This window comes from Staphylococcus pseudoxylosus (assembly GCF_044794325.1).
Lineage (GTDB): Bacteria > Bacillota > Bacilli > Staphylococcales > Staphylococcaceae > Staphylococcus > Staphylococcus pseudoxylosus.
In genome coordinates, this window is record NZ_CP085025.1 from 1 (window position 1) to 44019 (window position 44019).

Genomic DNA, 44019 nt, shown 5'->3' on the forward strand with positions numbered 1-44019 from the left:
ATGCCCAATTTTGAGAAATACAATTTATCACAAGTAAAAACTGAAAGGTTTTATCAACTGCCTAAATATTTATTTGAAGATACATATTTCAAGAAAATGTCAGCAGAAGCCAAAATTATGTACGCGTTATTAAAAGATCGTTTTGAATTATCCATCCAAAATGAATGGGTAGATAAAAATAATAACATTTACTTTATTTTCAGTAATAAGCATTTGTGCGAATACTTAGGTTATGCAGAACAAAAAATTATAAAATTGAAAAAAGAGTTAGTAAATTTTAATTTACTAACTCAAGAACGTGTTGGCCTTAATAAACCCAATAGATTGTATTTATTAAAACCCAATTATGATGTTGAAGCCAGTCGTACCAAGGAACTTCCAAATTCACAGTTCCAGAACAATGAATTTGGAAGTTCTGGAACTGTGAATTTAAGTGGTCAAGAACTTCCAAATTCACAGTCTAATGATACTGAATTAAATAATACTGATTATATAGAAACTGAGAATAATGATACGCATGATATGAATGATATATCGAATACTCCAATAAACAATAATCATTCATATCATACAAATCATCAACAAACCGAATTTAATAATGATGCGCTTAAGTTCCAAGTACTCGAAGAATTGCCGCAACAACTTCAAAACTATTTAAGTAAATTTGAAATTAGAGAAATACGAATTATTAAAAGTGTCTTACTCAAAGGGAAGAAATCATTTAATAATGCGCATGATACCTATTACCGTTTAGAAGATGTTGAGTTTGAAATTGTAAGTGTGTTGAAACGTTTTAAAGCGATGCTGCTACAAAAAAATGAAACCGTCGAAGCAATGCAAGGGTATTTAATGCAATCCATTAAAGCTGAACTTGAAGAAACTCATGCACTTTATATGCGACGTCAAAACATGAAACAACATAATATCTTTAATCAATAATTTAAAGTAATCAAAGAAACCTCGAAATATTCAGTTACTGCAATTTGGAACTTTGAATGTAAATGGGCAGTGTCTAAAAATTAGTCACTGGTTTTGATCAAATTTTAGTTCGTGGAATTAAAATATATTTATTTGGCTCATATTTGCATTTTAAGAGCTTATGTAGGCATTTAGGTTAAAACCTATTTGAGTTATCCCTAATTCTTTAAAATACCCCCTTAAAATTCAAATAAAGACAAATAAAAAGCCAATCCAGATAAAATGGATTGGCTTTTTATCTACTTTTGTGAAGTAGATTATAAAAAAACTACTGTTAATAAGCACCCCCAACGTGTTGCCTATATTATAACAAGAACACACATTTATGCCGAGAAAATTTATTAATGTTAAGGGTTCCGAGGCTCAACGTCAATAAAGCAATTGGAATAAAGCATTACTTATATTTTTTACTTAATATATCAGTACCAATAGCTCCAATAATCATTAAAAGTAGTGGTAGGAATGAATAAATTATGGATCCTGATAAGAAACCAATTTCGTTGCCAGTTACTTTAGTAATTATAAATACAATTATTTTTGCAATTATGAATATCAAACCTATGAAAGTTAAAATATCAAAGAAAGATTTCCATTTTGGATATTTTAACTTTTTACTGTCTTGAATTATTTTATTTTTCAAGTAATCATCTCCTTTTAAAAGCTCATCTACTGTGACATTGAATATTTCGCTTATTTTTAGGAGTGTTTCAATATTTGGATATCCTTTTTCATTTTCCTATTTCGAAATTGATTGTCGGCTTATGTTTAATTGTTCTGCTAATTCTTCTTGAGATAAATGGGCTTCTATTCTTTTCTTTTTTAGTATTTTATGAAAATCCATTGTTATTACACTCCTTGTTAAAATATTTTAAAATTCTTTTAAGTATTTTGTAAGAATCTTATAGTTGCAGTATGTAACCGTAAAGTAGCATTAGGATAATTTAAATATATTTGTAATTAAGGTTATAAATAAAACCCCCACTTTACTCTGGAAAGTAGTGGGGGTTTTGCATATGGCGAACCATACTTCACTTGTTACTTATAAAATAACATAATAGATAGCTACTTATAAATACTTTACGTTATATTCTACTTTTCAAACAATCTTAATAGACTTAAGCAAGCCCATAAAATTAAAATAAAGAGTAGATAAGGGACGATATAAGCTATATACCATAAATAGCCCCATGCGGATTGCGCATGTGTAATTGTATGATGCAAGGCACTATACATGCTATCAATACCTAAAATATGTCCCATTTGACCTGTGACAATTGAGGCTAAAGCCATTAATAAAATAACGAAGTATAAAGCCCCAATACCATGCGTCATGCTTTTGATACTCGTTTTAAACGTGCTATTCAACTTTTGATTTTCTTTTAAACTATTATTCAATACTTCATGTTGTTCTCGGTTGGCCATTCGAATACCTTTGAGATCTTCATACATCTCATCTTTTTCTTGTCTGAATGCTTTTGTGACATCCTCAGTTATATGTTTGGTATCAATTTTTGATAACATTTGATTGGAAATTTTAATCACTTTGGTTTCTGTTTTATCTAAGTAGTTTTTAAAGTTCGAGGTCGAAGCCTTTAGTTCGTTTACTAAGTTTTGGTTCTGATTCGATCTGTTTTGCTCTCGCTGCTCGAGCTCGATCATCCTGTTCCCGAGCTTCGCGTTCTGTTCTTTCAGCTCGTTCACGGCGTTTGCGTTCATTGAAGAGGGCTTGGGTTGATTGGTCGAAAGCTGACCAGTTAAGCGTTGTTCTAGGCTGTCTATGCGTTGATTGATCTTTTGGAGTTCGTTCAGGAGTTGTTGATTTTGATTCGTATTTTCTTCTTCTACGTTGTTTCTCGGCTTCAAAGCCATGTGTAATGCCTCCTTTGTCATAAATATCCCCTAATTTGCTGCCACGTACTTTTTTATCTGCTTCTATATGTCTATATGTGATCGTCTTATCCGTCACACGTTCAATAATGATGCCTTTCGGACGTAATTGTTCTTGAAAACTTTCCATATCTGTCGCTTGTGTTTCATCAATGGCGATTCGAATGTCGTTTTTCCATGATTGTTTCCCTTTATCTATGAGATTTTGTTCAGCTTGTGTGTAGCGTATCTCTGCTTGGTCGTTAGGAATGGATAAATCGTGGTTACGGCAAACTTCATCATTTGCCTGTCTGACGTTTTTGAGTGCCTGTTTGTTGTTGTTGAATTTTTTTCCTGTTTCTAAGTTGATGGCATTAATCACGATATGATTATGTACATGATCAGTATCACCATGCGTATAAATCGCCACTTGATGATCAGGCGCTATTTTTTCGGCTAGTTCTAAACCGAGTGCATTACACTGTTCAGGGTTTACTTCTCCTGGTTTAAATGACTGGATAATCACATGACCTTGGTTGCCGTCTGTTTTACCGTAAACTTCGCGAGAAGCTTTAAACGCACTTTTCGCATAATCGATGTCGCAATTTAAACCACTTTTTTCTTCAGCGCGTTTTTCTGCATAGTTAATGGCCCGTGATGTCGATTTCGTAGGACTTATTTTAGTTGTTGCCATATATGATTCAACTCCTTACGCATGATGGCGATATCTTGTTGCATTTGTTCCATATTTGCGCGCTCGCCATACGTATTTAAAGCTTTAGCAATTTGGTTTAAGTTGCTGCCCAACTTACCCATATCTTTGGCCATCGATTGGCGCGTGACTTTGTCTAATTTGGGCGCCACTAATCGAGCCCCTTGTGCCTTGTTTTTAACAAACAAAGGCACACTCATATTCAAAGTTTCAGCCGAAGCCTGTAACTTTGAATATTCGGATTCGCTCACACGAAAACTAATTTGTTTCGGTGCCTTGCGGTCGGGGGTTAGGTTTTTCCCGACAGCTTCGTTCCCTTCACGCATTGTTTTATGTTCACTCACAATCCCACCTCGCTTTCTAACGAAAGATACGTTGTTCCGTTGGTTATATTATAACATAATATAACCTTCCTCACATCGTTTCAGAGGTTTGGCAAGCAATGGGAATGCTAGCCACTTCGTGTCTAGATGCCCTGCTTGTTGGTGGATAAATCCCCCAAGCCCCCTGTGATTTTTTCTGCGAAAAAATAGCAAATACGCATGCGTATTTGCTTAGTCCTTACGCTCAAAAATGTGAGCGTAAATATGAGTAATTACTAAATATAAATATTATTTATATAATTAGTAAATACTCATCAAATATCCCCTCATATGTTAGAATGATAACTAAGCAATCACTCAATCAAAATAGTGTTTATTTTTTGAGTATTTACTTAGTTATGGAGGGGATATCAATGACAGATCAAAATCATAAAAAAGCTAAAACAATCAATATCAATTTAACTGAAGACGAGTATGAAAAAGTAAAGCAACTTGCGGAAATAAGGGATTTAAATCCAACGGCATATACACGACTTACTGCATTAGGCAATCGAATTAAACCGACGATTTTATATCCTGCCGATGAACGTATTGATGAACTTGAAAAAGAGAATCAAGATCTTAAAAAGCAACTTATGGCAGGTTATGGTCAATATGAAGTGACAAGAGAAGATTTCGATAATCTAGAAGAGCAATATTATCAGTATGCAGGCTATGTGAATACATTTAAAGACTTCTTAAAGTATGTGCAAAACGATGCGGAATATATCAATTTAAATGGCTATAAAAATGATGAAAAATTAAAAGAAGAGATTAGGGATGTTATTGAAAAACTGAAATAAAGAGTATGAAATTAAATTAATTAAAAATTTGGAATTACTTGTTTAAGTCGAAAAGAGGAGCATATCATGGTAGCAATTGTAGTACATGCGTTTAAGACATTATTAAAGTTTGTGGATTTTGAAAAAAAGGTTGATTATTATTTTATATTATTGATGAATGTCCTTATTGTTGGGATATGTTTTATGCTTCCAGTATTTATAGATTATTTACTTTTATTAAAAATAAAAGACGAATTTCTTTCTATTATATTATCTATCACTACATATGCTTTTCTTTTTGTGTATTACTTAATGTGCATATTATTAATAAAAAAATCATTGAATTTCTTCATTGTTTTTATAGATAAAGATAAACGGTATTTTATAAAACATAGTTTTAATAGAAATTATTATGAAGAAATGATTAGACTAGATACAGTTAGAGATATAGAAAAACAGATTAATAGTCAAGATGTAGATTATCCTTTAAGAAGATTATATAAGAGCTTACATTATAGATACTATAATCATCATGGAGAAAAATTCGAAGAAATAGCATGTATATTTAACAAATTTTTTTATAAAAGATTTATATTCTCTAAAGAACATAAAAAGAAAAAAATAGCATGGTTGATACTGAGTGTATTTACAATTGTACTAACATTGTTATATTCTACCATCTCTAATATTACTTTTTTGAATGATTCAAGTGCTGCAATGTTAAATTTAATAATTTACAATATCTATTATTTTTTAAGCTTTGGGATACTTTCAATGATTATTGATAGTATAGATAAAAAGAATAATAGGGCGAAAATACTTTTATTAAATTATTTTTCTAAAAAAGATAAGAAATGTTAATCTAATTAAAATACATAATTCAACTTATCGGAAGTGCATATGCTTGCAGATTAACAGATGGTATAATAGGGAAGTCGCCTATCTCTCAGGCGTCAATTTGACGTAGAGAGGAGGTGCAGAAAATGACAGATATTCTTGTTCACATCATGACCACAGCAGCAAGTGGTTGCATTGTCGCTTTCTTTGCGTATTGGCTTCGCAAACGTGATGATAAGTAAAATAGGCGACTAAGTCACACCAAAAACCCCTCACTATTCTCAGTAGTGAGGGGTTTGGTGCATCAAATGCAGATATTCTTGTTAAGTGCATTATAACATCATAGCGTAGGGGAATGCAAAATTATGTTTTTATCTTAATTTTATTGATATATAAATATAATTTTCAGAGTATATTTGGTGCTTTTATTACTTTCATATGAAAAAAGAAAATTAATATTATTTTTAGTGCTGTGATATAGGGATTTATAAATTAAGTTACCTCTATGAAGTTATTTTCAAACTTTTTTTATAACTTGTAATAATATTATGATTAAAATACTTTTAAATGTAAAATAACAACTAATAGATAATCATATACTACTTTTATTTATTTGAGAAAGGTGGCAATTTAATGAGTAATGAGCAAATATTAAACCATGAAATGCAACTATCTAATTATCAGTTACAGTCACTTAAGATGCTCTCCTATAAACAAGAAGACATTATTCAGTATTTATATCGTGTGGAAGATAATTATCCCTATATTCAATATAAATTTAATAACAGCGAAAACACTATGTCTATGGATAATTACAAGAGTTCTGAAACTAATATAAGGGAAGATTTAATTGATCAACTTTTCGATTACAATTTAACAAATAAATATTTTCATATAGCTAAATTCATAATTTTAAATCTTGATAATAAAGGATTTTTTGACATAGACAAAAAATCCTTTTGTAATCAGCAAAATATTACTTTCATAGAATTCCAATCTATTAAAAAAATAATACAAAATTTATCACCTATTGGTTGTGGTAGCGAAAATACATTTGATTTCATCTCATTCCAATTACAGGAAAAAAAATTATGGGATAACACATTATTCGGTTTATTTCGAAATCATCTTGAAGATATTGCGAATGCAAATTTTAATTTCCTTGAGAATTATGATGTTTCACATGAGTCATTTGTAAACTATTTATCCTATATTAAAGATCAAGACATTTTTCCTTATCTTGAATCCAACGCTCCGCAAAATATTATTCCAGAAGCATATATAACTATAAAGAATAAAGAATTTACAATCAAAATGAATGATCATTATATCAATGCTTTATCTCTAGATGAAAGTGCTCCAGTCCACGATAAAATTTATAAACAAAATGAAAGTAAGTTTAATTTTTTAAAAACAATACTTTCAAAGCGAACTGAAACACTATACAAAATAATTAACATGATTATTACTGTTCAATATGAGGGGATCCTCAATAACAATCAATTAAAATACCGTCCTTTAACTCAAAATATGGTTGCAGAAAATATTAATATGCATCCTTCCACTATCAGTCGCGGCATCCATTCACGTTATATACAGATTAATCATACTTTATATAAATTATCTGATTTATTTGTACAACCATATAATTCTACTATTTCAACTCATCATATTAAGCATAAAATTAAATATTTAATTAAAAATGAGCCATTTCGAAACCCTTTTTCTGATGACACCCTTGTTTCTTACCTAAAAGGAGAGGATATTTTTATTTCTAGAAGAACTGTTGCAAAATATCGTAAGGAATTGCAAATTAAAAATTGTAATCAACGTAGGGCAATATACAAAGAAAAAGATGCAAAAAAATAGGAAGGGCATCCCCTCCTATTTTTTTGCATCTATAATTTGACCCATACAAATTTAACTTCTGTATAGTTATCTAACGCGTAACTCCCCATTTCTCTACCAATACCTGACTGTTTGTAACCACCAAATGCTGCAGAAGGGTCTTCTAAGTTATAATCATTTATCCAAACAGTTCCTGCCTCTAGTTGATTTGTTACATTAATTGCTCTTTGAATATCTTTTGTCCATACTGCCGCAGCTAAACCATATTCACTGGCATTAGCTCTTTCCACTACTTCTTGTTCTGTTTCAAACGGTAATATACATGCTACAGGTCCGAAAATTTCTTCTTGAACAATACGCATATCATCTGTTAAATCTGTAAATACAGTAGGGGCTACAAAATATCCTTTACTATCTTCTATACTTTGTTGGTAAGCTATAGTGCCACCTTCTTTTACTCCAATATCTATATATTCTTCAACGCGCTGTTGTTGTTTACGTGAAATTAATGGTCCCATATCTATACCTTTTTCGGTACCAAATCCGACTTTAATATTTTTTGTTTGCTCAATGAATTTTTCAACAAACTCTTTATAAATAGAAGATTGCACAAATATTCTAGTACCAGCGCTACAATTCTGTCCATGATTAAACATTACTCCATCTACTGCAGTTGTTGCTGCTTCAGACAAATCAGCATCTTCAAATATAATATTAGCCGATTTTCCTCCTAGTTCTAAAGTGATGTTTTTAACTGTATCTGCAGCTTTTTTCATTATCCCTTTCCCAGTTTCCGTAGATCCTGTAAAAGCAATTTTACGTATTTTAGGATGGGTTGAAATTGCTTCTCCTGTTACTGGCCCCCTACCGGGAACCACATTAACAACACCTTGAGGTATACCTGCCTCTTTAATTAATTGTGCAGCGTACAATAATGATAAAGGGGTTTGTTCTGCCGGTTTAATTAAAATTGTACATCCCGTTGCAAGAGCCGCCCCCATTTTCCATGAAGCCATGTTCAGTGGGAAATTCCACGGAATAATTTGCCCTACAACACCTATAGGTTCATGTACTGAATAATTAAAATACTCAGGACTTATTGGTGTGGTCTGCCCTAATACTTTAGTAGCCCAACCTGCGTAATATCTAAATTGGTTAATTGCTCCTGGTATGTCGTCTGAAAGCGCGATTTCATATGACTTGCCGTTATCTAATGCTTCTAAATAAGCTAACTCTTCTTTGTTTTCTTCTAATAAATCCGTAAATTTTATGATTAAATCACTACGTTCTTGTGCAGTTAATTGACTCCACTCACCTTTAAAGGCTTTTTCAGCACATTCTACTGCATAATCGATATCTTTTGAATTCGCTTCTGCAACTCGAGTAATAAGTGTATCATCTGCTGGGTTATATACCTCAAAAGTGTTGTGATTTTCACTACTTACGTAATCGTTATTAATGAATAATCCGATATCATGTTTAATAAATTTTTGTACTTTTGCTGGCATTTTGATTGTTTTTGTCATAGTATTCCTCCTAATTTAAAGTTGAAATAATTTCTTTTAATTTTTTTGTTTCTTCTGTGTTTAAGTTTCTTCTTGGTGGCCTACTAGGTCCACCGTTTAATCCTTTAATTTCCATACCTGCTTTAACAATTTGTACATACTTTCCACTATCTTCTATAAATTGCAATAATGGTAAAAGTTTCTTATATATTTCATGTGCAGAATTAAAATCTTTTGACTCTATTTTTTCATATAACTCTTTGGTTAAATTCGGAGCTAAATTTCCTGCAACTGAAACCCACCCTTGAGCTCCCATTACAATAGACTCAAACGCTAAGTCATCACTACCACAGAATAATGTTAAATTATTACCTGTAGCGTAATGTATATCTCTTAATTTTTGAATAGAACCACTCGATTCTTTTAAATGCGTAATATTTTTTACGTTGTTACCTAAATCAATTAATGTATTTTGATCAATATCTATTCCTGTAGTAAAAGGATTGTTATAAATCATGACTGGTAAAGATGTACTCTCAGCAATATCTTTAAATTGATGATAAATTTCTTCATCAGTAGGATGTGCATAATATGAGTTTATAACTAAAACGCCATCTGCCCCTAAATTTTCAGCAGATTGTGTTAAACGAATAGCATCATTTGTATATTCACTTGCCGTACCAACAATAATGGGAAAAGCACCATTTACAGTTGATAGAACTGTTTTAATTATTTCTTCTTTTTCCTTTTCTGTTAATGAAACAAACTCGCCTGTGCTCCCATTTATTACAAGTCCAGAGACTTTTTGTTTAATAAAGTAATTAACATTTTCTTTTAAACCTTCGTAATTTATTTCAAAATTTTCTTTCATAGGTGTTATGATAACTGGGTATACCCCTTTGAATTTTTCCATTTTCATTTCTCCTTTAATGTTTTATTTTTTAATTAATAATATTCTTATCTGCATATTTAGTTTTAATTTTATGATTCTTATAACTCTCTTTTTCACTGTAATAATCATCTGTTTTCCATATGAATATTCCTTTAAAACCGAAAATAATGGAAATAATAAGAACTACAAAGCTATACCATAAGAAAGGTAAATAGTGCATGGTAGATATACCTAAAGTGGTAGCCATAAATACCCCACCATCTGACCATGGAATCATTGGGGTAGTAACTGTACCACCTGCCTCTGAATTCCTAGATAATACGGTACGCTTAATTTTTAATTTATCGTAGTTTTTTTCAGTCATTTTTGTTGCTGTAAGTAATGATACATATGCAGCACCACCAAAGAAATTACCAAATATCCCTGCTAGTAAAGTGGTTAAAGTTAAACGCCCTGAATTATAAGCCCATTCACTAAATATATTACTTATTTTTTGAGTAACACCAATTACTTCCATTAATCCTCCAATACCTAAGGCAATGATTACGAGTAATACTGTCTCGAGCATAAAGGTGATGCCTCCACGATTTAATAAGTTATCAATAAATGAGATGCCAGAAGAAATATCATTACCTCTATATAATATTTTTATACTTTCCACAAAAGGGATGCCTTGGAACCAAACAGACCATAATGCTCCCATTAAGCTTCCGAATAATATTACAGGAACAGATGGAACCTTTAATGCCAATAGAATTATAACTATTATTAAAGGCACCGCCATCCAACCTGAAATGTTAAATTGATCAGATAATTGTCCCATCGCTTTTTCAGCTTGAGCTAAACTACCTTCTTTACTGCTCACTGTAAAGTTAGCTATCCCAAATAGAATTAAAGTAATAATGACACTTGGTATAGAGACGAATGACATTGATTTGATGTGGTCAAACAAGTCCACTCTAGATAATGAAGCTGTCATAACTGTTGTGTCAGATAGTGGCGACATTTTGTCCCCTACGTAACAGCCTGAAATAACTGCTCCTGCCACAAGTGGAAGGGGCAATCCAAAGCTTGTGCCAATTCCTATCATCGCAATCCCTGCTGTTCCTGCTGATCCAAAAGATGTACCAGTCGCCAAGGAAGTTATAATACATATAACAAATGCTGTAACAAGAAAGAACGTTGGGCTTATGATATGCAATCCTGCGTAAATGATACTTGGTACAATACCACTAGCAATCCATGTACCTATTAATGCTCCAATTGAAATCATTACTAGTATTGCTTCCATTCCCTCATATATGCCTTTACATAGACCTGCTTGAAGTTGGTTATAGGAGTAACCTATTTTTAAGCCAACTATAATGATGATGAACCAAATAAGTAATAACGCTACTTGGATTGGTAATCCTAAATAAATCACTACTACAAACATAGTTATAATAAATGCTATAAGTATAAATATGATTTCTTTTCCGGTTGGTAATCTGTAATTGTTATCCATTTTCCCCACCCTTTAGTTTAAGGTCATTGTAAAATGAACCCTTTTTTAAATGGATCTGTTTCAGACATATAAAATTGACTAAAGCTACTTAATGATGCCTCTAAAACAAATTTTTTATCCTGAGTTTTTATATGTTGATTCGTCATAGTAAGTAGACTAGATATATTGTCGAAACGATGATAGATTATAGAATACGCCGCTGAATCTGGCACCCTAACAATTTGATCACTATGCATAATTAAGACACGATGTGTTTTGCTATCAAAATATATATAATTTTCAATATCATTTTGCTGATGGTGTTTTTGATATGCATCATATATTCCCAATATTTTTTGTATGTTCATCGATTTTAAATCTAGAGTTTTAACAAACCCGTAAAGCTTACTATCAACTTTATAAATATCCATTTCTTCTTTTTCTTTAACTAACTCCACTGAAGACACTTTAACTTCCATGTTTTTATCTTCCACTGAATGATTCGTATATAAGCCGTTTACTTCTATATTAAAATTCATATTTGCATTCACTACATTCTGTAACATAAAACGTGTGGCTTTCGAAATTGTTTCTAATTGTACTGAATGGCCAAGAGGCTGAAACGTTACCACTTCACATTTGTCGCCTTTAATAGAGTAAACACAAAATAATAAATAAGGATGACCCCTAGGCTCGTGATACATTGCTGATAATTTTGAAATGTTTTGTTTCATCCAATCCATACTTAACTTTTGGTTAGAAGTAGTTTTAAGTTGTTCAAAAGAAACAAATCTAAATAAACCACCCATTACTTCACAATCATAGCTTGTACATATCAATTGAGTGTTCATTTTATAAACCTCCTATATTAAGTTAATGGCGGGATAAATAAGTAATTATCTTCCTTCGCTTTTTCACTGTAATAAAAATCATGTTTCCCCATTGGCCAAGCCCTACCCGAAATACTAACATCAATATATTCATATCCATTCACGATTGTATTATTTAGCACGATTCCTTTAAAAACAGAACCTATAATACTTTCATGTAAAAATTCATCTCCTTTTTTAAGTTCTTTTTTATAAACAAGCGTAGCCATTTTAGCTGATGTACCTGTCCCGCAAGGAGATCTATCAATACCACCTGGTGGCACAATAACTGTGTTTTTAAAATTAATATCCTTATGAGTCACTTTTTTAGATGAAAACTCAATATGTGTTAAACCTTTAATAAACGATTTTTCTGGATGCTGAACGTTATATTTTTCATTAATTTGATTTCTAATCTCTATAGCTTTTTTAACAATATAGCTGCTATTTTCAGGTATTAATTCAATACCTAATTGGTCAGCATCTATAATGCCGTAAAAATTTCCTCCATAACTAATATCGATAAAAATTTTACCTAGCGTTGCATGTTCGATATTTACAGTTTTCAAATAAAAGCTCGGGACGTTCTTAAAACTAACTTCCTTAACTTCTCCATCTTCTATTTTAGTTTCTGTTTTTACCAAACCTGCAGGAGTATCAATATTAATTCTCGTTATAGGATCAACTTTTTCAACGAAACCAAGCTCAATCAGCGCAGTACAAAACCCAATCGTATCGTGACCACACATAGGTAAGTAACCACCTGTCTCTATATAAATAGCACCAAAATCAGCTTCCTTATTGCAAGGTTCTACCATGATAGTTCCGCTCATTACTTCATGACCTCTTGGCTCGTTCATTAAAAATCTGCGATAGTGATCATAATGTAACTTCATATATTGCATTTTTTCAGCTACTGTATCCCCTATCATTTTAGGCATTCCGCTCAAAACTGTCCGAGTAGGGTTTCCTCCAGTATGTGTATCAAATGTTGAAAACAAACGGTCATATTTCATAATTAAACCTCCTTAAAACGATTCACTGATAAAGGAGAAATATCAATTTCTGTTTCTTTGTCTGAAATAAGTTGTTCTATAAATAAGCCCGTAATAGAAGACAACCCGATACCGTCCCCTTCATGTCCTGCAGCGACATAAAATCCTTCAACTTCTGTTTCGCTAACAATTGGTAAATGGTCCTCTGTAAAAGGTCTTAATCCAGAATAAGTTCTTATTAAACTCATATCTTTTAATTTAGGGTAAAAATGAATTGCTCTCTGTGCGATTAACCGATTTACCTTTGAATTAACTTTTTTATCATATCCATTAAATTCTCTGCTTGAGCCAATAAGAAAATTTTGACTTTCTGTGGGTTCAAATACTAAAGCAATACCGTAATCCTCCATCTCTTTAGATACTTGTCGTTCTCCCCCAAATTTGGACATCAGATAGCCAAATTCCATTACTTTTCTAATTCCAACTGTTTCATTCCTAGATGCTACTAAAATCTGTCCTTTTCTTGGATAAATGGGAATATGAACATCTAGCATACTTCCTATTTCAGAAGCATATATACCACATGCGTTGACCACTTTATTAGCGTAAAAAGAATAATTGGTAGTTTGAATATAAAAAGTTTCATCACTTTTATTTATGTTCTTCACATGTTCATATTCATAAACTTTTAAGCCATGTTGTTTAGCAGTTTCAATAAAACTATAGGTGAGCATATAGGGATTAACCGTCGAGTCTGTAGAACATTCCAAACCTCCCAATAAATGATCTGAAAAATACTTAGACTCATTTTTTATATCCTGTTTATCCAACATTTTAAAATCTAATCCGTAGTCTCGTTGTTGTTGAACCCATTGTTCTGCAGCCTGCATCTCCTTTTCAGTTTCACAAACTAATATACTTCCGGGTTTCCGATACTCAAAAGGTAGGATCAATTCTTTGCTCAATTCATGAATCAACTTTTGACTTCGTAAAGTCATTTGGCTATCAAACCCTGGCGTTTTATCAATCGCTAAAATATTTCCATCACAATGGGATGAAGTTAAAGAAGCAATTTCTTTACTTTCAATCAAACCGACATCATATCCAGCTTTTGATAAAAAATAACTAATACTTGCGCCTATAATGCCGCCACCGATTATAAGTACCTCGTGATTTATATCGTTCAAATAATATCCCTCCTTTACTAATTCTATAAGCAATTTATATGCCAAAAAGAAAATAAAAGAATTTTGGTAAAGCGCTTACATAAGTGTTAATTTTTATATAGTATTTATTAATTTTTTTACATTGGAGGAAAATACTATTGAATAAATCAGAATTAGAAGCATTAGTTGAAGTATTACTTAACATTAGTCATCAAAGCTACACCATTATTGATAAAGAGGGACGAGTAGTTTATTGGAGTGTGGAAGCATCTAATATATTTCAAATTTCAAATGAAGATATTATAGGAAAATCCATTAATCAATTTTTTGAAAAAAAGGATTTAATTATTTTAGAATCATTAAAAAAAGCGAAGCCCTACCAAAAAGAAGAACATTACGCTGGTAATAATAAATACGTTAATATCATTTCAAAACCAATCATTTGCAACAATGAAGTAGTTGGTGCAATTGTTACGGAATTAGATGTAAGTGACCAAGTATATAACCGTAACAAAATAAAACAATTTGAAAACCAAATTTCAGTACTGGAACGTCAAATTTCAGAATACAATGATCATGGTGCGTTTAGTTCAATTATTGGTAACAGTAGTAACATGACCCGTGTAAAATATTTAATAAAAAAAGCTGCACAATCTGAGGTGAACACATTAATTACTGGAGAAAGTGGTGTTGGAAAGGAATTATTTTCACGTAGTATACATGATTTTAGTAAACGATTTAAACAACCTTTTGTAACCGTTAACTGTGGAACTATACCTGCCAACCTTTTCGAAAGTGAAATGTTTGGCTATGAAAAAGGAGCATTTAGCGGTGCCAACCAAAAAGGTAAAGAAGGACTGATTGAACGGGCAGATAAAGGGACCCTTTTCCTAGATGAGATTGCTGACATGCCTCTTGAAATGCAAGTTAAGTTACTTAGAATGATTCAAGAGAAAAAATTTTATCGCGTTGGAGGTACCACAGAACGCTCTATTGATATACGTATTGTTGCAGCTACAAATAAAAATTTAATAGATGAAGTACAAAAAGGGACATTTAGAGAGGATTTATTTTATAGACTTAATGTAGTAAATATTGAAATCCCACCTTTACGAGATAGAAAAGAGGATATAGAAACACTTTCATATTACTTTTATCAACTAGCTAAACAAAATTACGACATCAAACTAGAACCCATCCCTTTGAATTTAATGCAAAAATTCAAACATTACAACTGGCCTGGTAACGTTCGTGAATTACAAAATATCATTGAAAGGTTAGTTATTTTTTCAGAAGACGGAGATTTTCAAGAATATATTTTTGATGATTATGCTAATTTCAAAAAGAACAATTATTCAAGATCTATTGAAATAGAGGGCAGTTTATCAGAAAAATTAAAATACCATGAAGGTGAAATTATAAAAAAGGTCTATAAAGAGTGTGATTATAATAAAAAGGCAACAGCAATAGAACTAGGTATCTCTAGGCCTACTTTATATGCAAAATTAAACTATTACAACATCGTTTAACAAGTTTGGCATCAAATTTGCTTACATATTTATAAATTAGAAAATGAGGTGTAAGTTATGGAAGATATCGTGATTTGTCGTTGTGAAAATGTAACTTTAAAACACATACTAGAAACAGTAGAAAAATATGATAGTAGTGTCAGAGAAACTAAATTACGTACGCGAGCAGGTATGGGGTTTTGTGGTGGGAGAACATGTAAAAATCATATCGATAGGATTATAAATAAAGACAAAAAAATAAATGATGAATTTACAACAATGAAAGTTCAACCTCCCGTGCGTCCTGTTACATTTGGAGAGTTAGGAGGTGGTGAGGATGACTAAACGTATTTATAACCATCCTTTATTGAAAAATATTGAAACTGAAACTGTTGAAATTTTTTTCAACCACCAATCTCTAACATGTCATGTTGGAGAAAGTGTAGCAAGTTGCCTACTAGCCAATGATATACGTACAATTCGTTATCATGAAGATGATAGTTCCCCAAGAGGTGTTTTTTGTAATATAGGACATTGCTTTGAATGCCGAGCAGAGATTGATGGGAAAAAGAATATTAGAACATGTCTTACACCAGTACAAGAAGGAATGTCTGTGATAAGTGGCCAATCCCTTCCTCATGATGTGAAAGAATGGAGTGAAAATCATGTTTGATGTAATTGTAGTAGGCGCGGGTCCTGCTGGCGCATCCGCTGCGCGAATTCTCATGGAAGAAAAAAAAGTATTATTACTAGACGAGTATTATCGTATAGGCGGGAGATTAATAGGTCAACTCTATGAGGACAATAACGGAGAAATTTGGAATGGATATGAAAAAGCAGAAACACTATCCGATGTGTTACACCACCCTAACTTAACTGTAAAATTATCCACAAGCGTTACTAATATCGAAAAATCAAAAGAATATTATCATATTAATACCACTAGTGGTAATTTTAAAGCTAAATATTTACTAGTGTGTGCTGGCGCTCAAGAATTAACGCCCGCTTTACCCGGAAGTACATTACCAGGCGTTATGACCGTGGGGGCAGCACAAGTTCTAACAAATGTTCAGCGTGTAGCTCCAGGTAATAAAGGAGCCATTATAGGTATAAATGTCTTAAGTAGTGCCATTCTATCTGAATTACACATGGCTAATATAGAAGTTAAAGTGATGTCCCTGCCATACCACAACGAAGTAAACGCACAGGATGCTATTCCTCAAAATGTATTTAAAAAATTATTGAATATCTCACATATGGCGCCTAGCTTTTTTATAAAATTAGGTACGAAATTATTGAAAACTATGCCCCAAATTCAACCTTTAGCTTTTAAACTTATTCCTAAAAAAGGTATAAAGCTTTTTAATACATCAGTGCATTTAAAAAAAGCAGTTGTATCTATTAATGGTAAAGAAAAAGTAGAATCTATTACATTAAAAAATGTAGATAAAGATGGCAACGTAATCTCAAATAAAGAAGAGATTATCCCTATAGATTTTGTATGTTTGTCTGGAGGTTTAACGCCTTTATCTGAGCTGCTTGGATTATTAGATGTATCATTTACCTATATAGAAAGTTTAGGAGGGTTTATCCCATTACACAATGATGTTATGGAGACCGAAATAAAAAATCTATATATAGCCGGAAATATAACGGGTATTGAAGGCGCCATGGTAGCTATGAAGCAGGGAGAAATAGCTGCTTATAAAATATTAGGTTTGGCTGAAAAAGTGAAATCAGTACAAAATGAACTTTTACAAGAACGTCGCGAAGCGACGATAGAATTCCATGAATGTATCGAAGAAGGACGAGATTATGTTAACAAGCTGTGGAAGGCCTCTCGGACTAATTAAATTTATTTACTTACACTTTTTAAAAGAAAATTCTTCGCTTTAATTATTGAAATTAAAAACAAAGTATATCATGTTAAATATTTACATTAAGTAATTTTAAGAAATTCGAGGAGGACAAGTATGATTAATTATACTCAACGTATTAAAACATTAACAACACGATTAAAAGAAGAAGAAGCAGATTTAGCAATTATTATGGATCCTGCAAATGTTTTTTATTTTACTGGATTTAATTCAAATCCACATGAACGTTTTATGGGGTTGATATTTGATTTCAAAACAGAACAATACACACTTTTTGTCCCTACATTAGACAATGATGCAGCTCTTGCTGAGTCGGTCATCCAAGAAATCATACCAATTAGTGATGAACAAGATCCTTTTCAAGTAATCCAATTACATATGAATGGGATAAATTCTAAAATCTACTTTGAGAAAGAATATATAAGTGTCATGCGTTATGAGGGGTTCCAAAACATCTTTAAATCATCCGCCTATTTTGATATTGGTCCCCTGATTAATGAGCAGAGGTTAATAAAATCTCTTCAAGAGATTCAGTACTTACAAGAAGCAGTTGATATTATTGAAAAAGTATTATCAGATGGTATTAAAGAAGTGAAAATAGGGATGACTGAACTTGAACTTACAGGACAATTAGAATTGTTAATGAAAAAATATGGAGCAGTGGGACCTTCATTTGCAACTACAGTATTATCAGGGGAAAAGGCTTCTTTACCTCATGGCTCACCAGGTGAACGAAAATTTAAAAATGGGGACTTTTTACTCATTGATTTTGGAGTCATAACGCAAAATAATTACTGTTCTGACATTACGCGCACTTTCATCATTGGAGAAGCAGATGAAAAACAAAAAAACATTTACAACATTGTCAAAGCCTCAAATCAAGCAGGTCTCGATGCTGTAAAATCAGGAGTTCCCCTTAAAGAATTTGATATTGCTTCACGTAATGTTATCAAGCAAAGTGGTTATGGTAAATATTTTAATAATCGAGTTGGTCATGGTTTGGGTATTGATGTTCATGAATCACCTTCTATTCATGAACAGAATGAAGATATCGCTCAATCTGGTCTGTTTTTTACAATTGAACCAGGAATTTATATTCCTAATTATGGTGGCGTACGCATTGAAGATGAAGTATATATTAATGAAAACAGTGAAGTAGAAATATTAACTTCATTTCCTCGAGACTTACAAATATTATAAATGTATTAGCAATATAGCACCTGTTAGACAAAGAGATAGAAAAAAAGGGGTTATATGTCAGTTCACAACCTTACTCAAAGTCCACAAGAAGATAGAGTTTTTTTGGTCAATTTAAAAAGTTACTCACATAAAAAACATTTCTGTAATTTTACATTTCCCTTTATATCGTTATACAGATACTACATAATTTAACTTATCAGAAGTGGATATATTAGTGGTTAATATGGAGAGCTTCATTTAATCATGATGATAAAAGATATATAATAAAAAATTGAAAAGATATCGTAGAGCTGGATTAGTTTTAATTATTTAAAAAAAGACATTTAAATTAATGAATGTCTGATACTTCTAGTAGCATTGTAACCTCCTAACCATAGGGGGTTTTTAGTGTGTCAAAGTTTATTACAGAACACATACATAAGCGTATACAGAGATTATTAGCAACACAACCTTATTAGAATATTTAGTTCGATTTTCTACATAATATACTTTTTAGTTAATATATTAATATAAAAATTTTAAACAGGGTATGTATTTATATGATATAAAATATTTAAATATATTTTTATCAAATGTTTATGGAAAACTTATAGATCTGTATTTCACTTAGTTCTAATGTATTATATTAGAGGATTATTTATAATGAAAGTTGTTTTAATATTAATTTACATATTTTAAAAATTCGTAAGGAGGATTTTTATGAACGGAAATCAACGTGTGGTAGTTACAGGTATCGGGGCCCTTACGCCTCTAGGTAATGATGCTAAGACCACTTGGATAAATACATTAAATGGAGTTAATGGTATCGATAAAATAACCCGATTTAATACTCAACCGTATAATGTACACTTAGCCGGTGAATTGAAAGAATTTAATATAAATGATTACATATCTAAGAAAGAATCTAGGCGTATGGACCGTTTTACACAATATGCAGTTGTAGCAGCTCGAGAAGCTGTTAAAGATTCTAATTTAAATATTAACGAGCATAATGCAAAAAATATAGGCGTATGGATTGGTGCAGGTATGGGGGGCGTAGAAACTTTAGAGAAAACTTATAGTACTTTAAAGTATAAAGGTGCAAAACGTGTGAGTCCTTTTTGTATACCTATGCTTATACCTGATATGGCGACTGGGCAAGTTTCAATTGATTTAGGTATTAAAGGACCAAACGGTGCTACTGTCACTGCATGTGCTACAGGTACAAACTCCATCGGTGAAGCATTTAGGATTATTCAACGTGGGGATGCTGACGCTATGGTTACTGGTGGGACAGAAGCGCCAATTACCGAAATTGGTATTGCTGGTTTTAGTGCAAGTCATGCTTTATCCATAAATAATGATGCTGAAACTGCATGCCGCCCTTTTCAGAAGGAAAGAGATGGTTTTGTTATAGGAGAAGGAGCAGGTATTTTAGTTATTGAATCTCTAAAGTCAGCACAATCAAGAAACGCTAAAATTTATGCGGAAGTTGTTGGTTATGGGTCAACAGGGGATAGCTATCACATTACAGCTCCAGCTATTGAAGGAGAAGGAGGTGCTCGTGCAATACAAGCAGCAATAGAAGATGCACAAATAGAAGCTAAAGATATTCAATACTTAAATGCTCACGGTACAAGTACTCCATTGGGAGATTTTACAGAGGTACAAGCTATAAAAAAAGTTTTCGGTGAAGCCTTTAAATCTTTAAAAGTAAGCTCTACTAAGTCGATGATGGGGCATTCATTTGGTGCTACTGGAGCTATTGAGGCAATATTTTCTATTTTATCTATTAGAGATAGTAAGATTCCTCCAACTATCAATGCTACAAAACCTGATTTAGATTGCGATATTAACTTGGTTGCTAATGAATATGAGAATTTAAATGTTACGTATGCTATGAGTAACAGTCTTGGTTTTGGCGGACATAATGCTGTCCTGTTGTTTAAAAAATATAATGAAAAATAGTAAAAGAAATTTTGTTTATAAGTGCTATTTTCTTTAAACCCTTTCAGTTAATTAACTGGAAGGGTTTTTTACATTTTCTTAAAATAAAATAAACATCCTATTTACATACAGATGATAAGTTTAATAAATCACATTTTTAAGGAGTAAAATACATGTTAAATATCAAAAAGACTTTAGTAGCTTCGTTAGTAATTTCAACAGCTTTGACTAGTAATACATATGCTGGAGAGTCGGGAAAAGATAAAGATAAGCCAAAGAACGTCATTGTTTTAGTAGGTGATGGTATGGGTCCCGAATTTAATAGTGCTTATCGTCATTATAAGGACAATCCAGAAACATCAAAAATTGAAAGAACAGCATTTGATAGTAATTTGTTAGGTCAAATGTCAACAGATCCTGAGAATACAGAAGAGGAGAATATTACTGATTCTGCTGCAGCTGGAACTGCTATGGCAACTGGAGAAAAGACATATAATGGTGCTGTGTCAGTTGATAATAATAAAAAAGAATTAGAATCTGTGTTAGAGTATGCTAAAAAAAATGAAAAATCAACAGGTCTCGTTGTTACTTCAGACCTTACAGATGCTACCCCAGCGGCTTTTGGAGCACATGAAACAAATAGAGATAATAAAAATGAAATCGCTAAAGATTATTATAATGAAAAAATCAATGGAAAACATAAAATAGATGTATTATTAGGTGGGGGAGCTAAATATTTTGGAGAAAAGAATAGGAATCTAGATCAAAAATTCAAAGAAGACGGTTACGATATTATAACAGATAAAAAAGGTTTAAATGAATCTGATGGAAAGCAAATTTTAGGTACATTTGCAGATGAAACTCTACCATATGCAATAGATAGAAAAACTGATACACCATCGCTAAAAGACATGACTTCATCAGCAATACAAAAAATGAATAAAAATGACAAAGGATTCTTTTTAATGGTGGAAGGATCACAAATAGATAAAGCAGCCCATCCAAATGATGCGACTGGTGTGATGTCAGAGATGGAGGATTTCGAGGAAGCATATAAAGAAGCTATAGAGTTTGCCAAGAAAGACAAGAATACTTTAGTTGTAACAACAGGAGATCATGCCACAGGAGGATTAACGATGGGAACAAAAGGAAAACAAAGTTTTCATCCAGAAGCTATTAAAGAAATGAATCATTCGGCTAGACATATGGAAGAAGAGATACTAAAAGGTGAAAATATTGATAAAGTAATAAAAGAGGGGTATGGTTTTAAATTAAAAGAATTAGAAATAGAAAAAATTAAAAAAGCTGCTCAAGAAATGAAATCAGACAAAGATGAAGATTATAAAGAGCAAAACACGTTAGAAAAAGCCTTAACCAAACCAGTAAATGAAAGAAGTAATACAGGATGGACTTCAGATTCACATGTCGGGCATGATACAAATATATATGGTTATGGAGTAAACAAAGAGATGTTTGAGGGGGCTATGGATAATACCGAATTTAATCAAAATTTATTCAAACAATATAAATAAAAATGAAATACTTCCGGAAAATCTACCTATTTATTAGGTGGGTTTTTTTATTTGATAAGAGATGTATTATTAAGTGAAGAATTTTCCTAACAATAAGAGAGTGTATTTATAAAATAATATAGATTCTAAAATAGTTACCTGAACGAAAATATTATATGAATATAATATTTTATATTAAATAAAATCAAGGATGAAACAAAAAATATGTTTATAAAAGTATAAAAAAGTATATAAAGGTGTATAAGTATTTATATTGTAAATTTTCTTGATGGAGGTTTTATTAAAAATGGCAAATATTCATGTAATGGCTTTAGATTTTGGAAATGGTTTTGTAAAAGGAAGAATTAATGATGAAAATTTTGTAATCCCCTCGCGCATTGGTTATAAATCAAATACCGATAAACAATTAGAGGGTTTTATTAATAGTGAAATAGAGGTTAGTGAATTTGTTATTAACGACGATTATGAAAATATAATATTATTTGGTAAAGACTTAGATAAGACAACAAGCACGGGTAAAGATACTGCATCAACTAATAATAGATACATATACCAATCTTTTGAAGATTTAGTTGAATGCTCCATCGGTTTACTTGCAAGGGAACTACCTGAAGAAGAGATAGATGTTGTCATCGCAACAGGTATGCCTAGTAACGAAATAGATTCTAAAAGCCAGGCTCAATTTGAGGAAATATTAAGGAGAAATAGGTCTATAACAATAGATGGTATAACTAAAGTAGTTAATGTTCAAGATATTAAAATCATCGCACAACCTATGGGAACTTTATTAGATTTACATATGGAAAATGGAAAAGTCTTTAAATCTTTCACAGAAGGTAAGTATAGTGTTTTAGATTTTGGTAGTGGGACAACAATAATAGATACATATCAAAACCTAAAACGTGTAGAGGAAGAAAGTTTTGTTATTAATAAAGGTATGATTGATTTTTATAAGCGTATTGCTACACATGTTAGTAAAGAAGCTGATGGTGCTTCAATAACACCAAGAATGATCGAAGAGGGGATGGAGTATAAGCAATGTAAGGTGAATTCGAGACTAACAGTTGATTTTGTGGATTATTTTATAGAAGAACAAGAAAAAATTATACAGGAAGTTATGAGTAGATTTGAAACAGTGGTAGGTAATATTAATTCTATAGACAGAATTATAGTGACTGGTGGCGGTTCAGCTATTCATTTTGATTCATTGAGTTATTATTATCCTGATGTTTTTGAAAAGGTTGAAAACAGTCAGCTTAGTAATGTACGTGGTTACGAAAAATTGGGGGAACTACTGAAAGATAAGGTAGAACAAGAGGTTGATTGCTTTGAGCAAACAAGAAACTAATCATCTTCTAAAAATTAAAAAAAAAGATTATCCCCAAATCTTTGATTTTTTAGAAAATGTTCCTAAAGGTACCAAAACTGCGCATATACGAGAAGCACTTATTAGATACATTAATGATTTGGGTGGTACTCCTCCGATACCTTTTAATAACAAAATAAATGATATGGAATCTATCAAGTACGATAATGGAAAATTATTGAGAAATCCGAGTGAAGAACGAAAAAAGGAAATTCGAGAAGCAATTAAGCAAGAAAATATTAAACAATCCAGAAAGAAAAGTAATGAAGAAGATGAACTAGAAGAATTGGTAGATTTAGATGTAAATCAATTGTAGTAAAATAGTGGGCATCTTTAGAAAAATTAGATTCTGTTTCTATAAAAATCAGTACATAAATCGGAAAAAGGGGTTGAAATATGAAAAATAAAAATGAATCAATTGTGTTATACGATGACTCAGGGTCTAGAGAAGATATGGATATTTATCTTCAAAGGATTGAAGAATTGGAAAATAAGAATAGGAAAGCTTCTGGGCTACTGGTAAAAACATGTTTATTTTTGGTGATTTTATTGATAATTAGTTTAGTTTTACTTAAGTGGTTAAACGATGAATAATCAAACATAATTCAACTTATCGGAAGTGCATATGCTTGCAGATTAACAGATGGTATAATAGGGAAGTCGTCGTTCTACTTCTGTGCTGGTTTAGCATGGAAGGAGGTGACACCATGTTCAGCATCATATTTGTATCTATAGTAGCTCCTATTATAGTGGGGGTTATAATCACGTTGTTTTCATATTGGTTGAATAATCGTGATAAATAATTAAGCGACGACATAGTAATAACACCAAAAAGAGCCCGATAACTATTCCAGTAGTTATCGGGCTCGGTGTTTACCATGTTCAACACATATTTGTTATCTAAATTATAACATCATAGTGGAGAGAAATGCAAAATAAGAATAAATATATACGTAGTCTAAATAAAGAGCAATTTACTTAGTTTTGCCTCCACTTAATTCATTCACTGCTAGTATAGCTTGCGCTACGTCTTCAGCAGTGAATTCGTCACTTAAATTAGAGAAAGTGTCATTAGGATCTTTTGCTAATTCTCCCACTTTTACTAAATCCTCAAAAGAAACGTCGTGTAAATGCATATTATTTAAATTTGTTGGCATTTCTAAGAATTTATAAAAATCAATATATTTTTTAATTTCTTCATAAGGTCTATTTTCTAAAACCATTTGAACGAGAGTCCCATACGCCACTTTTTCGCCGTGTCCAAGTTTATGGATATCTCCTGATAAAGCTGTAAACCCATTGTGTATTGCATGGGCTGCAGCAAGTCCACCGTTTTCAAAACCAAGTCCTGAGAGTAAAGTGTTTGCTTCGATAATAGACTCCACTTGAGGTGTTACAATACCTTGTGTTGCAGAAAAATAGGCGCTTTTACCGTATTTAAATATTGTTTCTTCTGCTTTTTCAGCAATGGCTAAAGAAGCTAATGTTGGTTTTCCATCCACCATAGTTTTCCCTCTACGGTTTAAAGTTGCTTTAACTTCTACTAAAGTAGCTAAAGCATCGCTCATGCCCGCCGCAAACAATTTGACTGGTGCTTGGACTATAATTTGTGAATCTGCTAATACTACATTTGGGTTTTTATAGTAAAATCTGTAACCCGTAAAAACACCTTCATCTGAATAGATAACTGACAAAGCACTCGTAGGCGCATCTGTAGAAGCAGTTGTTGGGACAATAATAACAGGGGAATTAAGATCATCAGAAATTGCTTTTGCTGTATCTAATGTCTTTCCTCCTCCAACGCCAACAATCACATTTATGTTATTTTCTTTGGCTATTTGGCTAAGTCTTGCTATTTCATTTTCAGAGGCTTCCCCATTAAATTCTTCGTATTTGTAACTAATCTCGTTAGATTCAAAACTCTCATTTATGTCTTTATTTGTTAGTGACCAAACTAAACTATCTGAAATAATCAAGGGTGTATCACCTAATTTATTAACTTCATTGGCTAAACTTTTTATTTCTCCTTTTCCTTGTATATATCTACTTGGCGATTGAAAAACGTATCTTGACATAAAAAACCCTCCTTATTATTTGATATACACTTATTTTATCCCCTGTATTCGTATGTATAAATCATAAATCTTTGTAAATGTGAAAGTTTATACGTAAAACAATTACTTATTCGAATGATTTAACTTCTTTTTTTGAGCAAGACGTATTCAGGGTGTGGGTCATTTTTTTATTATTTAAATTGGAAAATAAACTTTTGTTTAAGTCAAAATTTTAATTTTACGTGTTTAACATACTTCTTTTGAGGTTATTTGAGTTTGTAAGTAGGATATTTATTATGTTTTTCTATCAAGTTAGGAGTTACTTAATATTAACGCAGTTTGAAATATTACATTACTGGAGGGGTTTTATGGATTTTATCATTACAATAGTAATAGGTGTAATCGTTGGCGTGGTATTTTCAATCTGGTTAACTAACAATAAAATTACTAATCTTATTATTAGTTTGATTTCAGCAGTAATTGGTGCATTCATTGGTCTAACAATGTTAAATTCTTCAGGCAATGCATTATCAAATTCGGCAGGCATGTTCTTTATAATTCCGACACTTGTTGGTTCTGTTTGTCTGACTTTACTTGTTTTATTTATTATCAAAACGAGCAAAGATATAGCAACAAATTAAAATAGTTTATATTGCTACAGTATATGTGAGATTGTACTAATTTTTAATAATGTAATAAATAATAAGACGACATAGTAAATACACCAAAAAAAGCCCGATGACTACTGACATAGTTATCGGGCTCGGTGTTTATCTTATAGACACTCTACTTATTAATTATATTATAAAACCATAAGGTATAGGAATGCAAAAGACTAATTTGATAAAATCTATGATATTTATATTTCTTTAATAACCCTGTAAACAGTCGATCTACTTACTCTAGTTTGTTCAGCAATTTCTTCACCTGTAAGCTTCTGTTCATCATATAAGAATTTAATTTCCCTTTTCTTGTGATCTGGTAAAGATGGTCGTCCACCTTTTCTACCTCTTGCTCTTGCAGCTTCTAATCCTTTTTTAGTACGTTCACTTAGTAAATTAGCTTCGAGTTCAGCGAATGCACTCATCATGGTAAAGAACATCTTGCCCATCGCATCTTTTGTTGATACATTCATATCTATAATATGTAAATCAATGCTGTTTTCATCCAACCACTGAGATAACTCAATTAATTGTTTCGTTGTACGTCCAAGACGATCTAGTTTATAGATAACTAGAATGTCTCCTTCTCGTAAATAATCCAAACACTTATCAAGTTCCGTTCTTTTCGTTTTGCGACCACTCGCTTTCTCGCTAAAGATACGTTCGCAACCATATTCCTCAAGTGTATCAATCTGTCCATCAAGACTTTGATCTTGTGTTGATACACGTGCATAACCAATTTTAGCCATTTGAATACCACCTCTTTTAATCGTTTTATGGGTACTTATTAACGAAATATAATTCTCGATGCAAATAAACGCGTCTCTCATCGTCTAAAAACTCATGACTTTCGATATTTATGATACATTGATTATAACACAAGTTTATATACTTAAATGTTCAAGAAAATTCTCTTAATTTATGGTTAAGAAGATTTGTGTCAAAAAAGAAATAAGTTCAACTTTATTTCTTTTTCACTTTAACTGTCATTTTCAGCTTCATATTAAAATTAATTTCATATATTAATATTGTAATATTTCGAATGTTTTTGTTAAAGTAACTTTAAAGAGGGTGATGATTAATGTACTATACTCAAGATGTTGAAAAAATAGTGGGAATTAATAGTTCAGCAATGAGGTATTATGAAAAGGAAGGTATATTACCTATTGTGAAAAGAGACAAGAATGGAAATCGTACGTATACCGATGAAAATATAGAATGGTTGAAATTTATTAAATTGTTAAGGGCAACAGATATGGGGATTGAGGATATAAAGCATTATGTTTTTTTATTTAATCAAGGGCATTCTACGATAGAAAAAAGACGTGAAATTTTAAGTGAACACAAGGAAAGTATAAAAAATGAAATTAAAAGCAAGTTAGATTGTCTAGATCAGATTAACTATAAATTAGGTGTTTATGATGAATTATCACGTAATGTTAGTACAGATATTATAAACAAGGATTGCCTTATTTGACCTAAAGTACAGTTCAAGGTTTATCATTAATTATATATTTAATTAATGGAGGCGTATAATATGAATAATATAAAAGATAAAGTAATCCTTATAACGGGCGCATCAAGTGGTATAGGAAAAGCAACCGCCACATCATTAGCACAACAGGGCGCAAAATTAGTATTAGCAGCAAGAAACAATGAAAAGTTAAAAGAAATTTCAAAGGAATTGTCACAAGATAGTAATGAAGTTAAATATAAACAAACAGATGTGACAAATATTAAAGAAGTAAATGAATTAGCACAGTTTGCCATTGATAATTATGGAAGAATAGACGTCTTAATTAATAATGCTGGAGTTATGCCATTATCTTTAATGCATAATAAGAAGATAGATGAATGGAACTCAATGATTGATGTAAATATTAAAGGTGTTTTAAACGGTATTTATTCAGTTATTTCTGGAATGAGAAATCAAAATTCTGGTCATATCATAAATATATCTTCTGTAGCTGGACACTTAGTTACTCCTGGTAGTGCAGTATATAGTGGAACAAAATTTGCTGTAAGAGCTATTACAGAGGGATTACGTATGGAGGAATCATCTCAAAATAGTAATATTAGAGCTACTATTATTTGTCCTGGAGCTACTAATACTAATTTAACTCAAACGATTACTGATTCGGATGTAGAAGGTAATGTATCTTCTGTATATGAAACCACAATAGAACCTAATGATATGGCTAGAGCTATAGCATTTGCAATAAATGAGCCTTCTAATGTCGCTGTTAATGAACTTATTGTTAGACCTACAAATCAAGAATGGTAAATAAAATATCATTAGGAGTACAATATGAGTAAAAAAGAAGTTAGTATGTCAGAATTATTTTTTGATTTGATTTTTGTTTCAATACTTTCTCAAGTTAATCAAGCTACCGAGCACATGACGGATGGTATTTTATCAATTGAAAGTTTACTTAAAAATTTTATGCTTTTTCTTATCTTTGTAGCTATATGGGTATATAGAACATTATTAGTTAATAGATTTTTTAATAAGAAATGGTATCAATATGCATTTGTATTTATTGATATGTTTTTAATAATATTACTTTCAAAGGCTATTAATTCAGATTTTCAATCAACTTTCACACCCGGTGTTCTAATTACAATATTTCTATTTTTAAGTATTGCTACGCAATATATATTAAACTATATTATTAATAAAGAAAGGTTTGATATAAGACTCATTTTACCATATGTATTAAGTCTTATATTAGCATCTTTAATTTCAATTTTTGCTTTATTCATTAATGATAGCTCAAATGTTTTAATATTTTTAATTGCTGTAACAGTAGCATCTATAGTACCTTTGTTCTTTCAAAAGCAAGCAAAAAGATACCCAGTTTATTTTGATCATTTGAGTGAACGATTAAGTTTATTTGTAATATTGATGTTTGGTGAAGGTTTAATATTTATTGCAAGTGATATTAGTGTTTTCTCATTAAAACCAGTGTATATAGTAATGTTTGTGTTATTGGTATCTCTATTTATTTTATATACCTTGCACTATAAATACACAGAAAAAGAAGAAAAAAGAAGAACAGGTTTTTTCACTTTATATATACATTTATTCCTTCTATACTTTATAGATATAATGTTTTTAGTTATGAATGAAGAAATACAGCAAAATCATTTTTCTTCATTTAACTACCATTATTTATATATTATTTCTTTTGTAATATATTTAATTCTATTACTTTTTAATACTAAGCATTATAGTAATATTTTAAACTCTACCAAGGTTAAATTGAACACTATGGTAATAATTATATGTGTTGTATTAACGTCTATATTAAATAGCTTTATATTAATTAATATAACCTTTATATTTACCATTGTCATAGTTGTTTTTATTAATTATAAAGATAAAATAAAAAAAGAATTTATTTAGAAAAGAGGTTGACTATTATGCCAATTTTAAAACTAGAAACACTAGATTTAACAAAAGATCAAAAAAAGCAATTAGTTGAGGAATTAACAGAAACTGCTTCACGTATTACTGGAATCCCTAAAGAAGGATATTATGTTATTTTAAAAGAAAACAACTTAGATAACGTGGGTTCTGGAGGAAAATTATTAAGTGATCAAGAATAGTGTTTACGTTCTATCATTTAATATTAAAAAATAAATAAATAATACATTTCATAGATTTATCATTTCAAATATCTTATATAGAGTTAAAAAGGAACAAGCATAATTACACTATTATGCTTGTTCCTTTTTAATTCTATAAACAGTCTGTCTTGTAATATCTACTTCTTTCGCAATCTTACTAATAGAAATTCCTTGATCTAACATTTCTATAACTCGGTAATAGACCAAACGTTTTTGAGGATCTTTTGCATTTGGTGCATAAAGTACAGGTCTACCTTTATAGATGCCTTTTTCTTTCGCCACTTTAATACCCTGTGCTTGCCTACGCTTACTTTCATTTCTTTCTTGTTCTGAAATCATTGCTAAAATTTGAATAATTAAATCTTTCATGAACTTATCTAACAATGGATTTCCAATTGCTTCATTCATCATAGGCAAGCTTGTAATCATCAATTGGACTTCTTTTTCTTTTAAATAGTTAACAGTTTGAATAATCTCATCATAATTCCGGCCTAGACGATCAATAGACTCTACAATTAAACGATCTCCCATACGTACAAAACTTAGCGTTTCTTGAAAAGTAGGCCTATTTTCTATAGATTTACCTGATTGTTTTTCAGTAAATATTTTTTCAGCACCAAAGGACTGAAGATTTTCAATTTGTCTGTCTAAATTTTGATCAATAGTTGAAACTCTTGCATAACCAACAATCATTTTTACCCTCCTATTTTCATACACCCTAATCATACAAATAGAAACAGCATTTTACAAGCACTTTTCATTGTTCGATTAGGGTAGACCCTAAATAGACATTATATATGTATTGATATGCTTAGCTTGTCACTTTAGGAGTTATTTTGCACCTATTTTAATCGTTATTTTGCATTACAAGTTAATAAGGTTAGAGTCAGGAGGTATATAGAAGTCCAATTTCTCAGTTCTAAAATTAAGAAATTGGACTTCTATCGTGACTCCCAAAAGGCGGTCTTATATGTCAAACGAGCGCTGATTCTTATTAGAGAAAGCGTTCCGATTGTTAAAGAAATGAGAATAAAGCGTTAAATGTACCATTTTCAAACAATATATAAATCCCTAACCCAATGAATACAATAGGTACAATCCAACGTTCATATTTCTCAATTTTTTCCATCTCCAATATTTTATATTTTAGGGGTAGGACTTTTCTTCAAATTGAAAAGCCCCCCTTGAATTGCGCACAGCGTGACCTTACTATTCTGTTTTCTACCTATTTATCCTTCACTCTCATCAGTCGTAAACTATTTAATGCTACCAAAATAGTAGCTCCCATATCGGAAAGAATCGCTATCCAAAGGGTTAACCATCCCGGGATAACTAATAGTAAGGCAATTATTTTAATTCCGATAGCAAAAGTGATGTTAGCTTTAATGATATTTAAAGTTTTTCGACTGAGTCTTACTGCAAATGGAAGCTTACTTAAATCATCTCCCATTAATGCAATATCAGCTGTTTCAATTGCAGTATCCGTTCCAGCACCGCCCATTGCAATTCCAACAGTAGATGCAGCAAGTGCTGGAGCATCATTAACGCCATCGCCAATCATAGCTACATTATCATACTCCGATTGCATTTTTTTAATATAATCTAATTTATCCTGTGGCATCAATTCAGACTGAATATCAGAAACGCCTACATGTGTACCGATTGCATTTGCAGTACCTTGATTATCACCTGTCAGCATAATTGTTTGCTTGATACCTAACTGATGAAGTTTTTGAATCACATTTTTACTTGTTTCACGAACCTCATCTGCAACGGCAATTACGCCGAGAATTGTTTTTTCCGTTCCAATAATCATGGCTGTTTTTCCTTGGTTTTGTAGGATTTTCACATTGTTTTCAAACCCAAGGCTAAAATCGGAAACATTTAATTCCTTGAAAAGTTTTGGGCTTCCAATATAGTAAGTAGTTCCGTTTACAATCCCTTTTATACCTCGCCCAGTAATCGAAGTGAATTCTTCCACTTGTACATTAGAATAAGGGATATTATCTTGCTCTGCCTTTTTCATTATTGCTGAAGCAAGTGGATGTTGTGAACGATATTCTAAAGCTGTAATGGTAGAGAATAGCTCTTTTTCTTCCACTTGGTCATTTAATACTTCAAAATCTGTTACCACTGGTACACCTTTTGTCAGTGTTCCTGTTTTATCAAATGCGACTGTCTTAATGGCTCCTAATTTCTCGAGATAGACACCACCTTTAACCAACACACCTTTTTTCGCTGCATTTCCAATTGCCGAGACAATCGAGATTGGAGTAGAAATAACTAATGCACAAGGACATCCAACTACAAGAACTGCTAATCCTTGATAAACCCATGTATCCCAACTGCCACCAAAGAATAGGGGTGGAACGACTGCAACCAAGGCTGCAATAACCATAATGATCGGAGTGTAGTATTTCGCAAATTTATCAACGAATGCTTGGGCTGGAGCACGCTCCCCTTGTGCTTCTTCAACAAGATGAATAATCTTGGCAATGGTTGTATCTTCTACGTATTTGGTGATTTTTACTTCAATTAGTCCCTCTTCGTTAAGCGTACCTGCAAATACTTCGTCATCTACCGCTTTGGAGACGGGAACAGATTCTCCTGTTATAGCTGCCTGATTGACAGCCGACAAGCCATTCACAATGATTCCATCCATGGCAATTTTCTCCCCTGGTTTGACAATCATGATATCACCCACAGCGATATCGTCCACATGGATTATTATTTCCTGACCATTTCGTCTAACTAGTGCTTCTTTTGGGGCGATATCCATCAATGAACGTATGGATTGTCTTGCTCTGTCCATAGAGAAGCGTTCAAGTGCTTCACTGATTGCAAAGAGAATAACAACAATAGATGCCTCTGCCCATTCACCAATAATGGCAGCTCCAATAACGGCAACGGTCATCAGGGTTTTCATGTCGAAATCAAAGCGTATCAAATTTTGAAAACCGACTTTAAATAATGAATATCCGCCAATTACAATAGAACCTACAAATAACATGGAAGTTACGAGGTTATCTTCTCCATTTACAAAGTGAGAAAGGTAACCAAAAGCAATTAGTAGTGTGGCAAACAGCAATGTACTATGTTTTTTATAAAATGGTGTTTTCTCTTCTTTATGAGCCTTAGTGTCATCTTTAACCCTTTGTATCGTTTGATTCGCTAGTTTTTCAGGAGATACTTTTAGATTCTCAAAAGCACCTGCTTTTTCAAGTTCTTCAACCGATGCATTTCCATATACATCAATTTTAGAAGCGCCAAAGTTTACTTTTGCATCCTCAACTCCAGCTATTTGTTTTACATTTTTTTCAAACTTCCCCGCACAATTTGCGCAGGAAAATCCTTCCACACGGTAAACGTTTTTATCTTTAATTACCACAGGTTCTACCCGTCTTTTAGGTTTCTCTGGTGCCACTTTAAGATTTTCAAAAGCACCAGCCTTTTCTAGTTCTTCAACAGTTGCACTGCCGAAGACATCAATTTTTGAAGCTCCAAAATTTACTTTTGCGTCCTGAACGCCTGGAATCTTTTTAACATTTTTCTCAAACTTTCCTGCACAATTTGCACATGAAAATCCTTGGACCCGATAGACGTTCATTTCTTCTTCCATTAGTTTAACCTTTTGTTCAGACATTGACCTTCACTTCTTTCTTATGTGCTAGGGCGATCATCATTATCTGCCTGATATGTTCATCATCTAAAGAATAGAAAGCTAGTTTTCCTTCTTTTCTAAAGTTGACCACCCCTTGCTTATAAAGCGTACGTAAATGATGAGATGCATTTGCTATCGTAATACCTAAGATATTTGCTATATCACAAACACACAACTCTTCATCCTGACACAGAGCGTAAGTAATTTTTGCTCTATTTTCATCGGCAATAGCCTTTAACATTTGGCTAACACCAGAAATATCAACTGTTTGTAAATCCCCTTGTATTCGATTAACCTTTTCTTCGTCATAACAAAAAATTTCACAAGTATCTTTCTTTTTCATATTATCATCCCATCTTCATTCAAATATTTATTTGAATATATTATAACCATTTTCGACTCATCATGCAAGCAAATATTTGAATGAAAATAAAAGAAGTAAGTAGGGCATAAAATTCTAGTCTCAAAAACGAACAAAAAAAGAAAATCGAAACCCATACAAATGAAATTGTTGAAGAAATTCATGCTAATAATAAAAATAGAAATGAATTAGATGTTCTTTTAAGCAAGAAACTAGTGACGGGTGATAAGTTATATATTACGGATTTATGTATACTTGCAGATTCTACGAAGCATTTAGTAGATATATTAGATTATCTTTCACAAGAGGAAATATCTTTATATGTAATCAATTTAAATCGATATATTTATAAAGATATCAAAGGGGAATTTCTAGAAATATTACATAATATTACAGACTTTCAAAGTGACATCGTTAAATTTAGAACACGAGCAGGATTAGAAAATTACGCAAAAAAAGGAAAAACTTTAGGTAGACCCAAACGCGATGATAATAACCTTAGAGATGCTATTGAGATGTATATGAGCAAAAAATACACTTTAGATGAGATAAAAGAACAGACAAATATAAGTAGAGCAACCTTGTATCGTCATCTAGATAAATAAGAGGTGATGAACGTTGTTAAAACAAGATTTAGTGTATAATGTACTGTTATCGATTAGAGAAGAATAAAGTGTAGATTTTAAAACTTTAGATGTAAGCGAAAAAATTTTTTATTAGCACTTGAAAGCATAGCGAGGCAAGATTTAGCAAAAAATATAGAGTTATTCTACAATGGGTGTTTTCCTATATGTGGCACAACAATATATGCAGAACTAACAGAAAAAGGTAAGCAGCAAATATCATTATATAAAACAGAGGATAAGCACATATAACAATGCTTATCCTCTGTTTTTGAATTTTATATTAACTTAATTATCATAAAATTGCTTGATCTTTTGACCTATTTCATCTCTTACACGTTGAAATTCTGACCAAGATTTACCTGCCGGGTCATCAAAGCCCCAATGTTCTTTTTTTACATTAGGCGGGATGACTGGACAATTCTCATCAGCATCACTACAAAGTGTAACAACTAGGTCTGATTGTCTTAAAATTTTATTATCAATTAAATCAGAAGTATGGTTTGATATGTCAATATCCACTTCTTTCATAGCTTCTATCGCCTTAGGATTTACGCCATGCGTTTCGATACCTGCTGAGTAAACATTCCATTCTTCGCCGAGTATTTCTCTTCCCCAGCCCTCAGCCATTTGACTACGACAAGAATTACCAGTACATATAAAGTAAATTGTTTTCTTATCCATTTATTATTACCTCTCTTTTAAAAAATTATTAGTGTTAAATATAGACCTAATAGGGTTACAAATAAAACAGGGATTGTGATAATAATTCCGGTCTTAAAATAGGTTCCCCAAGAAATCTTGACACCTTTTTGAGTTAGTACGTGTAACCAAAGAAGTGTGGCTAACGAACCAATTGGTGTTATCTTAGGCCCCAAATCAGATCCGATAATATTCGCATAAATCATACCTTCTTTTAATATTCCTGTAGCACTCGATTGACCAATTGCTATTGCATCTATTAAAACGGTTGGCATGTTATTCATAATAGAGGATAGGAATGCAGCTACAAAGCCCATACCCATAATGCTGCTAAATAAGCCATAACTTGAAATGTTTGTTAGTACATCACCAAGAAGTGTTGTAATGCCCACGTTTTTCAAACCAAATACGACGAGATACATACCAATAGAGAATAAAACAATATTCCATGGCGCACCTTTAATTACTTGTTTCGTATGCACGGCTTTAGATTTACGCGCTAATAATACAAATATTAAAACAATGATACCAGCAATAATGGATACTGGAATATTTATAAACTCACTTATTAAATAACCAATGAGTAATATACCAAGTACGATCCACGAGATGTTAAAAAGTTTTTTATCTTTAATCGCTTCTCTTGGTTCTCTAATGTTTACTGCATTAAATGTTTTTGGAATAGACTTTCTAAAATATAACCATAAAACAAGAATACTTGCGATCAATGAGAATATATTAGGTATAATCATTTTACTGAAGTATTCAATAAATCCAATATCGAAATAATCTGCGGAAACAATATTAACTAAATTACTGACAATGAGCGGTAATGATGTAGAATCAGCTATAAAACCACTAGCAATAATAAATGGAAATATCGCTTTTTTATCAAATCCTAAACTACGAACCATAGCTAAAACAATAGGAGTAAGTATTAAAGCTGCTCCATCATTTGCGAAGAAAGCTGCTACAACTGAACCTAATAGCATGATAAAGATAAACATTTTCAATCCGCTACCTTTTGATGCTCTCACCATATGTATAGCAGACCATTCAAAGAAGCCAATTTCATCTAATATGAGTGAAATAAGAATAACTGCAACAAAAGTTAAGGTCGCATTCCAAACAATTCCAGTAACTTCTAGTACGTCTGAAAAGCTTACAACCCCAGTGATTATAGCAACTACAGCACCAATTAATGCAGTAATACCAATATCTAGACCTTTAGGTTGCCATATAACAAAAATTAACGTTAATACAAATATTGTGATTGCTAATATCGTCATCATTAACACTCACCTTTCTCTACTGTTTCACATATACATGGGACAGTACTGGAACTCAATAGAGTCAGTCGTGATGTAACGTCATCCAATACGTCATGATTCAATTTGTATAAATTTTTATTACCATCTTTTCTGGATGTAATTAAATTATTGTCTTTTAATACTTTCATATGATGACTTAATGTGGGTTGAGAAAAAGAAAAATGCTCTAATAAATCACAAGCGCATAATTCACCACAAGATAACAAATCTAATATTTCAAGACGGCTACTATCAGCAATCACTTTCAAGTATTGTGATATCTCATTATAATTCAATTTTTCTTCTCCCTTTCTACTTGAAATCTTTTATATCGTTGATAATTTTTATTGCCACCTGATAAATTATATACTTGTTTAAAGCCTAAATTAATAAGTACGTTTTGTGCAGCATTACCAGTAGTACCTTTATTACAATAAGTCACGATTGTTTGATTTTCATCTAACGTTTTTGCATAACTTCTCAACGTTTTCAATGGGACGTTAATCGCTCCATCAACATGATCAACTTCAAATTGCTTTGGAGAACGTACATCTAAAATCAATAAATCATTTTTTTGTTTTACGACTTCTTCAGGCGTTATAATTTTACGTCCCCGAGTAATATTGTGACCAATCATCCCTGTATAAATAACAGGATCTTTAGTTGTAGAAAAAGGAGGTGCATATGCTAAATCTAAATGAAATAAATCTTCTGCTTTGGCACCAAATGTTATAGCAGTAGCTAGTACATCAATTCTCTTGTCTACGCCCTCATACCCAACTATTTGCGCACCAAGTAATTTAGAATTATTTTTATCAAATATAGCTTTAATTACCATTTCTTGACCTTGCATATATTCTGGACGATTCGGTTTCACATTGTGTAATACATCAATATCAATTTCTAACTCAACAGCTTCTTTTTCGGTTAAACCTGTCTGGGCAATTGTCATATCAAAGATACGGACAATGCCTGTGCCTAAAATGCCTTTATGTTCTAGATTTCCACCAGTTAATCGATCTCCTAAAATACGACCCATTTTATTTGCTGTAGAACCTAGCGGTCTATATATAGGATTACCAGTAATTAAATTATAACTTTCTGCTGCATCACCAATTGCATATATATGAGGAATATTTGTTTCCAAATACTTATTGGTTTGTATTGCTCCAGATTCTCCAATATTAATACCAATTTCTTTAGCTAATTTAGTATTTGGTGTGACACCAATCCCAATAATGATTAAGTCTGTATCAATTAATTCGCCAGTTTTTAAGCTGACTCTATTTATCGTATGATTCTCATCATAATCAATAATGTCAATTTCATTATAGGTATATACGTTAGCTTTATCTTCAATATATTCTTGAATCATAAAACTCATATCGTAGTCTAAATGAGGCATAAAAGTGTTACGTTGAACAATTGAAGTGTTGTAATTAGATAATTGTTCTAACATCTCTAAACCAATAAATCCACCGCCAACGATTGTTATATTCTGAACATCATGGTCATTAATATAATTATAAATTGCTTTGGCATCATTAATATTTTTAACTTTAAACACATTATTATATTCTTCGCTATTTAATTGAGGGAGTTCTTTAGGCGATGAACCTGTTGCTAATACTAATTCGTCATATTTTTGAATCATCTTTTCATCATTTACTAAATTAGTAACTGTTATTGTTTGATCACTATCATTTATCTTATTCACTTCATATTCTGTATAAATATCTATATTAAAGCGTTCTTTAAACCATTTAGCATTTCGTGGCGTGAGTTCATCAATATCAGATACATTACCTCCTATATAGTAGGGGATACCACATACGGAATACGAAATATCACTACCTTTATCAAAAACGGTAATTTCAACATCTTCACTATTTCTTCTTGCTTTAGCCGCGACACTCGTACCGGCAGCAACTGAACCAATGATAACAATTTTTTTCATTATTCTAACCCTCCATAAGGTATGACAAAGTAATTATTAAGACTTTCATTTTTAATCTTGTTTATCCAAATCGATTCATCTTCTTTTTTGTTACTAAAAAGGTCATCACGTTGATTTAGCGTAACTAATGATTGATTAACGACCCACCAATTATGTCCTATATCGGCTCTATTTAAATCTTCTACTAAACGTTTAGATTCTAAATAAGGTGTTTTTTCTGCTAGTGTTACGATTATCATCTGTGTTAAATCTTGATTTTGAATTTTAGGTAATAACGTTTCAACATTACTGGTAGTTTGAGTTGATTTTTTCTTTAGTTCTTTATGGTGATTTTCACTAGAATCAAGTAACAACAAGGTATGGCCTGTAGGAGCTGTATCTACAATTACGTAATCCATGTCTTCTTGATTCTCCATAATGTCACTAAAGGCTTTGAAAAATGCTATTTCTTCTGTACAAGGTGATTTTAAATCTTCCATAATATAATCAATATCGTCTTGTGGTGTATCATCATTCACTGTGGCTAATATTTCTTTTTTATACTTTTCTAATGCTTGTTCTTCATCAATATAAGCAGTATTTAAATTACTTGTGGTTTCAACATTAATTTCTTTAGTAGGGTCAGTCGTTGCTAAAAGAATACGATGTCCTTTATTAGATAATTCTGTAGCTAATTGCGTTGCTACTGTCGTTTTACCAACGCCACCTTTTCCCATTGTAAATAAATATTGAACTTTACTATTTTCAATTTCATCTATTAATTTATTGAATTGCGGATGATCTTCAACAATAAAGTCATCATTTTCAATTAAGTTATCATCATTTAATAGATTAGTTAAACTTTCTATACCTTCTTCTTTCTGCTTTTTATATGGAACGTAATAAGCATGATTGTTATTTAACCATTCAGTAAAATGATTAATGTTTTTATCTTGTTCTGATTTCATCTGACTCGAAATTAAACCGTGACTTTCTTCTATATAGTTGTTAATGACTACTTTGAATTTAGAAATTGATAGTTGTTGTAATTCTTGTTGCGCTCTTTGAATTTCATATATAGAAGAGTGGTTAGGTTTCGCAACTAAGATCATGGTCGTATCGTCTTGGTTACGTAGTTTTTCAAGTGCTGAATTATATTTACCTCTATTTTCATTTAAACCCGATAATTGACCTAAGCAAGAAGCGTCATTACTCGTTGTATTTAAATAATCTGTCCATGCAGAAGGTAATTCAAGCATTCTCAAGGTGTGACCTGTTGGAGCTGTATCAAATATAATGAAATCAAATTCTTGTTCTAAAGTTTTATCGGATAAAAAATTTGTAAATTCATTAAATGCTGCTACTTCAACTGTACACGAACCACTTAACTGTTCTTTCATCTCAGAAAGCACATCTTCTGGTAGAATACCCTCATAAGGTTCTATAGCTTGTGCTTTATAATCGTCTGCAGCAGCAATCGGGTCAAAATTGGCTATAGAGAGATTAGGTATAGGTTGATATGTAGTTAATTTATTAGATAATTCCATTTGAAATACATCTTGTAAATTACTAGCTGGATCAGTACTTACTAAAGCTACTTTCTTTCCATTCTCTGCTAAGTTTAAAGCAATAGAACTTGATATCGTCGTTTTGCCTACGCCACCTTTACCAGTAAAAAACAAATATTTTGTTAACTCAACATTATCTAAATTCAATTTATTTAAGTATTTAACAGCATCCATCTCCACCACAGCATCCTCCATTTCTCATCTGATTAACCGTAATAATTTCATCGGCTTCTTCTTGGGTAATATAAGTACCCGTTTTAGCTATATTGCCTTCTATAAAAGTGATTGGTAAAACTTCATTACCTTTTTCTTGAATTAAACGAATAGCTTCTTTATTTTTAATAAATTCATTCGGATTATTACTCATATTATAACGTTGAACTTCTATTTGATTTTGTTTTAAATATTCATTGATTTGGTTCGTCTTTATTAGTGTTTCATCCGGTTCTGGACCACATACGCCAGTAGAACAGCACATAGCTTCTTCGTATATTTCAATATTTAACATTATACTCACCTCATTAATTATTTTACTACCATAGATTAGCATCTATATAGATTAGTGTCTATGTATTGATTTGAGTTTTAAAAATTTCACTAAATTTAATTCTTAATAATACAATTTATGAAGAAATTATTTTAATATTTCTGTGAGAAATACCTAAGTTTATGTAAAATTATAGGTTTTTTCTTGCGATAATATATATATTGATTTATATTTAATATATCAAAAAAAATTGATGTATTAAATGGTATAAAACTACTTTGACAATAAGGAGGTGTGCTTGATTGCGAGTAAACCATGCAAGTACTTTAACTGTTGGTTACTTTGTAAGTTATTTAAATCTTGTTATGGTATCAAGAGAAGTCACTTTAAAAGAAGCTACAATATATATGGAGAAGGAGTTCTTTAAAGGTAATATTCATCAGTATGGTGAATCAACAGAAAATAACTACAAACAAGCAATACAAGAATTGAAATAAAGATAATATAAACTCTAATCAAATATTATAAAAAAGAGGTGTTCTTTTTATGGAAGTTATTAAAGCAAAAACTGATATGAATGAAGATCAACAATTAGATTTTTATGAAAACATGTTTAATGCACTTGCCGACAAAAACAGATTGAAAATACTAAATCAAATTAGTCAGAGTTCTAATAAATCATTATGTGTGTGTGATTTAGAAGCGTTATTAGATTTAAAACAATCTAAAATTTCTTATCATTTAAAAAAATTAGTAAGTGCACAGATTTTAATACCTGAAAAACACGGTACTTGGAACTACTACAAAATCAATGAAGCACAAATTCAAGTTGTATTAACTGAAGATACTTGCTGTAAAATATTATAGGATTTATCTTCTTACACATCATATTAATCAACTTTTTTTAATTTATATATCAAAAAAAGTTGATTAAATAAATTCAGAGGAGTTATGCTAATGACAGATTCAATCATCGAATTCATAAAAACATTTTTAATGTTATTTTTTGAATTGTTAGCATTATTTATAGTTGTAAGTTTTATTGTAAGTCTAATTCAACAAGTAGTATCAGAAGATAAAATACAAAAGCTTTTAAGCAAACCAAATAAAGCAACCAACTATGTATTAGGAATGATTTTTGGTGCTATTACACCATTTTGTTCTTGTTCCACTATTCCTATTCTTGCCGGATTATTAAACTCAAAAGTTCCATTTGGTCCAGCTATGAGTTTCTTAATCGCTTCCCCACTCATGAATCCACTCATGATATTTATGCTTTGGCTTCTATTAGGTTGGAAAGTTGCTGTTGTTTATTTTGTTGTATTAGCGATATTCAGCATTTTAACTGGCCTTGTTTTTTCAAAAGTGAATTTAGCAGAGAGTTATAAAGGCGTTAATGTCAAAGGTGATGGATTTTTCACTAATAAATCAGGATCTCGTGTTAAGCAAGCGCTAAATGATGCTTGGGCTTTCCTATATCCAATGTTACCTTATTTAATTATTGGTGTATTTATCGGTGCATTTATTTATGGATTTATTCCAGAAAGCTTTATAACACAATATGCGAGTGGCGATAGTATTATCTCTGTTATTATTGCTTCTGTTATTGGTATACCTATGTATATTAGACCAGAAACAATGCTTCCTATAGCTGAAGCTTTAGTATCTAAAGGTATGTCACTGGGAACAGTCGTAGCATTAATTATAGGTGGCGCAGGAGCAAGTATTCCTGAAGTTGTATTGTTATCTAAATTATTTAAAAAGAAATTTGTAATATCTTTTGTTATAGCAATTTTAGTCGTAGCTATTGCTACTGGTCTAATTGTTAACTTAATCATTTAAGGAGGTGAAGTAAATGGGTATCAAAGACGCATTAAAAAAATTAAAACCTCAAGAACAGTCATGTTGTTCAGTTGAAATTGAAGAGAAAACAGACAAAAAAGACGAAAATAATGAGAAAAAAGAAAATGGTAATAAAAATTGTTGCTAACATTAAAAAAGTTCTGTTTGATTTTGCATTTATTAACATAATCGATGATTATCAGAAGTTTTCACTATATAAAAGGCACTAAAAGGTGATAACCTTTTAGTGCCTAATTAATTATATTAACTACCAAACAAACGACTCCAAAACCCCTTTTTAGGTGGTTCTGCTTCCCTATCATCAGGCCCACTCTCTATTCCTTCAGGTGGTTTATCATCTTTCGCTAATACTTCTTCGTTTGTACTGTCATCCTTTTTCTTTTCAGTTATATCCTTATGATTTACTTCTGCTTTTGTTGGTTGGCTTTTCTTTTGTTGCTGGTTGATATTTTGAGATTCTTCAGTAAAAGTTGCTTCTTGCGGATTAACGTTTTGTCTATCATTAGTCGCTGTATCAAAAGAATAATTAAGCTGTCTTTCTTCTTCTAATTGGTTTTCTAGTTTTTGAATCTTTTTATTACTTTCTAAAGCTAATATTTGTTGATTCTCCAACAGTTTATTTAATGTATTAACATTGCTATTTTGTTGATCTAGTTGTTTAGTTAGATTCTCAATATATTTTTCATCATTTTTAGCTCTAGTTTCAAAGATTTCTATTTGCTTTTCTAATTCATTTGCTTTTGTTTTTAATGTCTCAGAACTATTTGAATTATTATATATATGCTTTTCAACTTCTGCATTATTTTCATCAAACATTTCTTTTTTTACTGATTCTTTATTTTGCGTTGTACTTTCTTTCTTAGTGATTTTTTCTATAATTTTCAAACAATCATTATCATTAATATAATTAATTCCATTTTCTTTTTCAAAAGATATATTTAAGCTTTTAGCATTATTAACAATAGTTTGTTTAGTTACATCCAATTCATCAGCAACCATTTTAATAGTTTTCATAACATCCACCCTTAGGTACCTAATTTAGTACCTAAATTTTACCACCTAACAAATATTTTTTCATCTTTTACCGCCTAAATTTACTACCTATTTTACTACCTAAGCGCCTAATTAGGTGCCTATAAGATATTTTCAGTGCCTAATTAGTCACCTAATTAATAAATTCTATCATTTTGAGGTTATAATTTACTTTTAACTACACTTAAAACGCTTTATATACGACCTTAAAAGTGTTAATATTACTTTAATGAATATTAAAAGAGTCGATGCTACGCCAATAGCATCGACTCTCGGTAATAAAACGATTCGCATTCGTTTGTTTATATATTTTTTGATACTTGTATTATATATATCTAATCATCTAAGTGCAAGCACAAAACATATAACTTACGTAAAAATTGTTTTATTACCTCAATCCAAAAAAGTGGAAATGAGGTTTTTATT

Annotated in this window: 48 protein-coding genes and 2 pseudogenes; 26 read left to right on the forward strand and 24 right to left on the reverse strand. The window is 31.4% G+C overall.

The genetic code is table 11. The features are described 5' to 3' along the window. Positions 1-939, forward strand: coding sequence for a replication initiator protein A (locus LG295_RS13730; protein ID WP_208182365.1), 939 nt, complete (start codon positions 1-3; stop codon positions 937-939). Between the two features lie 433 nt (positions 940-1372). Here LG295_RS13730 and LG295_RS13735 read toward each other — a convergent pair whose 3' ends face one another. From LG295_RS13735 to LG295_RS13755, 5 genes are all read right to left on the reverse strand, one after another. Continuing rightward, on the reverse strand, positions 1373-1618 hold the full coding sequence (locus LG295_RS13735) for a hypothetical protein (RefSeq protein ID WP_237282932.1): 246 nt from the start codon (positions 1616-1618) through the stop codon (positions 1373-1375). A 96-nt stretch (positions 1619-1714) separates the two neighbouring features. Continuing rightward, positions 1715-1819: a helix-turn-helix domain-containing protein gene (locus LG295_RS13740; protein WP_237282934.1), complete on the reverse strand. Its 105-nt coding sequence runs from the start codon at positions 1817-1819 to the stop codon at positions 1715-1717. A 248-nt stretch (positions 1820-2067) separates the two neighbouring features. Next, positions 2068-2499, reverse strand: coding sequence for a DUF334 domain-containing protein (locus LG295_RS13745; RefSeq protein ID WP_404476948.1), 432 nt, complete (start codon positions 2497-2499; stop codon positions 2068-2070). Positions 2500-2548: 49 nt separating this feature from the next. Further along, positions 2549-3538, reverse strand: coding sequence for a relaxase/mobilization nuclease domain-containing protein (locus LG295_RS13750; RefSeq protein WP_208182369.1), 990 nt, complete (start codon positions 3536-3538; stop codon positions 2549-2551). After that, complete coding sequence (locus LG295_RS13755; protein WP_203266971.1) at positions 3520-3882, reverse strand: plasmid mobilization protein; 363 nt, start codon at positions 3880-3882, stop codon at positions 3520-3522. The genes LG295_RS13750 and LG295_RS13755 overlap by 19 nt, the downstream gene beginning before the upstream one ends. 410 nt (positions 3883-4292) lie before the next feature. Here LG295_RS13755 and LG295_RS13760 point away from each other — a divergent pair, with 410 nt between their 5' ends. From LG295_RS13760 to LG295_RS13775, 4 genes are all read left to right on the forward strand, one after another. Next, positions 4293-4721 (forward strand): plasmid mobilization protein, encoded by a 429-nt coding sequence (locus LG295_RS13760; protein WP_404476951.1) that lies wholly within the window; start codon positions 4293-4295, stop codon positions 4719-4721. Positions 4722-4787: 66 nt separating this feature from the next. Beyond that, the gene (locus LG295_RS13765) at positions 4788-5561 is read left to right on the forward strand and encodes a hypothetical protein (RefSeq protein WP_404476953.1); all 774 of its coding nucleotides are present in this window, start codon (positions 4788-4790) and stop codon (positions 5559-5561) included. Positions 5562-5683: 122 nt separating this feature from the next. Further along, on the forward strand, positions 5684-5779 hold the full coding sequence (locus LG295_RS13770; RefSeq protein ID WP_107399593.1) for a type I toxin-antitoxin system Fst family toxin: 96 nt from the start codon (positions 5684-5686) through the stop codon (positions 5777-5779). A gap of 391 nt (positions 5780-6170) precedes the next feature. Then, positions 6171-7406, forward strand: coding sequence for a hypothetical protein (locus LG295_RS13775; protein ID WP_404476956.1), 1236 nt, complete (start codon positions 6171-6173; stop codon positions 7404-7406). Between the two features lie 29 nt (positions 7407-7435). Here the strand turns inward: LG295_RS13775 and LG295_RS13780 are convergent, their stop codons facing one another. The 6 genes from LG295_RS13780 to LG295_RS13805 are packed head-to-tail and all read right to left on the reverse strand — an operon-like array spanning position 7436 to position 14316. Then, positions 7436-8911, reverse strand: a complete 1476-nt coding sequence (locus LG295_RS13780) for an aldehyde dehydrogenase family protein (protein WP_404476958.1) — start codon at positions 8909-8911, stop codon at positions 7436-7438. A gap of 10 nt (positions 8912-8921) precedes the next feature. Next, on the reverse strand, positions 8922-9803 hold the full coding sequence (gene dapA, locus LG295_RS13785; protein ID WP_404476961.1) for a 4-hydroxy-tetrahydrodipicolinate synthase: 882 nt from the start codon (positions 9801-9803) through the stop codon (positions 8922-8924). 28 nt (positions 9804-9831) lie between these two features. Then, positions 9832-11286, reverse strand: a complete 1455-nt coding sequence (gene nhaC, locus LG295_RS13790) for a Na+/H+ antiporter NhaC (RefSeq protein ID WP_404476964.1) — start codon at positions 11284-11286, stop codon at positions 9832-9834. Positions 11287-11309: 23 nt separating this feature from the next. Beyond that, complete coding sequence (locus tag LG295_RS13795) at positions 11310-12116, reverse strand: hypothetical protein (RefSeq protein ID WP_404476967.1); 807 nt, start codon at positions 12114-12116, stop codon at positions 11310-11312. A 17-nt stretch (positions 12117-12133) separates the two neighbouring features. Continuing rightward, entirely contained in the window at positions 12134-13150 is a 1017-nt protein-coding gene (locus LG295_RS13800; RefSeq protein ID WP_404476969.1) for a proline racemase family protein, read from the reverse strand. Positions 13151-13152: 2 nt separating this feature from the next. Continuing rightward, the gene (locus LG295_RS13805) at positions 13153-14316 is read right to left on the reverse strand and encodes an FAD-binding oxidoreductase (RefSeq protein WP_069826600.1); all 1164 of its coding nucleotides are present in this window, start codon (positions 14314-14316) and stop codon (positions 13153-13155) included. A 137-nt stretch (positions 14317-14453) separates the two neighbouring features. Here LG295_RS13805 and LG295_RS13810 point away from each other — a divergent pair, with 137 nt between their 5' ends. The 11 genes from LG295_RS13810 (at position 14454) to LG295_RS13860 (ending at position 24507) form a co-directional block, all read left to right on the forward strand. Continuing rightward, positions 14454-15824 carry a sigma-54 interaction domain-containing protein gene (locus LG295_RS13810; RefSeq protein ID WP_404476972.1) on the forward strand — a complete coding sequence of 457 codons (1371 nt, stop codon included), beginning with the start codon at positions 14454-14456 and terminating at the stop codon, positions 15822-15824. A gap of 57 nt (positions 15825-15881) precedes the next feature. After that, entirely contained in the window at positions 15882-16148 is a 267-nt protein-coding gene (locus LG295_RS13815) for a (2Fe-2S)-binding protein (RefSeq protein WP_171917087.1), read from the forward strand. Then, positions 16141-16476, forward strand: coding sequence for a (2Fe-2S)-binding protein (locus tag LG295_RS13820; RefSeq protein ID WP_404476976.1), 336 nt, complete (start codon positions 16141-16143; stop codon positions 16474-16476). The genes LG295_RS13815 and LG295_RS13820 overlap by 8 nt, the downstream gene beginning before the upstream one ends. Beyond that, a complete protein-coding gene (locus LG295_RS13825; RefSeq protein ID WP_404476979.1) occupies positions 16469-17656 on the forward strand; it encodes an NAD(P)/FAD-dependent oxidoreductase in 1188 nt (395 codons plus the stop codon). Before LG295_RS13820 ends, LG295_RS13825 begins: the two co-directional genes overlap by 8 nt. Before the next feature lie 120 nt (positions 17657-17776). Further along, the gene (locus tag LG295_RS13830) at positions 17777-18880 is read left to right on the forward strand and encodes a M24 family metallopeptidase (RefSeq protein WP_404476981.1); all 1104 of its coding nucleotides are present in this window, start codon (positions 17777-17779) and stop codon (positions 18878-18880) included. Positions 18881-19579: 699 nt separating this feature from the next. Beyond that, positions 19580-20827, forward strand: coding sequence for a beta-ketoacyl-ACP synthase II (gene fabF, locus LG295_RS13835; protein ID WP_107551891.1), 1248 nt, complete (start codon positions 19580-19582; stop codon positions 20825-20827). A gap of 152 nt (positions 20828-20979) precedes the next feature. Continuing rightward, positions 20980-22338 carry an alkaline phosphatase gene (locus LG295_RS13840; RefSeq protein ID WP_107558444.1) on the forward strand — a complete coding sequence of 453 codons (1359 nt, stop codon included), beginning with the start codon at positions 20980-20982 and terminating at the stop codon, positions 22336-22338. Between the two features lie 286 nt (positions 22339-22624). Next, positions 22625-23686 (forward strand): parM protein, encoded by a 1062-nt coding sequence (locus LG295_RS13845; RefSeq protein WP_404476926.1) that lies wholly within the window; start codon positions 22625-22627, stop codon positions 23684-23686. Next, positions 23667-24020: a plasmid segregation protein ParR gene (locus LG295_RS13850; protein WP_241966023.1), complete on the forward strand. Its 354-nt coding sequence runs from the start codon at positions 23667-23669 to the stop codon at positions 24018-24020. The genes LG295_RS13845 and LG295_RS13850 overlap by 20 nt, the downstream gene beginning before the upstream one ends. Before the next feature lie 80 nt (positions 24021-24100). After that, positions 24101-24298: a hypothetical protein gene (locus tag LG295_RS13855; RefSeq protein WP_107380580.1), complete on the forward strand. Its 198-nt coding sequence runs from the start codon at positions 24101-24103 to the stop codon at positions 24296-24298. A 113-nt stretch (positions 24299-24411) separates the two neighbouring features. Next, a complete protein-coding gene (locus LG295_RS13860; protein WP_021340007.1) occupies positions 24412-24507 on the forward strand; it encodes a type I toxin-antitoxin system Fst family toxin in 96 nt (31 codons plus the stop codon). Positions 24508-24678: 171 nt separating this feature from the next. Here the strand turns inward: LG295_RS13860 and LG295_RS13865 are convergent, their stop codons facing one another. After that, complete coding sequence (locus LG295_RS13865; protein ID WP_404476930.1) at positions 24679-25779, reverse strand: glycerol dehydrogenase; 1101 nt, start codon at positions 25777-25779, stop codon at positions 24679-24681. 347 nt (positions 25780-26126) lie between these two features. Here LG295_RS13865 and LG295_RS13870 point away from each other — a divergent pair, with 347 nt between their 5' ends. Next, positions 26127-26399 (forward strand): hypothetical protein, encoded by a 273-nt coding sequence (locus LG295_RS13870; RefSeq protein WP_021340009.1) that lies wholly within the window; start codon positions 26127-26129, stop codon positions 26397-26399. Between the two features lie 218 nt (positions 26400-26617). Here the strand turns inward: LG295_RS13870 and LG295_RS13875 are convergent, their stop codons facing one another. Continuing rightward, a complete protein-coding gene (locus tag LG295_RS13875) occupies positions 26618-27169 on the reverse strand; it encodes a recombinase family protein (RefSeq protein WP_069828360.1) in 552 nt (183 codons plus the stop codon). Between the two features lie 332 nt (positions 27170-27501). Between LG295_RS13875 and LG295_RS13880 the strand changes: the two genes are divergently transcribed. Genes LG295_RS13880 through dmpI form a run of 4 tightly spaced genes read left to right on the forward strand, consistent with a single transcriptional unit; the run spans position 27502 to position 30029 of the window. Then, entirely contained in the window at positions 27502-27897 is a 396-nt protein-coding gene (locus LG295_RS13880; protein ID WP_069819197.1) for a MerR family transcriptional regulator, read from the forward strand. 60 nt (positions 27898-27957) lie between these two features. Then, complete coding sequence (locus LG295_RS13885; protein WP_069828392.1) at positions 27958-28704, forward strand: SDR family oxidoreductase; 747 nt, start codon at positions 27958-27960, stop codon at positions 28702-28704. 24 nt (positions 28705-28728) lie between these two features. Then, on the forward strand, positions 28729-29826 hold the full coding sequence (locus LG295_RS13890) for a low temperature requirement protein A (RefSeq protein WP_326027490.1): 1098 nt from the start codon (positions 28729-28731) through the stop codon (positions 29824-29826). Positions 29827-29843: 17 nt separating this feature from the next. After that, positions 29844-30029 carry a 4-oxalocrotonate tautomerase DmpI gene (gene dmpI, locus LG295_RS13895; protein ID WP_069828390.1) on the forward strand — a complete coding sequence of 62 codons (186 nt, stop codon included), beginning with the start codon at positions 29844-29846 and terminating at the stop codon, positions 30027-30029. A gap of 111 nt (positions 30030-30140) precedes the next feature. Here dmpI and LG295_RS13900 read toward each other — a convergent pair whose 3' ends face one another. The 4 genes and pseudogenes from LG295_RS13900 to cadC form a co-directional block, all read right to left on the reverse strand. Next, complete coding sequence (locus tag LG295_RS13900; RefSeq protein WP_326000910.1) at positions 30141-30743, reverse strand: recombinase family protein; 603 nt, start codon at positions 30741-30743, stop codon at positions 30141-30143. A gap of 322 nt (positions 30744-31065) precedes the next feature. Beyond that, positions 31066-31176 (reverse strand): annotated as a pseudogene (locus LG295_RS13905) (cadmium resistance transporter); the annotation flags it as partial. Positions 31177-31275: 99 nt separating this feature from the next. Beyond that, positions 31276-33693: a cadmium-translocating P-type ATPase CadA gene (locus LG295_RS13910; RefSeq protein WP_019467776.1), complete on the reverse strand. Its 2418-nt coding sequence runs from the start codon at positions 33691-33693 to the stop codon at positions 31276-31278. Then, a complete protein-coding gene (gene cadC, locus LG295_RS13915) occupies positions 33686-34054 on the reverse strand; it encodes a Cd(II)/Pb(II)/Zn(II)-sensing metalloregulatory transcriptional repressor CadC (RefSeq protein WP_002510811.1) in 369 nt (122 codons plus the stop codon). The genes LG295_RS13910 and cadC overlap by 8 nt, the downstream gene beginning before the upstream one ends. Positions 34055-34179: 125 nt before the next feature. Between cadC and LG295_RS13920 the strand changes: the two are divergent. Continuing rightward, positions 34180-34677 (forward strand): annotated as a pseudogene (locus LG295_RS13920) (recombinase family protein); the annotation flags it as partial. Positions 34678-34983: 306 nt separating this feature from the next. Here LG295_RS13920 and arsC read toward each other — a convergent pair. The 6 genes from arsC to arsD are packed head-to-tail and all read right to left on the reverse strand — an operon-like array spanning position 34984 to position 40719. Beyond that, positions 34984-35379 (reverse strand): arsenate reductase (thioredoxin), encoded by a 396-nt coding sequence (gene arsC, locus LG295_RS13925; protein ID WP_002509695.1) that lies wholly within the window; start codon positions 35377-35379, stop codon positions 34984-34986. A 17-nt stretch (positions 35380-35396) separates the two neighbouring features. Continuing rightward, positions 35397-36689 carry an arsenite efflux transporter membrane subunit ArsB gene (gene arsB, locus LG295_RS13930; protein ID WP_210139595.1) on the reverse strand — a complete coding sequence of 431 codons (1293 nt, stop codon included), beginning with the start codon at positions 36687-36689 and terminating at the stop codon, positions 35397-35399. Further along, positions 36689-37003: a metalloregulator ArsR/SmtB family transcription factor gene (locus LG295_RS13935; protein WP_002509693.1), complete on the reverse strand. Its 315-nt coding sequence runs from the start codon at positions 37001-37003 to the stop codon at positions 36689-36691. The genes arsB and LG295_RS13935 overlap by 1 nt, the downstream gene beginning before the upstream one ends. Next, positions 37000-38664 carry an FAD-dependent oxidoreductase gene (locus LG295_RS13940; RefSeq protein WP_046466206.1) on the reverse strand — a complete coding sequence of 555 codons (1665 nt, stop codon included), beginning with the start codon at positions 38662-38664 and terminating at the stop codon, positions 37000-37002. The genes LG295_RS13935 and LG295_RS13940 overlap by 4 nt, the downstream gene beginning before the upstream one ends. Continuing rightward, entirely contained in the window at positions 38664-40385 is a 1722-nt protein-coding gene (arsA, locus tag LG295_RS13945; RefSeq protein WP_173020196.1) for an arsenical pump-driving ATPase, read from the reverse strand. The genes LG295_RS13940 and arsA overlap by 1 nt, the downstream gene beginning before the upstream one ends. Then, positions 40372-40719, reverse strand: coding sequence for an arsenite efflux transporter metallochaperone ArsD (arsD, locus tag LG295_RS13950; RefSeq protein ID WP_013730043.1), 348 nt, complete (start codon positions 40717-40719; stop codon positions 40372-40374). The genes arsA and arsD overlap by 14 nt, the downstream gene beginning before the upstream one ends. Before the next feature lie 281 nt (positions 40720-41000). Here arsD and LG295_RS13955 point away from each other — a divergent pair, with 281 nt between their 5' ends. The 4 genes from LG295_RS13955 (at position 41001) to LG295_RS13970 (ending at position 42688) form a co-directional block, all read left to right on the forward strand. Then, positions 41001-41195, forward strand: a complete 195-nt coding sequence (locus LG295_RS13955; RefSeq protein WP_123145478.1) for a hypothetical protein — start codon at positions 41001-41003, stop codon at positions 41193-41195. Positions 41196-41244: 49 nt separating this feature from the next. Then, positions 41245-41565, forward strand: a complete 321-nt coding sequence (locus LG295_RS13960; protein WP_404476940.1) for an ArsR/SmtB family transcription factor — start codon at positions 41245-41247, stop codon at positions 41563-41565. Between the two features lie 90 nt (positions 41566-41655). Then, positions 41656-42540 (forward strand): permease, encoded by an 885-nt coding sequence (locus LG295_RS13965; RefSeq protein WP_404476943.1) that lies wholly within the window; start codon positions 41656-41658, stop codon positions 42538-42540. A 13-nt stretch (positions 42541-42553) separates the two neighbouring features. Continuing rightward, entirely contained in the window at positions 42554-42688 is a 135-nt protein-coding gene (locus tag LG295_RS13970) for a hypothetical protein (RefSeq protein ID WP_002509686.1), read from the forward strand. Between the two features lie 116 nt (positions 42689-42804). Here LG295_RS13970 and LG295_RS13975 read toward each other — a convergent pair whose 3' ends face one another. After that, a complete protein-coding gene (locus tag LG295_RS13975) occupies positions 42805-43575 on the reverse strand; it encodes a DUF536 domain-containing protein (protein WP_208182363.1) in 771 nt (256 codons plus the stop codon). Between the last annotated feature and the right edge of the window lie 444 nt (positions 43576-44019).

What these genes read in the sequence shown, in the direction of transcription:
- LG295_RS13730 (WP_208182365.1), top strand. Translation starts at nt 1, where the DNA reads ATGCCCAATTTTGAGAAATACAATTTATCACAAGTAAAAACTGAAAGG.
- LG295_RS13740 (WP_237282934.1), bottom strand. Translation starts at nt 1,819, where the DNA reads ATGGATTTTCATAAAATACTAAAAAAGAAAAGAATAGAAGCCCATTTA.
- LG295_RS13745 (WP_404476948.1), bottom strand. Translation starts at nt 2,499, where the DNA reads ATGTTATCAAAAATTGATACCAAACATATAACTGAGGATGTCACAAAA.
- LG295_RS13750 (WP_208182369.1), bottom strand. Translation starts at nt 3,538, where the DNA reads ATGGCAACAACTAAAATAAGTCCTACGAAATCGACATCACGGGCCATT.
- LG295_RS13755 (WP_203266971.1), bottom strand. Translation starts at nt 3,882, where the DNA reads ATGCGTGAAGGGAACGAAGCTGTCGGGAAAAACCTAACCCCCGACCGC.
- LG295_RS13760 (WP_404476951.1), top strand. Translation starts at nt 4,293, where the DNA reads ATGACAGATCAAAATCATAAAAAAGCTAAAACAATCAATATCAATTTA.
- LG295_RS13765 (WP_404476953.1), top strand. Translation starts at nt 4,788, where the DNA reads ATGGTAGCAATTGTAGTACATGCGTTTAAGACATTATTAAAGTTTGTG.
- LG295_RS13770 (WP_107399593.1), top strand. Translation starts at nt 5,684, where the DNA reads ATGACAGATATTCTTGTTCACATCATGACCACAGCAGCAAGTGGTTGC.
- LG295_RS13775 (WP_404476956.1), top strand. Translation starts at nt 6,171, where the DNA reads ATGAGTAATGAGCAAATATTAAACCATGAAATGCAACTATCTAATTAT.
- LG295_RS13780 (WP_404476958.1), bottom strand. Translation starts at nt 8,911, where the DNA reads ATGACAAAAACAATCAAAATGCCAGCAAAAGTACAAAAATTTATTAAA.
- dapA (WP_404476961.1), bottom strand. Translation starts at nt 9,803, where the DNA reads ATGGAAAAATTCAAAGGGGTATACCCAGTTATCATAACACCTATGAAA.
- nhaC (WP_404476964.1), bottom strand. Translation starts at nt 11,286, where the DNA reads ATGGATAACAATTACAGATTACCAACCGGAAAAGAAATCATATTTATA.
- LG295_RS13795 (WP_404476967.1), bottom strand. Translation starts at nt 12,116, where the DNA reads ATGAACACTCAATTGATATGTACAAGCTATGATTGTGAAGTAATGGGT.
- LG295_RS13800 (WP_404476969.1), bottom strand. Translation starts at nt 13,150, where the DNA reads ATGAAATATGACCGTTTGTTTTCAACATTTGATACACATACTGGAGGA.
- LG295_RS13815 (WP_171917087.1), top strand. Translation starts at nt 15,882, where the DNA reads ATGGAAGATATCGTGATTTGTCGTTGTGAAAATGTAACTTTAAAACAC.
- LG295_RS13820 (WP_404476976.1), top strand. Translation starts at nt 16,141, where the DNA reads ATGACTAAACGTATTTATAACCATCCTTTATTGAAAAATATTGAAACT.
- LG295_RS13825 (WP_404476979.1), top strand. Translation starts at nt 16,469, where the DNA reads ATGTTTGATGTAATTGTAGTAGGCGCGGGTCCTGCTGGCGCATCCGCT.
- LG295_RS13830 (WP_404476981.1), top strand. Translation starts at nt 17,777, where the DNA reads ATGATTAATTATACTCAACGTATTAAAACATTAACAACACGATTAAAA.
- fabF (WP_107551891.1), top strand. Translation starts at nt 19,580, where the DNA reads ATGAACGGAAATCAACGTGTGGTAGTTACAGGTATCGGGGCCCTTACG.
- LG295_RS13840 (WP_107558444.1), top strand. Translation starts at nt 20,980, where the DNA reads ATGTTAAATATCAAAAAGACTTTAGTAGCTTCGTTAGTAATTTCAACA.
- LG295_RS13845 (WP_404476926.1), top strand. Translation starts at nt 22,625, where the DNA reads ATGGCAAATATTCATGTAATGGCTTTAGATTTTGGAAATGGTTTTGTA.
- LG295_RS13855 (WP_107380580.1), top strand. Translation starts at nt 24,101, where the DNA reads ATGAAAAATAAAAATGAATCAATTGTGTTATACGATGACTCAGGGTCT.
- LG295_RS13860 (WP_021340007.1), top strand. Translation starts at nt 24,412, where the DNA reads ATGTTCAGCATCATATTTGTATCTATAGTAGCTCCTATTATAGTGGGG.
- LG295_RS13865 (WP_404476930.1), bottom strand. Translation starts at nt 25,779, where the DNA reads ATGTCAAGATACGTTTTTCAATCGCCAAGTAGATATATACAAGGAAAA.
- LG295_RS13870 (WP_021340009.1), top strand. Translation starts at nt 26,127, where the DNA reads ATGGATTTTATCATTACAATAGTAATAGGTGTAATCGTTGGCGTGGTA.
- LG295_RS13875 (WP_069828360.1), bottom strand. Translation starts at nt 27,169, where the DNA reads ATGGCTAAAATTGGTTATGCACGTGTATCAACACAAGATCAAAGTCTT.
- LG295_RS13880 (WP_069819197.1), top strand. Translation starts at nt 27,502, where the DNA reads ATGTACTATACTCAAGATGTTGAAAAAATAGTGGGAATTAATAGTTCA.
- LG295_RS13885 (WP_069828392.1), top strand. Translation starts at nt 27,958, where the DNA reads ATGAATAATATAAAAGATAAAGTAATCCTTATAACGGGCGCATCAAGT.
- LG295_RS13890 (WP_326027490.1), top strand. Translation starts at nt 28,729, where the DNA reads ATGAGTAAAAAAGAAGTTAGTATGTCAGAATTATTTTTTGATTTGATT.
- dmpI (WP_069828390.1), top strand. Translation starts at nt 29,844, where the DNA reads ATGCCAATTTTAAAACTAGAAACACTAGATTTAACAAAAGATCAAAAA.
- LG295_RS13900 (WP_326000910.1), bottom strand. Translation starts at nt 30,743, where the DNA reads ATGATTGTTGGTTATGCAAGAGTTTCAACTATTGATCAAAATTTAGAC.
- LG295_RS13910 (WP_019467776.1), bottom strand. Translation starts at nt 33,693, where the DNA reads ATGTCTGAACAAAAGGTTAAACTAATGGAAGAAGAAATGAACGTCTAT.
- cadC (WP_002510811.1), bottom strand. Translation starts at nt 34,054, where the DNA reads ATGAAAAAGAAAGATACTTGTGAAATTTTTTGTTATGACGAAGAAAAG.
- arsC (WP_002509695.1), bottom strand. Translation starts at nt 35,379, where the DNA reads ATGGATAAGAAAACAATTTACTTTATATGTACTGGTAATTCTTGTCGT.
- arsB (WP_210139595.1), bottom strand. Translation starts at nt 36,689, where the DNA reads ATGATGACGATATTAGCAATCACAATATTTGTATTAACGTTAATTTTT.
- LG295_RS13940 (WP_046466206.1), bottom strand. Translation starts at nt 38,664, where the DNA reads ATGAAAAAAATTGTTATCATTGGTTCAGTTGCTGCCGGTACGAGTGTC.
- arsA (WP_173020196.1), bottom strand. Translation starts at nt 40,385, where the DNA reads ATGGATGCTGTTAAATACTTAAATAAATTGAATTTAGATAATGTTGAG.
- arsD (WP_013730043.1), bottom strand. Translation starts at nt 40,719, where the DNA reads ATGTTAAATATTGAAATATACGAAGAAGCTATGTGCTGTTCTACTGGC.
- LG295_RS13960 (WP_404476940.1), top strand. Translation starts at nt 41,245, where the DNA reads ATGGAAGTTATTAAAGCAAAAACTGATATGAATGAAGATCAACAATTA.
- LG295_RS13965 (WP_404476943.1), top strand. Translation starts at nt 41,656, where the DNA reads ATGACAGATTCAATCATCGAATTCATAAAAACATTTTTAATGTTATTT.
- LG295_RS13970 (WP_002509686.1), top strand. Translation starts at nt 42,554, where the DNA reads ATGGGTATCAAAGACGCATTAAAAAAATTAAAACCTCAAGAACAGTCA.
- LG295_RS13975 (WP_208182363.1), bottom strand. Translation starts at nt 43,575, where the DNA reads ATGAAAACTATTAAAATGGTTGCTGATGAATTGGATGTAACTAAACAA.